Source organism: Rhodococcus sp. Leaf233 (assembly GCF_001426165.1).
In the GTDB taxonomy this organism is placed as follows: Bacteria; Actinomycetota; Actinomycetes; order Mycobacteriales; family Mycobacteriaceae; genus Rhodococcoides; species Rhodococcoides fascians.
Genome location: NZ_LMRO01000013.1, coordinates 57537 through 115207 on the forward strand (window position 1 = coordinate 57537; position 57671 = coordinate 115207).

General features: G+C 65.4%; 52 protein-coding genes and 4 tRNA genes (2 of these 56 cut by a window edge). 38 read left to right on the top strand and 18 right to left on the bottom strand.

Features of this window, described 5'->3' with window-relative positions:
- The 5 genes from ASH04_RS23020 to ASH04_RS23040 all read right to left on the bottom strand — a co-directional run.
- A protein-coding gene (locus tag ASH04_RS23020; RefSeq protein WP_057474674.1) for a polysaccharide pyruvyl transferase family protein crosses the window boundary here: on the bottom strand, positions 1 to 642 show its 5' portion. 171 nt of this gene lie to the left of the window's left edge; the window shows 642 of its 813 coding nt (coding positions 1–642); it begins with the start codon at positions 640 to 642; its stop codon lies beyond the left edge, outside the window.
- Between the two features lie 125 nt (positions 643 to 767).
- Positions 768 to 1196, bottom strand: coding sequence for a peptide-methionine (R)-S-oxide reductase MsrB (msrB, locus tag ASH04_RS23025; protein WP_027496925.1), 429 nt, complete (start codon positions 1194 to 1196; stop codon positions 768 to 770).
- A 27-nt stretch (positions 1197 to 1223) separates the two neighbouring features.
- The gene (locus ASH04_RS23030; protein ID WP_442971255.1) at positions 1224 to 2501 is read right to left on the bottom strand and encodes a glycosyltransferase family 87 protein; all 1278 of its coding nucleotides are present in this window, start codon (positions 2499 to 2501) and stop codon (positions 1224 to 1226) included.
- Between the two features lie 47 nt (positions 2502 to 2548).
- On the bottom strand, positions 2549 to 4123 hold the full coding sequence (locus ASH04_RS23035; RefSeq protein WP_057474676.1) for an alpha/beta fold hydrolase: 1575 nt from the start codon (positions 4121 to 4123) through the stop codon (positions 2549 to 2551).
- Between the two features lie 48 nt (positions 4124 to 4171).
- The gene (locus tag ASH04_RS23040; protein WP_057474677.1) at positions 4172 to 4957 is read right to left on the bottom strand and encodes a pyrimidine reductase family protein; all 786 of its coding nucleotides are present in this window, start codon (positions 4955 to 4957) and stop codon (positions 4172 to 4174) included.
- Between the two features lie 34 nt (positions 4958 to 4991).
- On the opposite strand from ASH04_RS23040, the gene zapE reads away from it, so the two are divergent.
- On the top strand, positions 4992 to 6005 hold the full coding sequence (zapE, locus tag ASH04_RS23045) for a cell division protein ZapE (protein WP_032365070.1): 1014 nt from the start codon (positions 4992 to 4994) through the stop codon (positions 6003 to 6005).
- 21 nt (positions 6006 to 6026) lie between these two features.
- Here the strand turns inward: zapE and ASH04_RS23050 are convergent, their stop codons facing one another.
- The 7 genes from ASH04_RS23050 to ASH04_RS23080 all read right to left on the bottom strand — a co-directional run bounded on the left by ASH04_RS23050 (position 6027) and on the right by ASH04_RS23080 (position 8471).
- Positions 6027 to 6554: a GNAT family N-acetyltransferase gene (locus tag ASH04_RS23050; protein WP_032370463.1), complete on the bottom strand. Its 528-nt coding sequence runs from the start codon at positions 6552 to 6554 to the stop codon at positions 6027 to 6029.
- Positions 6551 to 7003 (bottom strand): hypothetical protein, encoded by a 453-nt coding sequence (locus tag ASH04_RS27360; RefSeq protein ID WP_032370464.1) that lies wholly within the window; start codon positions 7001 to 7003, stop codon positions 6551 to 6553. The genes ASH04_RS23050 and ASH04_RS27360 overlap by 4 nt, the downstream gene beginning before the upstream one ends.
- Positions 7004 to 7020: 17 nt before the next feature.
- Positions 7021 to 7728, bottom strand: a complete 708-nt coding sequence (locus tag ASH04_RS23060) for an alpha/beta hydrolase family protein (protein WP_057474678.1) — start codon at positions 7726 to 7728, stop codon at positions 7021 to 7023.
- A complete protein-coding gene (locus tag ASH04_RS23065; RefSeq protein WP_032370466.1) occupies positions 7721 to 8071 on the bottom strand; it encodes a hypothetical protein in 351 nt (116 codons plus the stop codon). Before ASH04_RS23065 ends, ASH04_RS23060 begins: the two co-directional genes overlap by 8 nt.
- A gap of 127 nt (positions 8072 to 8198) precedes the next feature.
- Positions 8199 to 8273: transfer RNA gene (locus ASH04_RS23070), tRNA-Val, on the bottom strand.
- 38 nt (positions 8274 to 8311) lie between these two features.
- A tRNA-Cys gene (locus ASH04_RS23075) sits at positions 8312 to 8382 on the bottom strand.
- A gap of 17 nt (positions 8383 to 8399) precedes the next feature.
- Positions 8400 to 8471 (bottom strand) — tRNA-Gly (locus tag ASH04_RS23080).
- A gap of 265 nt (positions 8472 to 8736) precedes the next feature.
- On the opposite strand from ASH04_RS23080, the gene ASH04_RS23085 reads away from it, so the two are divergent.
- The 9 genes from ASH04_RS23085 (at position 8737) to pdxS (ending at position 16938) form a co-directional block, all read left to right on the top strand.
- A tRNA-Val gene (locus ASH04_RS23085) sits at positions 8737 to 8808 on the top strand.
- Positions 8809 to 8955: 147 nt separating this feature from the next.
- Positions 8956 to 9348, top strand: a complete 393-nt coding sequence (locus ASH04_RS23090; RefSeq protein ID WP_094621941.1) for a TIGR02611 family protein — start codon at positions 8956 to 8958, stop codon at positions 9346 to 9348.
- 101 nt (positions 9349 to 9449) lie between these two features.
- Positions 9450 to 11510 (top strand): threonine--tRNA ligase, encoded by a 2061-nt coding sequence (gene thrS / locus ASH04_RS23095; RefSeq protein ID WP_032365075.1) that lies wholly within the window; start codon positions 9450 to 9452, stop codon positions 11508 to 11510.
- Between the two features lies 1 nt (position 11511).
- A complete protein-coding gene (locus ASH04_RS23100) occupies positions 11512 to 12066 on the top strand; it encodes an HIT family protein (RefSeq protein WP_027496935.1) in 555 nt (184 codons plus the stop codon).
- 25 nt (positions 12067 to 12091) lie between these two features.
- Positions 12092 to 12775, top strand: a complete 684-nt coding sequence (gene pgsA / locus ASH04_RS23105) for a phosphatidylinositol phosphate synthase (protein WP_027496936.1) — start codon at positions 12092 to 12094, stop codon at positions 12773 to 12775.
- A complete protein-coding gene (locus ASH04_RS23110) occupies positions 12772 to 13677 on the top strand; it encodes a phosphatidylinositol mannoside acyltransferase (protein ID WP_032370467.1) in 906 nt (301 codons plus the stop codon). The genes pgsA and ASH04_RS23110 overlap by 4 nt, the downstream gene beginning before the upstream one ends.
- Complete coding sequence (locus ASH04_RS23115; RefSeq protein ID WP_057474679.1) at positions 13674 to 14798, top strand: glycosyltransferase family 4 protein; 1125 nt, start codon at positions 13674 to 13676, stop codon at positions 14796 to 14798. The genes ASH04_RS23110 and ASH04_RS23115 overlap by 4 nt, the downstream gene beginning before the upstream one ends.
- On the top strand, positions 14798 to 15823 hold the full coding sequence (locus tag ASH04_RS23120) for an NUDIX hydrolase (protein WP_032365079.1): 1026 nt from the start codon (positions 14798 to 14800) through the stop codon (positions 15821 to 15823). The genes ASH04_RS23115 and ASH04_RS23120 overlap by 1 nt, the downstream gene beginning before the upstream one ends.
- A gap of 239 nt (positions 15824 to 16062) precedes the next feature.
- Positions 16063 to 16938 carry a pyridoxal 5'-phosphate synthase lyase subunit PdxS gene (gene pdxS, locus ASH04_RS23125; protein WP_162247565.1) on the top strand — a complete coding sequence of 292 codons (876 nt, stop codon included), beginning with the start codon at positions 16063 to 16065 and terminating at the stop codon, positions 16936 to 16938.
- A 22-nt stretch (positions 16939 to 16960) separates the two neighbouring features.
- Here pdxS and ASH04_RS23130 read toward each other — a convergent pair whose 3' ends face one another.
- Positions 16961 to 17614 carry a hypothetical protein gene (locus tag ASH04_RS23130; RefSeq protein ID WP_235580081.1) on the bottom strand — a complete coding sequence of 218 codons (654 nt, stop codon included), beginning with the start codon at positions 17612 to 17614 and terminating at the stop codon, positions 16961 to 16963.
- A gap of 40 nt (positions 17615 to 17654) precedes the next feature.
- On the opposite strand from ASH04_RS23130, the gene ASH04_RS23135 reads away from it, so the two are divergent.
- The 12 genes from ASH04_RS23135 (at position 17655) to ASH04_RS23190 (ending at position 30871) form a co-directional block, all read left to right on the top strand.
- Positions 17655 to 18506 carry an acyl-CoA thioesterase gene (locus ASH04_RS23135; RefSeq protein WP_057474681.1) on the top strand — a complete coding sequence of 284 codons (852 nt, stop codon included), beginning with the start codon at positions 17655 to 17657 and terminating at the stop codon, positions 18504 to 18506.
- Entirely contained in the window at positions 18503 to 19105 is a 603-nt protein-coding gene (gene pdxT / locus ASH04_RS23140) for a pyridoxal 5'-phosphate synthase glutaminase subunit PdxT (protein WP_032365081.1), read from the top strand. Before ASH04_RS23135 ends, pdxT begins: the two co-directional genes overlap by 4 nt.
- An 88-nt stretch (positions 19106 to 19193) precedes the next feature.
- Positions 19194 to 19952 carry a YebC/PmpR family DNA-binding transcriptional regulator gene (locus tag ASH04_RS23145; protein ID WP_032365082.1) on the top strand — a complete coding sequence of 253 codons (759 nt, stop codon included), beginning with the start codon at positions 19194 to 19196 and terminating at the stop codon, positions 19950 to 19952.
- Between the two features lie 106 nt (positions 19953 to 20058).
- Entirely contained in the window at positions 20059 to 20676 is a 618-nt protein-coding gene (gene ruvC, locus ASH04_RS23150) for a crossover junction endodeoxyribonuclease RuvC (RefSeq protein ID WP_032370470.1), read from the top strand.
- The gene (gene ruvA, locus ASH04_RS23155) at positions 20673 to 21278 is read left to right on the top strand and encodes a Holliday junction branch migration protein RuvA (RefSeq protein WP_032382099.1); all 606 of its coding nucleotides are present in this window, start codon (positions 20673 to 20675) and stop codon (positions 21276 to 21278) included. The genes ruvC and ruvA overlap by 4 nt, the downstream gene beginning before the upstream one ends.
- A 54-nt stretch (positions 21279 to 21332) precedes the next feature.
- Positions 21333 to 22361 (top strand): Holliday junction branch migration DNA helicase RuvB, encoded by a 1029-nt coding sequence (gene ruvB, locus ASH04_RS23160; protein WP_045841916.1) that lies wholly within the window; start codon positions 21333 to 21335, stop codon positions 22359 to 22361.
- 138 nt (positions 22362 to 22499) lie between these two features.
- Positions 22500 to 22925: a preprotein translocase subunit YajC gene (yajC, locus tag ASH04_RS23165; protein ID WP_027496947.1), complete on the top strand. Its 426-nt coding sequence runs from the start codon at positions 22500 to 22502 to the stop codon at positions 22923 to 22925.
- A gap of 160 nt (positions 22926 to 23085) precedes the next feature.
- A complete protein-coding gene (gene secD / locus ASH04_RS23170) occupies positions 23086 to 24855 on the top strand; it encodes a protein translocase subunit SecD (protein WP_032365084.1) in 1770 nt (589 codons plus the stop codon).
- A gap of 1 nt (position 24856) precedes the next feature.
- Positions 24857 to 26038 carry a protein translocase subunit SecF gene (gene secF, locus ASH04_RS23175; RefSeq protein ID WP_027496949.1) on the top strand — a complete coding sequence of 394 codons (1182 nt, stop codon included), beginning with the start codon at positions 24857 to 24859 and terminating at the stop codon, positions 26036 to 26038.
- A 20-nt stretch (positions 26039 to 26058) separates the two neighbouring features.
- A complete protein-coding gene (locus tag ASH04_RS23180; protein ID WP_057474682.1) occupies positions 26059 to 27762 on the top strand; it encodes an ABC transporter substrate-binding protein in 1704 nt (567 codons plus the stop codon).
- Positions 27759 to 28316 (top strand): adenine phosphoribosyltransferase, encoded by a 558-nt coding sequence (locus ASH04_RS23185; protein ID WP_051365142.1) that lies wholly within the window; start codon positions 27759 to 27761, stop codon positions 28314 to 28316. Before ASH04_RS23180 ends, ASH04_RS23185 begins: the two co-directional genes overlap by 4 nt.
- A gap of 299 nt (positions 28317 to 28615) precedes the next feature.
- Positions 28616 to 30871: a RelA/SpoT family protein gene (locus tag ASH04_RS23190; RefSeq protein ID WP_167327864.1), complete on the top strand. Its 2256-nt coding sequence runs from the start codon at positions 28616 to 28618 to the stop codon at positions 30869 to 30871.
- A gap of 72 nt (positions 30872 to 30943) precedes the next feature.
- Here the strand turns inward: ASH04_RS23190 and ASH04_RS23195 are convergent, their stop codons facing one another.
- Complete coding sequence (locus tag ASH04_RS23195; RefSeq protein ID WP_057474683.1) at positions 30944 to 31741, bottom strand: peptidylprolyl isomerase; 798 nt, start codon at positions 31739 to 31741, stop codon at positions 30944 to 30946.
- Positions 31738 to 32601 carry a peptidylprolyl isomerase gene (locus ASH04_RS23200; protein ID WP_027496954.1) on the bottom strand — a complete coding sequence of 288 codons (864 nt, stop codon included), beginning with the start codon at positions 32599 to 32601 and terminating at the stop codon, positions 31738 to 31740. Before ASH04_RS23200 ends, ASH04_RS23195 begins: the two co-directional genes overlap by 4 nt.
- Before the next feature lie 191 nt (positions 32602 to 32792).
- On the opposite strand from ASH04_RS23200, the gene ASH04_RS23205 reads away from it, so the two are divergent.
- From ASH04_RS23205 to ASH04_RS23215, 3 genes are read left to right on the top strand one after another with little or no spacing between them, the layout of a single operon-like run.
- Positions 32793 to 33485, top strand: a complete 693-nt coding sequence (locus ASH04_RS23205; protein WP_032387318.1) for an MBL fold metallo-hydrolase — start codon at positions 32793 to 32795, stop codon at positions 33483 to 33485.
- A gap of 2 nt (positions 33486 to 33487) precedes the next feature.
- A complete protein-coding gene (gene hisS, locus ASH04_RS23210) occupies positions 33488 to 34759 on the top strand; it encodes a histidine--tRNA ligase (protein ID WP_027496956.1) in 1272 nt (423 codons plus the stop codon).
- Positions 34749 to 35387, top strand: a complete 639-nt coding sequence (locus tag ASH04_RS23215; protein ID WP_027496957.1) for a hypothetical protein — start codon at positions 34749 to 34751, stop codon at positions 35385 to 35387. Before hisS ends, ASH04_RS23215 begins: the two co-directional genes overlap by 11 nt.
- Before the next feature lie 11 nt (positions 35388 to 35398).
- Here ASH04_RS23215 and ASH04_RS23220 read toward each other — a convergent pair whose 3' ends face one another.
- Positions 35399 to 35869: a DUF3237 domain-containing protein gene (locus ASH04_RS23220; protein ID WP_032370476.1), complete on the bottom strand. Its 471-nt coding sequence runs from the start codon at positions 35867 to 35869 to the stop codon at positions 35399 to 35401.
- A gap of 128 nt (positions 35870 to 35997) precedes the next feature.
- Here ASH04_RS23220 and ASH04_RS23225 point away from each other — a divergent pair, with 128 nt between their 5' ends.
- Positions 35998 to 37026 (top strand): Rv2578c family radical SAM protein, encoded by a 1029-nt coding sequence (locus ASH04_RS23225; RefSeq protein ID WP_057474684.1) that lies wholly within the window; start codon positions 35998 to 36000, stop codon positions 37024 to 37026.
- Positions 37027 to 37037: 11 nt separating this feature from the next.
- Here ASH04_RS23225 and ypfJ read toward each other — a convergent pair whose 3' ends face one another.
- On the bottom strand, positions 37038 to 37955 hold the full coding sequence (gene ypfJ / locus ASH04_RS23230) for a KPN_02809 family neutral zinc metallopeptidase (RefSeq protein WP_032370624.1): 918 nt from the start codon (positions 37953 to 37955) through the stop codon (positions 37038 to 37040).
- A gap of 169 nt (positions 37956 to 38124) precedes the next feature.
- On the opposite strand from ypfJ, the gene aspS reads away from it, so the two are divergent.
- Positions 38125 to 39912: an aspartate--tRNA ligase gene (aspS, locus tag ASH04_RS23235; protein ID WP_027496961.1), complete on the top strand. Its 1788-nt coding sequence runs from the start codon at positions 38125 to 38127 to the stop codon at positions 39910 to 39912.
- Positions 39913 to 39993: 81 nt separating this feature from the next.
- On the opposite strand, the gene ASH04_RS23240 is transcribed toward aspS, so the two are convergent.
- Positions 39994 to 41037 carry a hypothetical protein gene (locus tag ASH04_RS23240; protein WP_027496962.1) on the bottom strand — a complete coding sequence of 348 codons (1044 nt, stop codon included), beginning with the start codon at positions 41035 to 41037 and terminating at the stop codon, positions 39994 to 39996.
- A 230-nt stretch (positions 41038 to 41267) separates the two neighbouring features.
- Between ASH04_RS23240 and ASH04_RS23245 the strand changes: the two genes are divergently transcribed.
- From ASH04_RS23245 to aroC, 11 genes are all read left to right on the top strand, one after another.
- Positions 41268 to 44657 carry a transglutaminase family protein gene (locus ASH04_RS23245; protein ID WP_032387320.1) on the top strand — a complete coding sequence of 1130 codons (3390 nt, stop codon included), beginning with the start codon at positions 41268 to 41270 and terminating at the stop codon, positions 44655 to 44657.
- Positions 44658 to 44784: 127 nt separating this feature from the next.
- Positions 44785 to 47469 carry a circularly permuted type 2 ATP-grasp protein gene (locus ASH04_RS23250; protein WP_057474685.1) on the top strand — a complete coding sequence of 895 codons (2685 nt, stop codon included), beginning with the start codon at positions 44785 to 44787 and terminating at the stop codon, positions 47467 to 47469.
- Positions 47466 to 48374: a transglutaminase family protein gene (locus tag ASH04_RS23255; protein WP_032382091.1), complete on the top strand. Its 909-nt coding sequence runs from the start codon at positions 47466 to 47468 to the stop codon at positions 48372 to 48374. Before ASH04_RS23250 ends, ASH04_RS23255 begins: the two co-directional genes overlap by 4 nt.
- A 153-nt stretch (positions 48375 to 48527) precedes the next feature.
- Positions 48528 to 49697, top strand: coding sequence for a kinase (locus ASH04_RS23260; RefSeq protein WP_027496966.1), 1170 nt, complete (start codon positions 48528 to 48530; stop codon positions 49695 to 49697).
- Between the two features lie 133 nt (positions 49698 to 49830).
- Positions 49831 to 51138 (top strand): replication-associated recombination protein A, encoded by a 1308-nt coding sequence (locus ASH04_RS23265; RefSeq protein WP_240934053.1) that lies wholly within the window; start codon positions 49831 to 49833, stop codon positions 51136 to 51138.
- Positions 51139 to 51181: 43 nt separating this feature from the next.
- On the top strand, positions 51182 to 53851 hold the full coding sequence (gene alaS / locus ASH04_RS23270) for an alanine--tRNA ligase (protein WP_057474687.1): 2670 nt from the start codon (positions 51182 to 51184) through the stop codon (positions 53849 to 53851).
- 2 nt (positions 53852 to 53853) lie between these two features.
- On the top strand, positions 53854 to 54387 hold the full coding sequence (gene ruvX, locus ASH04_RS23275; RefSeq protein ID WP_032372486.1) for a Holliday junction resolvase RuvX: 534 nt from the start codon (positions 53854 to 53856) through the stop codon (positions 54385 to 54387).
- Complete coding sequence (locus ASH04_RS23280; protein WP_080730204.1) at positions 54384 to 55817, top strand: endolytic transglycosylase MltG; 1434 nt, start codon at positions 54384 to 54386, stop codon at positions 55815 to 55817. The genes ruvX and ASH04_RS23280 overlap by 4 nt, the downstream gene beginning before the upstream one ends.
- Position 55818: 1 nt before the next feature.
- A complete protein-coding gene (locus ASH04_RS23285) occupies positions 55819 to 56631 on the top strand; it encodes a shikimate dehydrogenase (RefSeq protein ID WP_057474688.1) in 813 nt (270 codons plus the stop codon).
- A 142-nt stretch (positions 56632 to 56773) separates the two neighbouring features.
- Positions 56774 to 57361 carry a prepilin peptidase gene (locus ASH04_RS23290; protein WP_081371325.1) on the top strand — a complete coding sequence of 196 codons (588 nt, stop codon included), beginning with the start codon at positions 56774 to 56776 and terminating at the stop codon, positions 57359 to 57361.
- A 12-nt stretch (positions 57362 to 57373) separates the two neighbouring features.
- Positions 57374 to 57671 carry the start of a chorismate synthase gene (aroC, locus tag ASH04_RS23295; protein WP_027496973.1) on the top strand. It continues 890 nt past the right edge of the window, so the window shows 298 of its 1188 coding nt (coding positions 1–298); its start codon is at positions 57374 to 57376; its stop codon lies beyond the right edge, outside the window.

Consider the following 57671-nt stretch of genomic DNA (forward strand, 5'->3'; position numbering starts at 1 on the left):
GTCGAATTTGTATCCGTTGCCGCCTATGTCTTGCGGCAGCTTTATCCATGCGTTGGGGATGCCGTACGAGTCTGCGACGATCAACCCGTGCAGACTCGTGGACATCACGAAGTCACATGCAGTGATGTCGGCGATGACCTTGGCCGGATTTCTGGACGGGTCGATCAACGTGACGCTCTTGTCTCGCGCAAGCGAGCGCACTACGGGATCCTTCTTGTGCACCCAGTGGTAGACGAGGCCGATCCGGCCGGGTACCCGTGGGGAGCGTGCATAGACTTTGTTCGCCAGCAGCCCGGGGTCCCCGACCGCGACCTCGCGCTCGGACTTGATGCGTCCCAGCGACAGATGTCCGCGAACCGCGTAGAAGTCGAAATCGGGGTAGCTGAAGTCTCGTTCGTGGGCGGCGTCACTGAGCATGAAACCCGAGCCCCAGACCTTGAGACCCTTCCGGGCCTGCATGAGCTGGACCATTTCCAGGGTGGAACCTGCCCCGATCATGTCGCAGCGCTTCGCGCGACGCCAGGAACACTTCTGCCCGAACAATGTTCCGACCAGTCCCGGCGTCAATTCGTCACCGAAATTGGGTGTGACGCCGGTGATTTTCACCTGGCGCCACCAGAAGGTCTTGATCGACGTGGCCACAACCCCAAAGCTACCCTAACGATCGGGTCAAGCAGAGGTAATCTCCGGAGCTCGCGGCTCGGTCTCGACGCATCCTCAGCACAGGTTCGCCGAGTGCGCGGCGATCCCCGGGATGTCCGGACCGATCAGGATGCAGGCTTGAGCACCAGAGAAATCGAGTTGATGCAGTACCGCTGGTCGGTCGGGGTGGGGTAGCCCTCGCCCTCGAAAACGTGGCCGAGGTGGCTGTGGCAGTTGCGGCAGACGACCTCGACGCGGCGCATCCCGAGCGTGGTGTCCTCTTTCAGGATGACGGCGTCGCTGTCGGCCGGGTCGAAGAAAGACGGCCATCCGCAATGCGATTCGAACTTCTCGGTGCTGCGGAACAGTTCGGCTCCGCAGGCGCGGCACTCGTAGATGCCTTCGGTGGTGGTGTCGGTGTATTCGCCGACGCCCGGGCGCTCGGTACCGGCCTGACGCAGAACCGCGTACTCCTCGGGTGTCAGCTTCTCCCGCCACTGCGCGTCGGTGAGCTGGACGGCCGGAGCGGCATTGTTGTCTGTTGCTGAACTCATGCTGACACGCTAATACGATTTGCCGGGTTATGCCGTTTTCGCTGGTGACGCGGTCGGTAACAGGTAGCTGGGCTCTATTCCCTCGTCGAGCCGTCCCTCTGTTCTCGCGGCGAACCAGCGTCCGACGAGCACTCCGAAGATCACGACGATCAGCAGCGCCCAACCGAAGGTGGTGCGGAGATAGTCGAGGGCCCGTCCGGTTTCGATCCACCGTCCGGACAACCAACGATCGGCGTTCATGAACCCGTAGATCGCGAGCCAGGCCGGCCAGTTCCGGAGTAGCGAGTTCCTGAGCACGACCGTCATGAGCAACGGGAACAGCATCATCGAGTAGTACATCTGGCCCAGTGAGCCCAGCAGCCAGTGCGCGGTGAGGATCAGGCCGGAGGTGGTGGCGAAGAAGAACAGTCGATCTTCTCGGCAGTACCGGTAGAGCAACCACAGCGAGACCAACACCATGATGGCCAGGACGGCGCGGATGCCGAGGGTCAGGAACTCGGGCACACCGTAGTAACGGCCGTTGCCGACGACAGCGCTGTTGAAGTAGTCACGCGTCTGCAGCAGGTACGGCAGCGTCCGATCGATGAAATTTTTGGGATCGACGGACAACGGCCAGGCGATGGCCATCATCACCACCGGGATGGCGATCGAGGTGATGAACACCTTCCACTGTCTCGTCATCAGGGGGAGCAGCAGCAGCGGTGCGAGCATCGGCTTGATCGCCAGGGTCAAGCCCATCGCGACACCGGCGGACAAATCCTTGCGCTGCAACAGGAATCCCAGAAACGCCACCTCGCCGAGGAGTACGAAACCGTTGAAGTTGGTGAACACCAGTGTGTTCGTCACCGTCTCGCTGACGAAGGCAGCCAGGAGCAGGGCGGGTGCAGCCACCGAGTCCAGTCGGAAGCCGAAGATGCGCAGCAGGATGTACAGCGCTACGAGGATGGCCACGGTGCTGGCAAGGATGAACAGCCAGCGCGAGCGCTCCGGGTCGATGATGGCGATGGGGGAGAGCAGCATCGTCGCGCTCGGCTGGTACAGGTAATGAGGATCGACCGAATCGAAGTTCGCGGTGTACACCGGCTGCCGGTTGAGGAACGCGAGAGCTGCGTTGTACACCGGGTTGAAGTCATTGGTGACATCGCCGTTGACCGCCCTGATCACCACCCGATGCACGACGGTCATGATGGCGATCGGCCAGAGCGCGTATTTGATTACTTCGGCGGTGGTCCGCCCGGTACGCGGCTCCAGAAAGCTAAGTGACACCCGCGAACGGTACCCGAGACGGTCGGTGCGCCCGTTCAGGACACCCCGCGGGGCCCGTGTCTTTCGCGACCCTCCGAGGAGTCGAGTCAGGCCGGACAGACGGTGCCGTCGGTCGGAAGCGTCGTGTCTCGGGCGTATGTGACAGCAGCACTCTGCAGGCACTGCGACCCGCCGATGCTCGGATGCCCGCTGCCCTGCCAGGCGGCCGATGCGACGGCGGCACCCGTCGCACCGATCAGGCCGGTGACCGAGGACAGGCCGCCGTTGCCGACGATCGGGTCGCCGGCGTTGGACAGAACCAGGACCGGAACGTCCAGCGAGGTGGGTAGTGGGACGGAGGGAGCCGTCGGCCAGGACGAGCACAGCAATGCCGTCAGGGCAGCGTCGGTTCCGTAGATCGGGTAGCGGTCGGTCCACCCCGTTGCCAGGTCGCGGACGCCCTGCGGAGAAGGCCACTGCTGCCCGTCCGTGCAGCGGGCGACGAACTGGCCGTCGGTGCCGTACGCCGCCCGGCCTCGTTCGGCGAGCGCTGCGAGCGCAGTCGTGTCGGAGGCGGCGGCAGCGGAAAGCGTCGAGGACAGATCTCTCGCCCGCGTCGACGCGTCTCCCGCGGTCGAAGCCAGGGCAAAGGTGATCGCGTCGAGAACTTCGTGTGTGGACAGCGGTGCGAACTCGCCGCCGGCGGCGCGCTTGATCAACTGTGCCACTGCGGCCGTCGGGTCACTTCCGAGCGAGCAGTTCAGCGCGACGCAACGCTGTGCGAAGGCAGCGAACGCCGCTTCCTTGCCCTGAGTTCGCTGCTCGGCGAGCGTTGCCTGGTCGGCGTTGACGCCCGTCGGCGAATCGAGGATCAGGCGCGCGACGTTGTCGGGAAACTTCGCGGCGTAGGCCATGGCGGTGAGAGAACCGTTTCCCGCTCCGATCAGGCCGATCCGGTCCACGCCCCACAACTGTCGAAGCCGATCGAGATCGTCCGCGGCGTACCCGGTGCCGAAGGCGAGCTCCTGCGGCTGCAGGGTGTCGGTGCATTCGATGGTGGCGTCTCGTCCGGCGTCGACCGCGCGGTCGACGGAGTCCGAGTCGGATCTGGAGAACTGTCCCAGGGCATCGACGGCAGCCTTGGTAGGCGCCTGGGGTGTGTCGTCGATGCAGTCCACGGCCGTCGAGCGTCCGATGCCGCGGCGATCCACGGCAACGATCGGATGTGCCTCGAGCAGCGTGGCGAGTGTGCCGGCGGCCATCGTGGCCAAGGTTGCGATCGACGAACGATCCGAACCGGACGTGAACACCAGGGGCCCGGCATCGACGGGTGTCCGGTCGAGTTTGGCCCGAAGCGCCCCGACGGCGAAGGTGCCGAACATCTGACCGCTGGCGTCGACATCGGCCTCGTACTCACCGCATTCGAGTGTCAGGCCCGGCGTGGTGGCGGTGAGCCCGAACATCCCGAGAGTGGCCGAGGTGCACTCGGACCAATCGAGGTCGGTGGTCGGAACATCGAGTGCAGCCGGTTCGGGCGGGGTTGCGGGCGACGACTCGGCGGGCTGACCGGGCGAGCGCTGCTCCACCGCCACTTCGGGACGGATCGACGGGCCGCCTCCACAGGCCGCGCAGACCGTGGCGACGAGGAGTACTGCGGCGAGCAACGAACGTTTCTGCGTCACGGTGCGAGGCTATCTACTTTTGCTTCGCTGCCGCGCCCGCGTCTCTCGTCACGGCCGCACCCAGCGGGTCAACAGCGTGCCGTCGGTGTCGCCGAGCACGAGTGCGCGCTGCATGGACGTATCGGCGGCGTGTGCGGCATGGGCGATGCGGCCGGCAGGCCCACTGATCACCTTCGGTGAGATCGTCAGGCACACGTCGTCCGCCGCCCCGTCGGACACCAGCTGACCGAACAGTCCTGGTCCGCCCTCGCACAGCACGCGACCGAACCCGAGCTGGGACAGAGACTCGACAATGTCGGTGGTCGACACCGATTCGCCGGACACCTCGAGCACCGTCGCCCCGGCCGTCCGGAGTTCGCCTACCGCAGAGCGGTCCGCCGCGGCGGACGTGAGCACCACCGGCATCACCGCTGTGTCCGTCAGTAGGCGAGACCGCGCATCGATGGAGCCGGAGGCGGTGACGACCACGATGGTCGGCACCGATTCCTGACCGTTCGCCTGCCGGCGAGCGATGACATCGGGAGACAGGGCGACCCCGCCGTAGTTCTCTCCGCGCACGGTGCCGGCGCCGACGAGCACCGCATCGCACAGCTCACGCAGGATGCCGAACAACCGGGTGTCTGCCGGGGTGCCCAATCCGGCCGAGGCACCGTCGGAGGTGACGGACCCGTCGATACTGGAGACGAAATTGGTACGGATCCACGGTCGGCCCACATCGGTCGGGTAGGCATACAGCGATCGCAGACCGTCGTCGTCCACTTCCGTTCCGATGGCGGGGAGCGCTGCGGCGGCCTGCTCCGATGTGAAGTAGGTCCCAATATCGAGAAGCTGCATGAGTCACATGAGACCACGTCGTTACGCTCGATCAATGCCCGCACGCCTTGTCGACCGAAATCCCGTGGTCCCCTCCGATCAGCTGATCGCGCAGATGGTTCCGCCGGCGATGTTCGACGACGTCAGCTTCTCCTCGTACATTCCCGATCCCAAGGAGCCGACGCAGGCCGCTGCGGTCGCGAAAGCCGAGGAATTCGCGAACAAGGTGCAGAAGATTCGCGGCAAGGGCAAGCGCGGGCTGTTCGGTAAGAAGACCCCGGCCACCGGTGCGGGGCTCTACCTCGACGGCGGCTTCGGCGTCGGTAAGACCCACTTGCTGGCCTCGATCTATCACAGCGTCCCCGAACCGAAGGCGTTCGGCACGTTCGTGGAGTTGACGCACGTCGTCGGTGCATTGGGCTTCAACAAGGCTCTCGAAGAGCTCTCGAACCACAGTGTTCTGTGCATCGACGAGTTCGAGCTCGACGATCCGGGCGACACGATGTTGGTCTCGCGACTGCTGTCGGAGCTCTCGCAGCGCGGCGTGTCCATCGTGGCGACGTCGAACACCCTGCCCGGCCAGCTCGGCGAAGGCCGCTTCGCGGCCGAGGACTTCCTGCGGGAGATCAAGAAGCTCGGTTCGATCTTCGAGTCCGTCCGCGTCGACGGTCCCGATTACCGGCACCGCGATCTGCCGCCGGCCCCGGAGCCGACGTCGGAGGCCGAGCTCGTCGAGCGTGCCGACGGTATCGAGGGCGCGACCCTGGACGACTTCGACGACCTGCTGGCGCACCTGAGCACGCTGCACCCGTCGCGCTACGGCAAATTGTTGGACGGTATTCCCGCGGTGTTCCTGAAGAACGTGCACCCGGCTTCCGATCAGGCAATTGCGTTGCGACTGGTCGTCCTCGCCGACCGCCTGTACGACGCGGGTATTCCGGTGACGGCCTCGGGTGGCAAGCTCGACGAGATCTTCACCGAGGAGATGCTCGCGGGTGGTTACCGGAAGAAGTACCTCCGTGCGACGTCCCGTCTGCTCGCACTGTCTCGTTTCGCTGCCGTCGGCTGACCTGCCTCGGTCGAGGCAGGCTCAGAGCTGCACCTGCATGACGTAGTCGTCGTGCGTCCGGTCGCCGACGACGAACGTCTTGGTGCCGACTGTCTCGAATCCGTACTTGGCATAGAACTTCTGGGCGCGGACGTTCTGTTGGTTGACGCCCAGCCACGCCCCTCGGCAGCCATGCCGACGAGCACTGTCCAGCGCCGACGTCATCAGGCGCGCTGCGACTCCGCCGCCGTGTTCGGTGGGTCGGACGTACAGCTTGCTGATCTCTACCGTCGGCTCGTGGGACAGCGCCGAGCGGATGCCGGAGTCGGTGGGAGTGCCGAACACCAGCATCGCGTATCCGAGTACCTGTGCCTCAGCCGACTCGTCGAGCAGTACGGTCCTGTTCGGGTCGGCGATGTACGTCTCGAAGTGCTTGGCCGACAACACGTTCGAGATGAAAGTCTCGATATCGCCGGGTTGCGTTCCAGGTGGGCAGGCCAACGGGAAGGTCAGTGCGGCCAGATCGGCGACTCGGTGCGCATCCGCCGGGCCCGCCTCACGAACGCTCACAGCTGATCGACGGCATTCTTCGCGTCCCGCAACGACAGTCCTGTTCGATCGCGCAGCAGCTTGATCGCCGCAATCGCTTTGCCTTCCGATTTGAGTGCCGTCAGTCGGGGGAGGAGGTCGTCCCATCGCACGGGACCCGAACTCGCTGCATCGAGAATGGTCGACGGGGGAGGAAACGGTGCTCCGCGTTGCATCGTCTCGATTGCGTTCTTGGCATCGAGCAATCCGGCACCGGTTCGATCACGGAAAACCTTGATGGCCTGAATCTTCTTGTCGGCGGCCAACAATCGGTGAATTTCTGCTCGCGCACCGTCGTCCAGTCCTACCAGCTTCGAGCTCTGGGACGTGGCACGCGATCTGTCCGGCTTTCGACGCGCGAGGAACCAGGCCGCGAGCACCGCGGTATCGACGAGGACCAGCGCAACGATGAACCATCCCCAGGTCGGCATAACGTCAGTACACCACTTCAGCGTGACGGGTCGAAGAGCGGGACGACGCCCGACGGATCGGCGGGCAGCGACTCGAACAGTGAGACAGCAGCATCGAGAGTCCGCTGCGCTGCGTCGTACTTCGCCGGTGCGAGATCGTGGCCTGCACCGTCGATGTCGATCAGCAGTGTGGGCGCGGGAACCAGCGCGAACGCCGCCCCGAGTTCTTCGGTGGTAGCGAACGGATCCTTGGTGCCGTGCAGCACAACAGTGGGGGTACGTAGGTCGGGCAGATGGTGGGTCCGAAGCTTGTCGGGCTTTCCCGGTGGGTGCAGGGGATAGGACGTCAGCACCAGACCATCCACGAGACCCGGCTGCTCCGACGCGATCATCGATCCCTGCCTGCCGCCGTACGAATGCCCGCCGAACACGACGAACCCGTCGGTTTCCGCACGCAGTCGATCGACGGCCGCGGCGATCCCCATCCGGTCCTCCTCGGAACGGGAGGGATGCGGAGGACCCTTGGCCTTGCGGACTCGGAACGGGAGGTCGAACCGCAAGACCGTGAAGCCGGCCGCCGCCCACATCGACGCAATGTTCTGTAGGAGCACCGACCCGCAGTTGCCGCCCGCACCGTGAGTGAGAGCGAGCCCTCCGCGCGACGGGATCGGCGGCGTGTGAAGAAACGCGACGCCCCCGCCGAGTTCGATGTCGGCGGGGGCGTCGGGAACGTCGTGTTCAGCCATCGGTCGAGGACGTTACCTTTTCGTCGCTGCCGGCGTGATCGGTGTCCGTGCTGTCTGTTTCGGAGCTGTCGGATGCATCCTGATCGTCGGCATCCACCATCTCACCGTTGTCGTCGACCATGTCGGCAAAGGCTGTACCCGCGACGGTGCCGTTGGTTCCGGGGAGAGCCACAGTGGGCCGAGCGCCGGGTCGGTATCGGTCGTCGAGTCCCTCGACCGATTTCTTCGCTTCTTCGAGTGTGGCGTCGTCGACCTGAGGCTCTTCGCTGTCGGTCGCGTTACCGGGGCCGGCCGTGTCGGTGGGTGTTTCGTCCGTGGGTGCACTGCGAGCATCGTCCGACACGTGAGTGTCCTTCCATCGAAGTGTGTGCGTCGTCTCCACTGTGCACTTCTATGGCGTGAATCACCACCGAGACTGGGTAAGCCACGAAAAAAGGACCCCCTCGAAAGGGGGTCCTTTGTTCTGACTGTGGTGCGCGATACTGGGATTGAACCAGTGACCTCTTCCGTGTCAGGGAAGCGCTCTCCCGCTGAGCTAATCGCGCATGTCCTCGCATCGGCCTTCACAACCGATGCACTAGCGAGGTGGAGACGGGAATCGAACCCGTGTGCACGGCTTTGCAGGCCGTTGCCTCACCACTCGGCCACTCCACCATGGGTCGAGACCCTCGAGCGGATGACGGGATTCGAACCCGCGACCCTCACCTTGGCAAGGTGATGCGCTACCACTGCGCCACATCCGCATACCCCGGAGGCAATCACTGCTGGGCAGTTGCTGTCTCCGTGGTGCGGGGAAAACATTAACCCAACGGGAGTGAAACTCACAAATCTCGTGGTCAGCCCCAGAATTCGGGTCTCTGGCGGCTGTGAACCGTGTGAAAGATGGGGTCGGGCCGGGTCCGGGGGAGCGAGGTCTGCGCTCGATGCAGGCGTCGAATGCGACATCGACGAGCCGGAGCAGGCGATTCGATCCACTGCGACACCTCGTGTTAATGTTTTGCCTCGTTCGGTCCCGTGGCTCAGTGGAAGAGCGTCCGCTTCACACGCGGAAGGTCGCTGGTTCGATCCCAGCCGGGACCACAGACGAAGAAAGCCCGCACCGCTTGTCGGTGCGGGCTTTTTCGTGTTCCGTCCCGGTAATCTGACCCGGTGAGCACCGACGGATCCACGTCCCGCGAGGCGGACGGCAAGACCAGCACAGCGGACTCGAGTGGTCCGGCAGAACAGCTGGCGAAGAAGCATCGACGGTTTCGGTCTCGCATCGCCGAGAACAAGTCGCTCGATCTCGCCTACCGGATCACTGTCGGTGTCGTCGGAGCTCTGGTGTTGGCGTTGGGTGTGCTGGCCATTCCGTACCCCGGCCCCGGCTGGCTGATCGTGTTCGCAGGACTGGGCATCCTGGCCTCGGAGTTCGAGTGGGCCAAGGGCGCGCTGCGCTTCGTCCGCAAGAGGTACGACGCGTTCATGGCCTGGTTCTCGAAGCAGTCGATCGTCGTCAAGGGACTCGGCGTGTTGTTCACGACGGTCGTCGTGCTCGCAACACTGTGGCTTCTGGGCACTTTCGCGCTGGTCGGAGGTTGGTTCGGCCTCGACTGGACCTGGCTCGAGAGTCCCTTGTGACGCACGCGCCGCGCTGAGGGCCGCGCGGTGGCCCGTTGCCGATAGGCTGTCGGAGGCCTTCCTGGCCAGATGAACCGATCGAGGAGTACATCGCTGTGAGCATGCCCGTTGTCGCCGCCGTCTCGCCCGCCCGCATCTCGGTGCAGGCAGGAACGACCGCAGGTACGGCGCTACGCGACACCGGTCTGCCGAACAAGGGTCCGGACGCGATCGTCGTCGTGCGAGATCCGGAGGGCAAGCTCCGTGATCTGTCGTGGGCTCCCGACTCCGATACCGAGGTCGAGCCGGTCCCGGCGAACACCGAGGACGGGCGAAGCGTCATCAGGCATTCGGCTGCGCACGTTCTTGCTCAGGCCGTTCAGGAGCTCTTCCCCGATGCCAAGCTGGGCATCGGACCGTTCATCAAGGACGGCTTCTACTACGACTTCGACGTGAAGCAGCCGTTCACCCCAGAGGATCTGACTGCGCTCGAGAAGAAGATGAAGCAGATCGTCAAGGCCGGGCAGCGGTTCTCGCGTCGGGTGTACGAATCGGTCGATCAGGCCCGTGAAGAGTTGGCGAACGAGCCCTACAAACTCGAACTTATCGACGACAAGTCCGGGATCGACGATCCCGAGGTCATGGAAGTCGGCGGGGGAGAGCTCACCGCGTACGACAACCTCAATCCCCGTACCGGTGAACGCATCTGGGGCGATCTGTGCCGCGGCCCGCACATCCCCACCACCAAGTACGTGCCGGCGTTCAAGCTCACCCGCAGCTCGGCTGCGTACTGGCGGGGCAACCAGGACAACGCCGATCTGCAACGCATCTACGGCACCGCCTGGGAGTCCACCGAGGCGCTCGATGCGCATCTCGAGTTGCTCGCCGAAGCCGAACGTCGTGATCACCGCAAGCTCGGTTCCGAGTTGGACCTGTTCAGCTTTCCCGACGAACTGGGTTCCGGTCTTCCGGTGTTCCACCCCAAGGGCGGCGTGATCCGCAACGAACTCGAGAACTACTCACGTCAGCGCCACATCGAAGAGGGCTACGAGTTCGTCAACACCCCGCACATCACCAAAGGCCATCTGTACGAGGTGTCCGGTCACCTCGATTGGTACCGGGACGGCATGTTCCCGGCGATGCACCTGGATGCCGAACTCGACGAGAACGGCGACGTGCGCAAGCCCGGCCAGGATTACTACCTCAAGCCGATGAACTGCCCGATGCACAATCTGATCTTCCGCTCCCGCGGCCGCTCGTACCGTGAACTGCCGCTGCGCTTGTTCGAGTTCGGCTCGGTGTACCGCTACGAGAAGTCCGGCGTCATCCACGGTCTGACCCGAGTGCGCGGCATGACCCAGGACGACGCGCACATCTTCTGCACTCGCGACCAGATGCGCGGCGAGCTCACCAGCACCCTCGAATTCGTTCTCGGGCTGCTCAAGGACTACGGACTCGACGACTTCTACCTCGAACTGTCGACTCGTAATCCTGAGAAGTCCGTCGGCAGCGACGAAGTTTGGGAAGAGGCGACCACCACCCTCGCCGAGGTGGCCGCGGCGTCGGGTCTCGATCTGGTGCCCGACCCGGGCGGTGCCGCGTTCTACGGTCCGAAGATCTCGGTACAGGCGAAGGATGCGCTCGGCCGCACCTGGCAGATGTCGACCATTCAGCTCGACTTCAACCTGCCCGAGCGTTTCGAGCTCGAGTACACCGGTTCCGGTGGTACCAAGGAGCGCCCGGTGATGATTCACCGTGCCCTGTTCGGATCCATCGAGCGGTTCTTCGGTGTGCTGACCGAGCACTACGCCGGTGCTTTTCCGGCCTGGCTGGCGCCCGTGCAGGTCGTCGGAATTCCGGTGGCCGAGGTGCATCAGGACCACCTCTTCGCGGTGGTGAAGGAACTGAAGAAGCGCGGAGTCAGGGCCGAGGTCGATGCGAGCGACGACCGAATGCAGAAGAAAATCTTCAATCAAACAGCGCAGAAGGTCCCGTTCATGCTGCTGGCCGGCGAGCGCGACGTCGAAGCAGGTGCCGTCAGCTTCCGATTCCGGGACGGCACTCAGGTCAACGGGGTTCCGGTGGCGGAGGCCGTGACCGTGATCACCGAGTGGATCGCCGCGCGAAACAACGCATCACCGACCGCCGAACTCGTGCAGACCAGTACCGCCGGAGTGAGCTGACATGGAAGAACACGACGAGTCGATCGTCGCCACCGGTGCCGGTGAACCGGATCGGCTGCAGCGATTGTGGACTCCCCATCGGATGTCGTATATCGCCGAGGCCCCACAGGGTTCGGCGGAGGGTTCGGCGAAGTCGACCGAGCCGTTCTCCGACATCCCGAAGATGACGGACGAGGACGGACTGGTCGTCGCGCGCGGCGAATCGGTGTATGCCGTACTCAACCTGTACCCGTACAACCCCGGCCACACGATGATCGTGCCGTACCGACGTGTCGCGGCGCTCGAGGATCTCACGCCCGCCGAGAGCTCGGAGCTGATGGCGTTCACGCAGAAGATGATTCGCGTGATCAAGCGAGTGTCGAGCCCGCACGGTTTCAATGTCGGCCTCAACCTCGGGGCGGCTGCAGGCGGTTCGCTGGCCGAGCACCTGCACCAGCACATCGTGCCGCGGTGGGGTGGTGACGCCAACTTCATCACGGTGATCGGCGGTGCCAAGGTGATGCCGCAACTGCTCCGCGACACTCGGGCCCTGCTTGCCTCGGCCTGGAACGAATGAACCACCGGCAAGGGGAGCGTGCGGCGTGCTGAGCATCTTCGGCCGTGCGCCGGTCTCGAAGTTGACGGCCCCGTTGGGCCGCGCGCTCAACAGCACCGGCCTGACTCCGGACTCGGTGACAATCATCGGCACGGTCGTCACAGTGACCGCTGCGGTGACGATGTTCCCTGCCGGCTACCTGTGGTGGGGCTCGATCGTCATCACCCTGTTCGTTCTGTTCGACATGCTCGACGGCGCGATGGCTCGCGCACGAGGAGGCGGCACCAAATACGGTGCCGTTCTCGACGCGACGTGCGACCGCGTTGCGGACGGCGCGATATTCGGCGGCTTGGCCTGGTGGGCCGTGTATTCCGAGAACGACAAGCTACTGCTCGTTGCCACTCTCGTCTGCCTGGTCACCTCGCAGGTCATCTCGTACGCCAAAGCGCGCGCCGAGGCCAGCGGCCTGTCCGCGGACGGTGGTTGGATCGAACGACCCGACCGCCTCGTCATCGTTCTGGTCGGGGCCGGGCTCACCGGTGTCGGAAGACATTTCGACATTCCGTGGCTGGACAGTCTCATCTATCCCGCAATGTGGATTCTTGCCGCGCTGAGCATCGTGACCGTGTTCCAACGAGTGCTCGCCGTCCGCGGATCCGAGGGTGCCCGCGACATCATCGTGCCGCCGGCTCCGTCGGTCTCCGACGACGGCGGTGTGGAGCCGACATGAATCTGTCGGAACGCGCGTCCGACGCCGGGTACGCCGCGGGGTGGCGTCTCGTCCGGTCGTTACCCGAGGGTGTCGCCCGTCGGTTGTTCGACCGCGGTGCCGACTTCGCCTCGTCCCGTAATGGCGGCCCGGATCAGCTGCGCCGCAATCTCGCTCGGGTGCTGGGGACCACGGCGGAGCAGGTCCCGGATGACCTGATCCGAGACAGTGTTCGCTCCTACGCCCGGTACTGGCGTGAGGCATTCCGGCTGCCGTCCATGGACCTGGCCGCTCAGGCGGCCGTCATCGATCGGTGCGTGTACGGCAAGGAACATCTCGAAGCGGCGCTCGGTGCTGGCAAGGGAGTGGTGCTCGCACTACCGCACAGCGGCAACTGGGACATGGCCGGAATGTGGTTGGTACGGACGCACGGTGGCCTGTCGACCGTGGCCGAGAGGCTGAAGCCGGAGTCGCTGTACCAACGCTTCGTGGCGTATCGCGAGAGCCTGGGATTCGAGATCTTTCCGCTCAGCGGCGGCGAGCAACCGCCCCTGCTCGCGTTGTCCGACAGACTGCGCCAGAACAAGGTGGTCTGCCTGCTCGGCGAACGAGACCTGGCCAAGCACGGAGTACCGGTGACCTTCTTCGGGGAACCGACACGAATGCCGGCGGGTGCGGCCAAGCTCGCCATCGACACCGGTGCCACGCTGCTCCCGGTACACGGCTATTTCGACGGCGACGGTTGGGGATTCGACATCTCGCCCGCGGTGGACGTCTCGCAGGGAGTAGCCGCTGCGACCCAGACGGTTGCGGATCATTTCGCCGCCGGTATCCGCGCTCATCCCGCCGATTGGCACATGCTGCAGCCGCTGTGGATGAGCGACTGGTCGGCAGAGCGCCGGGCCCGAATCGAGGGCACATGAGGATCGGCATGGTGTGCCCGTACTCGTTCGACGTGCCGGGCGGAGTGCAGGCCCACGTCCAGCAGTTGGCCGAGGTCTTCATCGAGCGCGGTCACCGGGTCAGTGTGCTGGCCCCTGCCTCGGAGGGTGTCGAGCTCCCCGAATTCGTGGTGTCGGCCGGAGAAGCCTTGGCCATTCCGTACAACGGGTCGGTCGCCCGGCTGCGATTCGGCCCGGTGACGTACTCACGGATCCGAAAGTGGATCTCGGAAAACGACTTCGACGTGCTGCACATTCACGAGCCCAATGCGCCGAGTCTGTCGATGCTCGCACTCAAGGCCGCGGACGGCCCGATCGTGGCCACGTTCCACACATCCACCACCAAGTCTCTCGTGCTCAGCACGTTCCAGGGCGTGCTGCGGCCCTATCACGAGAAGATCAGCGGCCGGATCGCCGTGTCCGAGTTGGCACGGCGATGGCAGGTCGAGGCGCTCGGGTCCGATGCGGTCGAAATTCCGAACGGAGTCGACGTGCCGGCGTTCGCCGACGCAGACGTGCTCGACGGCTATCCACGTCCGGGCCGGACAGTGCTGTTCCTGGGCCGCTTCGACGAACCGCGCAAGGGAATGGCCGTGCTGCTGGGCGCGTTACCGGCCCTCGTCGAATCTCACCCCGACATCGAAATTCTCATCGTCGGCAGGGGCGACGAGGACAAGCTTCGCAAGGAAGCAGGTGCGCTGGCCTCGCATCTGACCTTCCTCGGCCAGGTGGACGACGCGACGAAGGCTTCCGCGATGCGTAGCGCCGACGTGTACTGCGCCCCCAACCTCGGCGGTGAGAGCTTCGGCATCGTTCTGGTGGAGGCGATGGCAGCCGGAACCCCCGTGGTGGCAAGCGAACTGGACGCGTTCCGTCGGGTTCTACGCGACGGCACATGTGGCCTGCTGGTTCCGATCGACGATTCCGCGGCACTCGCGGCAGCGGTCACCTCCATTCTGTCCGACGACGCCGTCCGCGAGCGTCTCGTCGACGCCGCCTCGGCGGCCGTGTCCACGTACGACTGGCCTGTCGTCGCCGAGCAGATCCTGCGCGTGTACGAGACGGTCACCCTCGGCGGGCAGAAAGTGCGAGCCGCGAGCTGATGACACTGTCTGCCGTCACCATCCTGGTTCTCGGACTGATCGCGGTTCTGATCCTCGTCGTCGGGCTGTGGGCCTACGGAACCGCCAACCGACTCGATCGGCTCCACGTTCGCACAGACCTCGCCTGGCAGGCCCTCGACGCCGCACTCGCGCGCCGAGCCGTCGTCGCGCGAGCCGTGTCGGCCGCCACCCGGGGCTCGGTGTCGTCGAGCAAAGAGCTTGCTGCACTGGCAGATCGAGCCGAACGCGCCGACCGATCGCAGCGGGAGGAAGCGGAGAACGCGGTGTCCATGGCACTCGCCGTTGTCGAACCGGCCGCGCTGCCACCACAACTGGTCGCCGAACTCGCCGACGCCGAAGCACGCGTGTTGATCGCACGACGCTTCCACAACGACGCCGTCCGAGACACCCTCGCTCTGCGGGTACGCCGTCCGGTGCGGTGGCTGCATCTCGGCGGCACCGCGGCCCTGCCGTCGTACTTCGAGATCGCGGAGCGCTCGGCCGCGGCAACGTTCGGTAGTGAGACTCGGGCGACGCCGCGTACCTCTGCGCGGGTGGTGTTGCTCGACGAGCGTGGCCGTGTCCTGCTCCTGCGTGGACACGACCCCACGGTGCCCGAGACGTTCTTCTGGTTCACCATCGGAGGTGCGGTCGAAAAGGGGGAGTCCCTTCGCGAGGCAGCGGTACGCGAAGTGCACGAGGAGACCGGCCTGACCGTCGACGCGTCCGACCTGCGCGGACCGCTGTGGCGTCGAGTTGCGACCTTCCCGTTCAACGGAACGTTGATCCGGTCCGAGGAACTGTTCTTCGCGCATCGGACGCAGGAGTTCGAGCCCGAGAGTGCCGGGTTCACGGACTTCGAGCGACGAACCGTCACCGGGCATCGCTGGTGTACCGAGGCAGACATCCGGGCGCTGAGTGCGGTCGGCGAAAACGTGTATCCACAGGATCTGGCCGAACTTCTCGACGAGGTCAACGTAGCGCTCGCGCGACGCGGCGACCCGGACGTCAGGGCCATCCGCTGACAATCTGGACCTTTCCGACCAGTCCAGCAATCGTCAAGTGGTTATGGGAAACGACGCGGTAGCGGCCTACAGTTCTGGGCGCGTCGCCGCGCCGGCCCGCCCCTTCGCGGGCAGGGCAGCGGCTCTGCGCGAAGATCCGGACTGCCGAGAACACAGGAGTTGGCTTGAGTACCCCACACGCCCCCAATTCGCCCGCTGTTTCCACTGGATCCGCTGACGGCGGGTCCAACGAGAACGGAATCGGCACCGCTCGCGTCAAGCGCGGTATGGCCGAGATGCTCAAGGGCGGCGTCATCATGGACGTGGTCACCGCAGACCAGGCGAAGATCGCCGAGGATGCCGGTGCCGTTGCCGTCATGGCGCTCGAGCGCGTTCCCGCCGACATCCGCGCGCAGGGCGGGGTGTCGCGGATGAGCGATCCGGACATGATCGACAGCATCATCTCCTCGGTCAGCATTCCGGTGATGGCCAAGGCCCGCATCGGGCACTTCGTCGAGGCGCAGATCCTGCAGAGCCTGGGTGTCGACTACATCGACGAGTCCGAGGTCCTCACCCCGGCCGACTACGCCAATCACATCGACAAGTGGAATTTCACCGTTCCGTTCGTGTGTGGTGCCACCAACCTGGGTGAAGCACTGCGTCGAATCACCGAGGGCGCAGCCATGATTCGCTCCAAGGGCGAGGCCGGCACCGGCGACGTCTCGAACGCGACGACCCACATGCGCAAGATTCGCGACGAGATTCGTCGTCTCACATCACTTCCCGAAGACGAGCTCTACGTCGCGGCGAAGGAATTGCAGGCTCCGCACGATCTCGTCGTCGAGATCGCCCGTGCCGGAAAGCTGCCCGTCACGTTGTTCACCGCCGGCGGCATCGCCACCCCGGCCGACGCAGCGATGATGATGCAACTCGGTGCCGAGGGAGTGTTCGTCGGATCGGGAATCTTCAAGTCCGGCAACCCGAAAGAACGTGCCGAGGCAATCGTCAAGGCCACTACCTTCTTCGACGACCCGGATGTCCTCGCCAAGGTCTCCCGTGGACTCGGCGAGGCGATGGTCGGCATCAACGTCGACGACCTGCCCGTCGCACACCGGCTCGCCGAGCGCGGTTGGTGACCGTCCTCTTCCGGTTGCGTAGCTACTGACTGCGTTCCAGTGCCGGGCGGTCCGGATGGTCCCACCGGACCGCGAAGTCCGGCCGCTCGGCGGACTCGTCGATCGAGTCGTAGTACTCGAGCAGTGCCGTGCAGGTCCATTGGTCGGCCGTGTCGGTTCTCCGACGCAGCGCACCCTCGGACAACCGCAACTGCACTCGAAGATCGACGTCCAGTCCTCGGCCCAGCAGCATCGGGCCGGCAATCAGGACTAGGTGATTCGGCGCGGCCTCGACGGTACGAGCGCGGGCGGATCGATCGGTTGCCTCATCCCACAGACGCGGCAGATAGTGACCTCGGCCACCGGCACGCAGCGGCGCGACGACCTCGCGGATCACGGCATCGTAGTCGAACCACACAGTGCGGTAGCTCAATTCGTCCGTTCGCGAATACTCGAATCGAATGGACGCCGGCCGGACGTAATCGTGCAGGTCGACGACGTCGGCACGCCTGCCCTGTGCGCGGGCGTGTTCGGCTGTGCGAGAGGCGAAGTCGACCGGCTTCGCGGCGTCGGCACCGTCGACGACAACGATCGTTCGCGACTCGGCGGGGCACGCATCGACGATCGACCTGGTCAGAAGATCGGGAAATATCGGTATCGGTTGACCCACACCGACCATCTTGCCTGGTCCACTCATTGTTAGCCTGAGCCGTTGTCACAGAAAGGTGGACACAGCCATGGCCAGCATCGAGGACATTCTCGAATTGGAACGAATCGAGAACGACATCTATCGGGGACGCACGTTCCCGAGCCGGCTGCCGCGGACGTTCGGCGGCCAGGTTGCCGGCCAGGCGCTCGTCGCGGCCGTGCGCACCGTGGCACCCGAGTTCCGCGTGCATTCGCTGCACGGCTACTTTCTTCGGCCGGGTAACCCGAACGAGCCGGCCGTGTTCATGGTCGATCGCATTCGGGACGGCCGGTCGTTCTGCACTCGTCGAGTGACCGGAATTCAGCACGGCAAGGCCATCTTCACGATGTCCGCCTCGTTCCACGGCGACGACGACGGGATCTCCCATCAGGACCTCATGCCCGAGATAGTCGGACCGGAATCGTTGCCCGACCCCACCACTCTGGCGGAGTACGACACCTCCTACTACAAGGAGTGGTCCGAATGGGACATCCGTCTCATTCCCGACGATCAGACCGTCAAGCATCCCAGTTTCGCTGCGCAGCAACGGGTCTGGTTCAGGTACCGCGACACGCTGCCCGACGATCAGGTGTTCCACGTCTGCGCGCTCGCCTACATGAGCGACATGACGCTCATCGGATCGGCCAAGGTGCCGCACCCGGACGCCGTCACGCAGACGGCCTCCCTCGATCACGCGCTGTGGTTCCTCAGGCCGTTCCGAGCGGACGAATGGCTGCTCTACGACCAGACGTCGCCGTCCGCTGATTTCGGACGAGCGCTGGCCCAGGGGCGAATCTTCGACATCTCCGGTCGTATGGTCGCCGCCGTCGTCCAAGAGGGACTGATGCGCTTCGAGCGGGACACCTCGAAGCCACACGTCGATCCCTTCGGATTGAAGTGACGCCGCCGACGATCGGCGTACTCGCACTGCAGGGCGATGTTCGCGAGCACTTGGCGGCGCTGGAGTCGAGCGGTGCGCACGGAATCACCGTGCGGCGGCCGGACGAACTCGCCCGAATCGACGGGTTGATCATTCCCGGTGGCGAATCCACGACGATGAGCACCCTGCTCGGTGTATTCGATCTGCTCGGGCCGCTGCGAGCTCGTCTGGCCGAGGGTATGCCCGCGTACGGATCGTGCGCGGGGATGATCCTGCTGGCGTCGGACATTCTCGATACCCGGCCCGACGCTCAACACCTCGACGGTCTCGATATCACCGTGCGCCGCAACGCTTTCGGCCGACAGGTCGACTCGTTCGAAACCGATCTGGAATTCACCGACATCGAGGGCGGACCGATGCGCGCAGTGTTCATTCGCGCGCCCTGGGTCGAACGTGTCGGTGCGGACGTCGAGGTACTGGCCACCGTCCCGAACGGGCCTGCTGCGGGCCGCGTGGTTGCCGTGCGGCAGAACCGAGTGCTCGCCACCAGCTTCCATCCCGAGGTCACCGGAGACGATCGAGTGCACCGACTCTTCGTGGACATGGTGCGCAGCGCGTAGAAACCCGTAATCGCCGGTTGGGGCGGAGCAAGGACACGGGCGAGTAAAGTCGACAACACTGATTTCGAGCAGGAAGGGGCCCTATCGCATGAGCGGCCACTCAAAATGGGCCACCACCAAGCACAAGAAGGCGGTGATCGACGCCCGACGTGGCAAGTCTTTCGCCAAGCTCATCAAGAACATCGAGGTGGCGGCCCGCACGGGTGGCGGTGACCCCACCGGGAACCCGACGCTCTTCGACGCCATTCAGAAGGCGAAGAAGACCTCGGTGCCCATCGACAACATCGAGCGGGCGCGCAAGCGAGGTGCAGGCGAAGAGACCGGTGGTGCCGATTGGCAGACCATTATGTACGAGGGCTACGGACCCAACGGTGTCGCCATCCTCATCGAGTGCCTCACCGACAACCGCAATCGCGCCGCAGGCGAGGTTCGCGTCGCGATGACGCGCAACGGCGGAAACATGGCCGATCCGGGTTCGGTGTCGTACCTGTTCTCGCGCAAGGGTGTGGTGACCCTCGAGAAGAACGGTCAGAGCGAGGACGACGTGCTGATGGCCGTTCTCGAGGCCGGTGCCGAGGAGGTGAACGACAACGGCGACACGTTCGAGATCGTCAGTGAGCCGACCGATCTGATCGCAGTGCGTACCGCACTGCAGGACGCGGGCATCGACTACGACTCCGCGGAGGCGAGCTTCCAGGCTTCGGTCAACGTCCCGGTGGACGCAGACGGAGCGCGCAAGGTCTTCAAGCTGATCGACGCCCTCGAAGACAGCGACGACGTGCAGAACGTCTGGTCCAACGTCGACCTGTCGGACGAGGTCATGGCCGAACTGGACGACGAGGACTGACCCGGTCCGTTTGCTCACGGTGATCGACCGGGTGTCGTAGCTCTGATCCGTCGGTGCGCTCCGCTACGCTATCGAACAACAGTTCGTAAGCGGAAGGTGTGGTGACGTGCGGGTGATGGGTGTCGACCCCGGTCTCACCAGGTGTGGGCTCAGTTTGATCGAGGGAGGCGTCGGTCGCACAGTCGTCGCTCTCGACGTGGATGTGGTCCGGACTCCCGCCGACATGGATCTCGCGCAGCGTCTGCTGCGAATATCCGAGGCAGCGGAATATTGGCTCGATACCCACAAGCCGTCGGTGGTGGCGATCGAGCGGGTGTTCGCTCAGCACAATGTACGGACGGCGATGGGCACCGCGCAGGCCGGCGGTGTCATCGCACTGGCTGCGGCCCGGCGCGGTATCGACGTCTGCTTCCACACTCCCAGCGAGGTGAAGGCAGCCGTCACCGGCAACGGTTCGGCCGACAAGGCCCAGGTCACCGCCATGGTCATGCGCATTCTCGGGTTGCAGACCGCGCCGACTCCCGCTGATGCCGCAGACGCGTTGGCGCTGGGCATCTGTCACTGCTGGCGCGCACCGATGATCGCCCGGATGGCCAAAGCCGAGGCGATGGCCGCCGAACAGAAGCGCAAGTACGACGCGCGTCTGGCCGAAGAACGCAAAGCTCGCGCCGCGGTGGCGCGCAAGATCGAGAAACTGGCCAAGAAGGAGGCGGGCGCACGGTGATCGCATCCATTCGTGGTTCGGTGGTCGACATCGCTCTCGATCATGCGGTCCTCGAGGCCGCCGGTGTCGGATATCGCGTCAATGCCACTCCGGCGACGCTTGCGACGCTGCATCGGGGGAGCGAGTCCACTCTGCTCACCACCATGATCGTCCGCGAGGACTCGCAAACGCTGTACGGGTTTCCCGACAAGGAATCGCGAGAGCTGTTCGAGCTGCTGCTCACGGTGTCCGGAGTCGGGCCACGAATTGCGATGGCCACGCTTGCGGTGCACGAACCCGATTCCCTGCGAACAGCATTGGCAGACAGCGATATCGGGGCCCTGACCAGAGTTCCCGGTATCGGCAAGCGGGGGGCCGAGAGGATGGTGGTCGAGCTGCGCGACAAGGTCGACGCCGTTGTCGGCCGCGCCGGCAGTTCCGTGGTGCCCGGTTCCGGGGTCGGCAACTCGATGCGCGATCAGATCGTCGAAGCCCTGATCGGTCTCGGATTCCCGGCGAAGCAGGCCGAGGAGGCCACCGACGCGGTACTCGCACAGCAGCCCGAGGCCACGACGTCCACCGCACTGCGGGCCGCGTTGGCGTACCTCGGTAAGTCCAGGTAGGTCGACGTGACCGAGGACGACGAGTTCGGGGAATCTCAGGTCGGTGCTGAGGCCATGTCCGACGACCTCGATATCGAGACCAGTCTGCGTCCGAAGAACCTCACCGATTTCATCGGTCAGCCTCGGGTGCGTGAGCAACTGCAGCTGGTGCTCTCGGGGGCGAAGATGCGCGGCGGCACCCCCGATCACATCCTGATGTCGGGTCCGCCCGGCCTGGGAAAGACCAGCATGGCGATGATCATCGCCGCGGAACTCGGCACGTCACTGCGGTTGACCTCCGGGCCCGCCCTCGAGCGTGCGGGCGATCTGGCCGCGATGCTCAGCAACCTCGTCGAAGGGGACGTGCTGTTCATCGACGAGATTCATCGGATCGCCCGGCCGGCCGAGGAAATGTTGTACTTGGCCATGGAGGACTTCCGTGTCGACGTGATCGTCGGCAAGGGGCCGGGAGCGACATCCATTCCCTTGGAGGTCGCCCCGTTCACTCTCGTCGGTGCGACCACCCGGTCCGGCGCGCTCACCGGACCGCTGCGCGACCGCTTCGGGTTCGTGGCTCACATGGATTTCTACGAGCCCAGTGAACTCGAACGAATTCTGATGCGGTCCGCCGGTATTCTGGGTGTCCCCATCGACCGTGACGGCTGCGCCGAGATCGCAGGACGCTCGCGTGGCACACCCCGAATCGCGAACCGACTGCTGCGCCGAGTTCGCGACTACGCCGACGTGCGCGGCGACGGCACCGTCACCCAGGACACCGCCAAAGCCGCGCTGGTGGTCTACGACGTGGACAAGCTCGGACTGGATCGCCTCGACCGTGCCGTCCTCAGCGCGCTGATCCGAAGTTTCGGCGGGGGACCGGTGGGAGTGTCCACTCTCGCTGTCGCCGTCGGCGAGGAGCCCTCGACGGTCGAGGAAGTGTGTGAGCCGTTCCTGGTACGGGCCGGGATGATCGCCCGCACGCCGCGCGGTCGCGTCGCCACCGCCGCCGCCTGGCACCACCTCGGTCTCACCCCACCGCCGGACCTCGCAGTCGGGGGAATTTCGGTGCGATCGGCCGAGGTCCAGCAGGGATTATTCGAGTGAAACGGCCGCAACACGAGACGAACGGACCGAGCGGGCCACAGGTGATGGCACACTGGGTAGCTGCGAGGCCCGCACCAGCGATGTTCTCGCACGAGACAATGACGATTATCGAACCGAACTTCGAGGACTGACCTTCCGATGGATTTGCTGTTTCCGCTGCTGATCGTGGCCCTTCTGGTACCGCTGTTTCTCAACGCGCGCCGACAGAAGAAGGTGCTGGCCAAGACCACGGAAATGCAGGACTCGCTGAAGGTCGGCGACGAGGTCGTCACCACCGCAGGCCTGTATGCACGAGTGGTCCTGGTCGAGGACGACACGATCGACCTCGAGATCGCCGACGGCGTCATCACGACGTGGTCACGCGCCGTCGTGCGTGAGGTTCTGCCCGACGACACCGAGTTCGACGACGGCGAGTCGGACGAGAACACCTTCGATTCGGTGCCCGGCGCCGGCACCGCCGCGGTCGGCCCCACCGAGCCGGCAGCTCCGTCGCTGCACAAGGACGTCGGGAACCCCGCCGACGAAACCGTCGAGCAGACGACAAAGCGCCTCGAAAAAGAGTGACGTAACGAAGATCCGAACCGCTGTCGGAGACACAATCCGGCAGCGGTTTCGTCTGCGGTGAGCGTCGTGGTGCACAATCGCACCGCCCGCCGCTGACACAACGAGGCACGAGCCAACAGGAACAGACACTTTTCCACCGCCCAGAGGAGAATCACACACCGTGGCACCTTCCAGCGGATCGGTGCATCCCGCCCGCTATCTCGCCGTCTTCGCGGTGCTGATGGCGGCGGTGTATGCCCTGGTCTTCTTCACCGGAGACAAAGACCCCTCGCCGAAGTTGGGAATCGACCTGCAGGGCGGCACGCGAGTGACGCTGACTGCACGCACGCCCGACGGGAATGCGCCGTCGCAGGACAGCCTCAAGCAGGCGCAGCAGATCATCGAGACCCGCGTCAACGGTCTCGGCGTGTCCGGTTCCGAGGTGGTCATCGACGGCGACAATCTCGTCATCACGGTGCCCGGTGACGACAGCTCTCAGGCGAGAACTCTGGGGCAGACCGCTCGACTGTTCATTCGTCCGGTGGTGGGGTCGGTTGCACCATCCGCAGGCCAGGCGACGCCGGGTTCTCCGCAGACCCCGACGGACCCGGCTGCGCCGGCAGATCCGGCGACAGCCGTCGATCCTGCTGCTCCAGCTGCTCCGCAGAGTCGGGTGTTTCCGGCGCAGGATCCGACGACGGTAGACCCGACCCCCGCTCCGACAACCGGTGCTCCGGCCTCGGACGCACCCGCGACGGACGCCCCGACCTCGAGTGATCCCGCCGAAAACGCGTCGCTGTCCGACGCCGATCGCGCAGCCCAGGAGATCGCCGACGCGAAGGCGCTTCGTCAGAGCGAGGATCAGCAGATACAGCAGCTCGCCATGCAGTCGCTCGATTGCAACGCCGCGGACCCGCTTGCCGGCAACGACGATCCTGCACTCCCGCTCGTGGCCTGCTCCACCGACGGAACAGCTGTCTACCTTCTCGGTCCGACGATCATCGACGGTCAGCAGATCGCCGACGCGACGTCGGGATTCGACAACCAGCAGGCTCAGTTCCAGGTGAGCCTGACGTTCGATTCCGAGGGGTCGAACACCTGGGCGCAGTTCACGGCTGCGAACCTGCAGAAGCAGGCCGCATTCGTACTGGACTCGAAGGTGATCAGCGCGCCGGTCATTCAGGGTGCCACTCCCGCCGGTAGTGCCACGTCGATCACCGGCAACTTCAACGCGCAGAGCGCTTCCGAACTGGCCAACACGCTCAAGTACGGTTCGCTGCCACTGTCGTTCGTGTCCTCCGAGGCCGAAACGGTCTCGGCCACATTGGGATTGGCGTCACTCGAAGCAGGCCTGATCGCCGGTGCCATCGGCTTGGCACTCGTGCTGGTCTACTGCCTGCTGTACTACCGAGCCCTCGGCCTGCTCACGGCTCTGTCGTTGGCGCTGGCCGGGCTCGTCGTCTACGGCATTCTGATCCTGCTCGGCAGGTGGATCAGCTTCACCCTCGACCTCGCCGGCATCGCCGGCCTGATCATCGGTATCGGTATGACCGCGGACTCTTTCGTGGTGTTCTTCGAACGCATCAAGGACGAGATTCGCGAGGGCCGCAGCTTCCGATCAGCAGTGCCCCGCGGTTGGGCCCGCGCACGCAAGACCATCCTGTCCGGGAACGCGGTCAGCTTCATCGCCGCTGCCGTTCTGTACGTACTGGCAGTGGGTCAGGTGCGCGGCTTCGCGTTCACCCTGGGACTGACGACCATCCTCGACGTCATCGTCGTGGTGCTGGTGACGTGGCCGCTGGTGAATCTGGCGTCGAAGTCGAAATTCTGGTCCAAGCCGTCCGTCAACGGTCTCGGCGCGGTCCAGCAGATCGCGCTCGAACGAAAGCGCGCCGCCAACAAGGCAGTCGCCGTCAAGACCGGCGCCGCGTCGCCGTCGAAGGAGGCATGACATGTCCGATACGGCCACCTCGACCCCATCGCCTCTCGACGATTCGAGCGTCGACCAGTCCACGCAGCCCAGGCACAGTTGGTTATCTCGTCTCTACACCGGCACCGGTGCATTCGAGATCGTCGGACGCCGCAGGTTCTACTACGTGCTGACCGGCGTCATCGTGCTGATCTGCCTGCTCAGCTTCCTCGTGCGTGGGTTCACGCTCGGTATCGACTTCGAGGGCGGCACCCGCATCGCATTGCCCGCCGCGGACAACATCTCCACCGAGCAGGTCGAAACCGTCTACAACGACTCGCTGGGTATGCCCCCGGTGTCGGTCCAGACGGTCGGCTCGGGTGCTGCGGCCACGGTGCAGATCCGTTCCGAGGCGCTCGATCCAGCCGAAGTCGACACTCTTCGACAGGCGCTGTTCCAGTCCTTCCAGCCGCAGGACAACTCGGGCACCGCAACGCCCAATGCCATCAGCGTCTCCGACGTGAGTGAGACATGGGGGAGTCAGATCACCCAGAAGGCTCTGATAGCCCTCGCGGTGTTCCTGGTGATCGTCAGCATCTACATCGCCATCCGATACGAACGGGACATGGCGCTGGCGGCCCTGGCCGCATTGGGCTTCGACCTCGTCGTCACCGCGGGCGTCTATTCACTCGTCGGCTTCGAGGTGACCCCGGCCACGGTGATCGGTCTGCTGACCATTCTGGGATTCTCGCTGTACGACTCCGTCGTGGTGTTCGACAAGGTGGAGGAGAACACCCGAGGCATCTTGAACCTGCACCGCAAGACGTACGCGGAGCAGGCCAACCTTGCCGTGAATCAGACTCTGATGCGATCGATCAACACGACCGTGATCGGCGTTCTGCCGGTTATCGCGTTGATGATCGTCGCGGTCTGGCTGCTGGGCGTGGGAACGCTCAAGGATCTCGCTCTCGTGCAGCTCGTCGGCATGATCGTCGGTGCCTACTCGTCCATCTTCTTCGCCACGCCGCTGTTGGTGACCCTGAAGGAGAAGTGGGGCCCGGTCGCGGTCCACACTCGCAAGGTCCACTCCAAGCGTGCCGACGCGGCGGCGCGCGCCGCCGGTCTCGCACCCGAACCGGTGGCCGTCGGCGTGGATGTCAGCAAGGCGTCGGCACCGCAGCCCGGCAATCGCCCCACTGGGAAGCGGAACAAGAAGCGCCGATAGCGAGATCGTAGAGATGGAGAGTGCACGTGGAACGTAGGTGGAGCGCGGCACTGCTGGCAGCGGGTCTGGCCGCAGCGTCGCTCACCGCATGTTCGGCCTCGGAGGACAAGGTGCCTTCCATCGGGTACTCGTTCGACAACGTGGTGAACAACTACAACGCCAGGACCGTCGACGGGGCCGCGTCGGGAGCGCGTCAGGCGTTCACACGAGTCCAGGTCGGGTTCAGCTATCTGGGACCGGACGGTGATGCGCTGTCGGACAACGACATCGGTACCGTCGCGGTCGTGCCAGGGGACGTTCTGACGCTGCAGTACACGATCGCGCCTGCGGCGAAATACTCCGACGGCGCACCGATGGCGTGCGATGACCTGGTGCTGGCGTGGGCCGCCAACAGCGGCCGGTTCGCCACCGACCGTCCCCTGTTCGACGCGGCGTCGACGGCGGGATACTCCGACATCTCGAGCATCGACTGCGTCCCCGGGTCCAAGGACGCCACCGTCGTCTTCGCCCCGGGCCGCAGCTACCAGAACTGGCGAGCTCTGTTCGGTGCCACCGATCTGTTGCCCGCACACGTGGCTGCGCGCGCGGCCGGGGTACCGAACGTCGTCGATCCCATAGTGGCCGGCGATGACGGTGTCGTCTCTCGGATCGCCGATTTCTGGAACACCGGGTGGACGTTGACGCCCGGTTCTGTCGACACGTCTCTGTTGCCGTCGGCCGGTCCGTACCGCGTCGACTCGTACACCGCCGAGGACGGGTTGGTTCTGGTCGCGAACGACGCCTGGTGGGGCATTCCGCCCGAGACGCAGAGAGTCGTGATCTGGCCCAAGGGCACCGACGTCCCGGCGAAGATCAACGATGGATCTCTGGACGTGATCGACCAGGGTGCGGGCGCGAACGATCTGGGTTCGACAGAGGGGTTCGAGACCGTCACGGAACCGTCGCGAGGCGTCGAGCAGCTGACGTTCGCGACCCAGGGCGCGCTGGCGGAAGCGAGTGCTCGCCGGGCCGTGGCCGCATGCATCCCGCGAACGGACCTGTTCGACACACTCGGGCACCCTGGCTTCGAGGCACCGCCGGCCGGGCCCGGCTCCAGCGTCGTCGATTCTCGGCTGATGCAACCGGACACTCTGGTGTACCCCTCGGTTGCCGCGACGGTCGGCGACCGGTACCAGCGGTCGGACCTGGACCGCGCGGGCAAGGAACTGGCCGCATCGGGTAGCAGTGCGCTGACCGTACGCGTCGGCTACCTGGCACCGGACGCGCGCCGCGCTCAGCTGGTCAGCCGAATGGCGACCGATTGTGCGGCGGCGGGGATCACCGTCGAGGACGCGAGCTCACCGGAGTTCACGCCGTCCGCGCTGCGTGCCGGAGCAGTGGACGCCGTTCTCGGCGGCGCGGGGTCGCTGCCAGGGCCGACCGGCTCGGCGTCGTCCGTCGTTGCACGGTACTCGTTGCGAACCGGTATCGGCCTCAACGTGGGCGGGTACAGCAACGGGCGGATCGACTCGATCGTCGACCAGCTGGCGGTGACCGACGATCCCGAGCGCGTGCTGGCGTTGGCGACCGAGGGCGAGAACATTCTGTGGAACGACATGCCGTCGCTTCCGCTGTACAGCGAGCCGCGCACCACCGTCGTGAGCGACGGTATGCAGGACGTCGTGGCCAACCCCACGGCGGCCGGTGCCGGCTGGAACATGGATCGGTGGGTACTTCTGAAATGAGCGATGCGACAGTGACTCAGGACGGCGGGGTGCGCGGTGATGCCGTGTCGGCCGTGCATCGGCTGACGCGGTGGGTGGACGATTTTCCCGTGGACGGGGTGCGGTTCGGCGACCTGACCCCGGTGTTCGCGGAGGGGCCCGCGTTGCGCAGCGTCGTCACGGCATTGGCGGAGGGTTTCGAGAACGTCGATCTGGTGGCCGGCATCGATGCCCGAGGGTTTCTGCTGGGAGCGGGCGTGGGACTCGAGCTCGGTTGCGGGGTGCTCGCTGTACGCAAGGCGGGCAAACTGCCGCCGCCCGTGCACTCGCGAACCTACGATCTCGAATACGGAACCGCGGAACTGCAGATTCCGACCTCCATCGAGCTGGCCGGTCGACGGGTGCTCGTGGTCGACGATGTCCTCGCCACCGGCGGTACCGTCGATGCGACAGCTCGGTTGTTGGCCGAGCAGGGCGCGGTGGTGGTCGGGGCGACCGTGGTGTTGGAAATCGAGGCGCTCGACGGCCGCAGCAAGTGCAGTGACTACCCGCTCGCCTGCCTGGTTCGAGTCTGAGGACTAAAGTCGACTGATACAGCGTCGACCGGATCTGTCCTGGCGTCGGCGCGAATGTGTGGCAGGAGGTGATGAGAGTGACCCGTTACATCGATCAGCCCTTGCCCGAGCGGCCCGCAGTCGCCGATCGGCCGGGAACCGGTGCGGATTCGGTCGCGTCCGGCGATACGAGCGCGGTCGTCGATACCGCAGTGGTCAACGATCCGGTGGTGGACAGACCGGGCGTGCGCGAGCCGGTGTCGAGTGATTCGGCGCAGGCCGACGACCAGGCGCCGTCGGGTGCACGCAATTCGGCACCCGTGCCCACCTCGGCCTCCCGTCGAGTTCGGGCGCGGCTCGCTCGTCGCATCACGGCCGGACGCAGCGCGGCGGTCAAGCCCGTCCTCGAACCTCTGGTCAGTCTGCATCGCGAGCTGTATCCCAAGGCCGATCTGACGCTGCTGCAGCGGGCCTACGACGTCGCGGACGAGCTGCATTCCACACAGATGCGCAAGTCCGGCGACCCGTACATCACCCATCCACTTGCCGTGGCGAACATCCTCGCCGAACTGGGTATGGACACCACCACGCTGGTTGCGGCCCTGCTGCACGACACGGTGGAGGACACCGGCTACTCGTTGGCCAAGTTGACCGAGGAGTTCGGTGACGAGGTGTCCCATCTTGTCGACGGGGTCACCAAGCTGGACAAGGTCGTACTGGGGACGGCCGCCGAGGGCGAGACCATCCGAAAGATGATCATCGCGATGGCGCGGGACCCGCGGGTGTTGGTCATCAAGGTCGCCGATCGACTGCACAACATGCGCACGATGCGATTCCTGCCCCCGGAGAAGCAGGCCCGCAAGGCCAAGGAAACACTGGAAGTCATTGCGCCGCTTGCTCATCGGCTGGGTATGGCCACCGTCAAATGGGAGCTCGAAGACCTGGCCTTCGCCATTCTCCATCCCAAGAAGTACGACGAGATCGTTCGGTTGGTCGCAGATCGGGCACCGTCCCGCGACACGTACCTCGAGAAGGTACGGGCCGAGATCAACGCCACACTGGCGGCATCGAGAATCAGCGCCGTCGTCGAGGGACGTCCCAAGCACTACTGGTCGATCTACCAGAAGATGATCGTCAAGGGCCGCGACTTCGACGACATCCACGACCTCGTGGGAGTGCGCATTCTGTGCGACGAGATCCGCGACTGCTATGCCGCGGTCGGCGTCGTGCACTCGCTGTGGCAGCCGATGGCGGGCCGCTTCAAGGACTACATCGCGCAGCCACGGTACGGCGTCTACCAGTCGCTGCATACGACGGTGATCGGGCCCGAGGGCAAGCCACTCGAAGTGCAGATTCGGACCAGGGACATGCACCGCACCGCGGAGTTCGGTATCGCTGCTCACTGGCGATACAAGGAGACCAAGGGCAAGCACTCGCAGGACAACGCCGAGGTCGACGACATGGCGTGGATGCGCCAGTTGCTCGACTGGCAGCGTGAAGCGGCCGACCCGGGCGAGTTCCTCGAATCTCTGCGCTACGACCTGGCGGTCAAGGAAATCTTCGTCTTCACCCCGAAGGGCGATGTCGTCACGCTTCCCGCCGGATCCTGTCCGGTCGACTTCGCCTATGCGGTGCACACCGAAGTGGGTCACCGCTGTATCGGAGCCCGGGTCAACGGTCGCCTGGTGGCACTCGAACGAACCCTCGACAACGGCGAGGTGGTCGAGGTCTTCACGTCCAAGGCCGTCACGGCCGGGCCGAGTCGAGATTGGCAGGGCTTCGTCGCGTCACCGCGTGCGAAGACCAAGATCCGGCAGTGGTTCGCCAAGGAACGTCGCGAAGAGGCCCTCGAAGCCGGTAAGGACGCCATCGCGAAAGAGGTCCGTCGCGGCGGACTTCCGTTGCAGCGCTTGATGAATGCCGAGTCCATGTCGGCCATCTCCCACGAACTGCGGTACGTGGACGTGTCAGCGTTGTACACCGCGGTCGGTGAGAACCACGTTTCTGCTCGCCACGTCGTGCAGAGGCTGGTCGCTCATCTCGGTGGTGTCGGTGACGTCGAGGAAGAACTCGCGGAGCGCTCTACGCCGTCGACCATTCCGACGAGACCGCGTCAGGTCGGAGACGCCGGGGTACTGGTCACCGGTGCCGAGGGTGTCGTGGCAAAACTCGCCAAGTGCTGCACCCCTGTACCCGGGGACGAAATACTCGGGTTCGTCACCCGCGGCGGGTCGGTCAGCGTCCACCGCACCGACTGCACCAATGCGCGGTCGCTGGAGGAGCAGTCCGAGCGCTTCATCGAGGTGCAATGGGCACCGTCGGCCTCCTCGGTGTTCCTCGTGGCCATTCAGATCGAGGCCCTGGACCGGCATCGGTTGCTCTCGGACGTCACGAAGGCTCTGGCCGACGAGAAGGTCAACATCCTCTCGGCATCCGTCGCGACGTCGGGTGATCGGGTGGCGATCAGCAAGTTCACGTTCGAGATGGGTGACCCCAAGCATCTGGGGCACGTGCTCAACGTCGTGCGCAACGTGGAGGGCGTGTACGACGTGTACAGGCTCACGTCGGCGGCCTGACCGAATTCCGACCCGATACGACAACAGGGTGAGCAGAAATTTCTGCTCACCCTGTCGTCGTCGTGCGGTACGTCAGGTTGCCGAGGTGATGACCACCGGATTCGCCGGCGCTCCGTCCTCTGCACCGCCGCTGACTCCACCGGCCGCAATGGCGTCCAGGGTCTGCAGGCCGGCATCGGAGATGGTGCCGAACACCGTGTACTGCGGCGGCAGCACCGAGTCGGCGTACACCAGGAAGAACTGGCTGCCGTTGGTGTCAGGGCCTGCATTGGCCATGGCCAGGGTGCCACGGGGGTAGACGACCGGGTTCTGGGCCTGCGCGGGATCGTCGGCGAACGCGGTTGTGGGGTATTCGTTGGCGAAGCTGTAGCCGGGGCCGCCACGGCCCGATCCCGACGGGTCGCCGCATTGCAACACTTCGAGGCCGGGGGACGTGGTCAACCGGTGACACGGTGCGCCGTCGAAGTAGCCCTGCTGAGCCAGGCTGACCACACTGTTGACGGCGCACGGGGCCTCGGTACGGTCGAGCGTCATTCCGATGTCGCCCTGGGTCGTCGACAGCGTCACGTCGACCGTTCCGAAGACGTCGATGTTCTCGGTCGGAGGCGGAGCAACCTCCTTGGCGGCCGGAGACTCCGCCGGGTACGCACACGAGACCGTATCGGTGGTCGGCTGCGGAACGGGCGGCAGCGCACCGAACCGCGACAGATTCAGCGGCGGCCGCGGGGTGGTCGTCGTGGCCGACGTCGAGGCAGCGGTCGTCGAACCGGTCGGAGCGGGCGTGGCAGCGGTCTCCGTCGATCCGGAGCAGCCGGCGATAAGAAGTGCCGCAGCGGAGGCTGCGATCACCAGACCGGGTACGCGTGTCACAGGTCGCTCTGCATCGAGGTGATGTCCACCGGCTCGGCCGGTGCGCCGTCGGAGGCACCGCCCTGCGCCCCCTTGGCCGCGATGGCATCCAAGGTGGCGAGACCGGTCTCGTCGATCGTGCCGAAGGCGGTGTAGGCGGGCGGGAGTTGCGAATCGCCGTAGACGAGGAAGAACTGGCTGCCGTTGGTTCCCGGGCCGGCGTTGGCCATCGCCAGGGTTCCGCGGGGATACAGGACAGGAGTCTGCGCGGCAGGATCGCCCTCGGCGTACGTGTCGGTGGGGAACTCGTCGGCGAACTGGTAGCCCGGCCCGCCACTACCGGAGCCGGTGGGATCGCCGCACTGCAGCACCTGCAGGCCGGCACCCGTCGTCAGGCGGTGGCAGGTGGTGCCGTCGAAGTAGCCCTGATTGGCCAGGGACACGAAACTGTTCACCGTGCACGGGGATTCGGGGTTGTTCAGTGTCAGGCCGATGTTGCCGGCGGTGGTGGCCATGCTGTAGCTCAAGGGCTCGTCGCTGGTGGGGATGTTCTCGGTGCGGGGAGGGGTGTTGGGCTTGGCGGCCGGCTGCGCGGCGGCAGGGTACGAACAGTTCACCGTCTCGGGCAGCGGTTCCGTACGGCCCGCAGCGATGATCGAATCGGCCGGTGCAGACGTGGTCGAGTCCTGCGCCGTGCTCGCGTCGTCGTCACCGCGGGTCACCACGAAGACGACCGAGACAACGGCCACGACCGCAACCACACCGAGGATGGAGCCGGCGATCGTCAACTGCTTCCGACGTCGTGCTCGCTCTGCGCGTCGTACGAGTTGGCGTTCGAGCTTTCGCTTGGCAGCCTCGCGCCGTTGCTCGTTGCTGGGCAATTCGTGTCCTCCCGCTTGTCCTGGTTCGACCACGCCTGCTCGCTGAGCGGGTGGGTCGTGTGGTAGCCGGCCGACAATCGGCCAACGCGAGTTTGCCATCATTGCCTGAGAGCATGCTGGGGGGACCCGACGAGAACCTCCCCACTAAGCTGGCTCGGTACTTCGGCCTCTGCCTCTTAGGAGCGATTGTCTTGCTCGTCACCGGATTCCCCGCAGGAATGTTTCAGACGAACTGCTACATCCTCGCTCAGGACGACGCATCCGAGTGCGTCGTGGTCGATCCCGGCCAGGATGCCGCCGATCCGTTGGTCGACTTCCTGACGAGATCCTCGCTGACCCCGACAGCGGTGCTGCTGACCCATGGTCATCTGGACCACACGTGGTCCGTGGAGCCGGTCTGCTCGAAGTACGGAATCCCCGCATACATCGCGCCCGAGGATCGATACATGTTGGCGGACCCGATCAAAGGGACCGGTCCGACGCTCGCTGCCGTGCTCGGCGACCTCGAGTTCCACGAGCCGGACGAGGTCATCGAGTTGGCGCACGAGCAACGTCTGAGCCTCGCGGGAATCGACTTCACGGTCGTGCACACTCCAGGGCACACGCAGGGCTCGGTGGTGTTCCTCACCGAGGCCAACGGTCCCGACGGGACGGTTCCGTTGGCGCTGACCGGCGACACCTTGTTCGCCGGGTCGATCGGCCGGACAGATCTGCCCGGCGGCGACCACGATCAACTTCTACGGTCCATCGCGTCGCGGTTGCTGCCGCTGCGCGACGAGACCGTCGTGCTCCCCGGACACGGCGGACAGAGTTCCATCGGTCAGGAGCGCGGGTCCAATCCGTTCCTCGTTGGACTCGGCGACCCCGAGCAAGGAAAGCTGTGACCGTGAGCAAGCCGACCACCTTTTCCGCGCCCAAGGGCATTCCCGATTACTTCCCCCCGAATTCGGCCGAATTCGTCGCTGTCCGTGAGGGCCTTCTCGGTGCGGCGCGCGCCGCCGGGTACGGCCACATCGAACTCCCGATTTTCGAGGACACCGGGTTGTTCGCCCGGGGAGTCGGCGAATCGACCGACGTGGTCAGCAAGGAGATGTACACCTTCTCCGACCGCGGCGATCGGTCGGTGACTCTGCGTCCCGAGGGGACTGCGGGCGTCATGCGTGCGGTGATCGAGCACGGCTTGGACCGCGGGGCGCTGCCGGTCAAGTTGGCCTACGCCGGGCCGTTCTTCCGGTACGAGCGCCCGCAGGCCGGCCGCTACCGCCAACTGCAGCAGGTCGGAGTCGAGGCGATCGGGGTCGACGACCCGGCGTTGGACGCCGAGGTCATCGCCGTGGCCGATGCCGGGTTCCGCGCCCTCGGTCTCACCGGTTTCAGGCTCGAGATCACCTCGCTCGGCGACGACACCTGCCGCCCGCAGTATCGAGAGTTGCTGCAGCAGTTCCTCTTTGCGCTTCCGTTGGACGAGGACACGCGTCGACGCGCCGAGATCAACCCGCTGCGGGTTCTCGATGACAAGCGGCCGGAGGTTCGCGAGATGACTGCCGACGCGCCGTTGATGCTCGACCATCTCTCCGATTCTGCGAAGCAGCACTTCGACGAGGTGCTGGCCTACCTCGATGTGATGAATGTTCCGTACCTGGTCAACCCGCGCATGGTTCGTGGACTCGACTACTACACGAAGACGACGTTCGAGTTCGTGCACGACGGCCTCGGGGCCCAATCGGGCATCGGCGGCGGCGGCCGCTACGACGGCCTGATGGAGCAGTTGGGCGGGCAGGCGCTGTCGGGTATCGGATTCGGGCTCGGTGTCGACCGCACCGTCCTCGCGTTGGCCGCCGAGGGCAAGACCGCAGGCACGACGTCGCGGTGTCAGGTGTTCGGCATCCCGATGGGTGCCGCGGCCAAACTTGCGATCGTCGACATCTCGGCGCAGTTGCGTGAACGCGGAATTGCCGTGGATATGGCGTACGGAAATCGCGGCATGAAGGGAGCGATGAAAGCGGCCGATCGTTCGGGAGCCCGATACGCGCTCGTGCTGGGCGATCAAGAGCTGTCGGCCGAATCCATCGTGATGAAAGACCTTTCGAACGGCGAGCAGGAGACGGTCGCGTTGGCCGACGTGGTCGACGTCCTCGGAGTGCACCTTGGCCGATGACCCTCGGCCCTCGGCGGGTCCGGTAGCCCTCGATCTGGTCTCGGCGGAGTTCCTCGCGCCGCGGTTGCGCAAGATCGTGGTCGGTTCGCTACTGGTCGGAGTCGTGCTGGGCGTCGTTCTGGCGCTCGTCGTCCCCGTGTGGGTGGCAGTCCTCGTCGGAGTGATCGTCGGTGGTCCGGCGGCGCTGTCGGGTTGGCTGGGATTGCGCCGCCGGGTGTGGCTCGACGGGCCACGGCTGTGCGCTCGGGGACTGCGTACCCGACGGCTGAACATGCCGGAGGTGGTGACGGCGGAAATGACCATCCGCACGGCCGGAATCGACCAGATCTCGCTGCGGCTCTACGACGGTCGTACTCGTATCGTTCTGCCGTTAGCGCTCTACACCAGGGGCGGCGGCCGCGAACTGCCGATTCTTGCGTTGCGCACGCTCGCCGATTCGCTGTGGACCACCGAACTCGTTCCCGCGGCGGCTATCGCGTCGGTGCTGGTGGATCAGTTGCGGGCCGAGGCGCGCGACGCCGGGCTCGACGAGCGCCCTCTCTACCGAGCGATCGAACTTGTTCGCAGCAAGGGTCGCACTCCGCATGCGACGTTGACCGACCGGGAGGTCGCGCAGCTGCTCGGATGAGCGGACGGCTCTCAGGTCACGAGGAAGGCGTCGAGCACCACGGCCTCGGCCGATCGTGAGCCGGAGGTGACGACAAGGGCCCGGTTCAGGTACGTGAACTTCGGAACAGCGGTCGACACTCGCAACGTGCCGCGGAAGTAGTAGGTCGCCGGGTCGACCTCTCGGTCGGGATCGTTCAGAGCGTCGATGACCTCGGCCGGTCCGAACTGGACTCCACGATAGTCGAGCGAAAGGTAACCGCCGGTTGCCAATTCGAGGACGAGATCGCTGCTGAACTCGGTGCACCCGTCGGGCCGGGTGACGCTGACGACGGTCGATCGAGCAGCAAGAGTGCCCTCGATGTCCGGGCCGGGTGCGGCCCCGCCGAGGACGGTGGTGACGACTCGGTCGCCTTCGGGCACCGAACCGATCTCGATGGCCGGTCCCAGGGTGAGGCCCAGGCGCAGAATGGGTTCCAGGGTCGGTGTGTTCGGGGCGGTCACGTGCGGTGCACTCCTAGGATCGACTTCGGGCCCTACGCTATCGCTTGTCGGCTGCCGGACCCGACCGGGGGATGCGGGGGAGCGATGCCGACCTTGACACGGCATAGAACAAATGTTCGACTGTGTGCATGCGATGGGCCGGTCAGACTCTCGATGCCGCAGACGAGGGCGCGCTACCGGGGCTGGAACGGTCCGGGCTCGTCCGCAGCGTGCAGACCCCGGAGTTCGAGGGCATCACCTTCCACGAGGTGCTGTGCAAGAGTGCCCTGAACGAGGTTCCGGGCGAATCGCAAGTGCCGTTCTCGTGGACCGTCAATCCGATGCGTGGATGCTCGCATGCGTGCCGGTACTGCTTCGCGAGGCCGACACACGAATACCTGGACCTCGATTCCGGCAACGATTTCGACTCGCAGATCGTCGTCAAGACGAACGTTGCGGCAGTCCTCCGCAAAGAGCTCGCACGTCGATCCTGGAAGCGGGAGCCGGTCGCGCTGGGGACCAACACCGATCCCTATCAACGCGCCGAGGGGCGATATCGGTTGATGCCCGGCATCATTCGCGCGTTGACCGAGTCGGGTACGCCGTTCTCGATCCTGACCAAGGGAACGCTGTTGCGACGGGATCTGCCGCTGCTGACCCTGGCTGCACAGAAGGTCGACGTACACGTGAGCATCAGTTTGGCGATCCACGATGCAGATTTGCAGAAGCAGCTCGAACCCGGAACACCAAGTCCGCGAGCAAGGTTGGACCTCATCCGCGCCGTGCGGGATGCGGGACTCGACTGCGGTGTGCTGGTGGCGCCGGCCATTCCGTTTCTCACCGACGGAGCCAAACAACTCGACGGGCTGATCGCTGCGCTGGCCGAGGCCGGGGCGACGACCGTCACGGCGCTGCCGATGCATCTTCGATCGAGCACCAAGGACTGGTACATGAGCTGGCTGGTGAAGGAGCACCCGGCGTTGGTACGCAGATACCGCCAGCTCTACGGACACGGGGCGTACGTCACTCCGGAGTACAAGCAGTGGCTGAAGGCGAGAATCGATCCGCTGCTCGACACCTACGGTTTCGCCGCCGACCAGACCCGCGCGTTGCCCGCGAACGAGCCTGCCGAACCCCGCGGGTTGGTGACCTCGGGGCCGGCACTCACGCTGTTCTGAGCAGTACTGGTTCAGGGATTGTCGAGGTCGCGAGCCGAGAACGTGTCGCAGGCGGCCACTTGTCCGGTCTCGTAGCCGGTGGAGAACCACGCCTGGCGCTGGGCGGACGAGCCGTGCGTCCAGCCCTCGGGGTTGACCCGGCCGGTGGACGCCTGCTGAATCCGGTCGTCGCCCACCGAGGATGCGGCGGACAGTGCGTCGTCGATCTGGGCGGAGGTCAGCGGTTCGAGAAATGGGACGCCGCTCTTCGGGTCGACGGTCTCGGCCGCGTAGTGCGCCCAGATTCCTGCGTAGCAATCGGCTTGCAATTCCACCCGCACGCCACCGGACTCGGGACCCTGAGGGTCTTGCTGTGCGCGCCCGATGTCGCCCAACTGGTTCTGGATGTGGTGGCCGATCTCGTGCGCCACGACGTACTCCTGTGCCAGTGGCCCACCGCTGGAGCCGAACTGATCGACCAGGACCTGAAAGAAGCTCGTATCGAAATACGCCGTGGAATCGGCCGGGCAGTAGAACGGCCCGACGGCGCTGGTGGCGTTGCCGCAGCCGGTGTTCGTTGCTCCGGAGAACAACCGCACGTCCGGCTGGACGTAGGCGACGCCGGTTTGAGGCTGCAGCTGCGATTCCCAGACGGTGTCCAGGCTTCCCACCGTGAAGTCGACGCGGCAGTTCACGTTGCTGTTCGCGTCTGCTACGTCGCAGTCGAGTGTTCCGGACGACCCGTCCTCGCCCTGCCCGGCGGAGCTGTCGCCCCCACTGATTTGGTTCAGTATTGCTCCCGGGTCGCCGCCGAAGAGCAGCGCGAGGACGATGATGACCAGCCCACCCGCGCCACCGCCGATCGCCAACTTGCCGCGTCCGCCGCCTCCGCCGCTACCACCGACGGAGACTCGGCCCGGTGTCGTTTGCGAGCCTTCTCTGAACGTCATGCTGGAGTTCCCCTCCGCCGAGCCCGCATACTCCGTGCGAACCGATACCGCCACTGTCGGTCTTAGCTTCGCATGCCGGGACGGGATCTCGTTTCCTTCTGCGGCGATGCGCTCCGTAGGATCGGTGAGCGAAGAACACGATCAGCGGATTTTTCTCGAAAGGACACCCGTGCTGCGCACCCATCTCGCCGGCTCATTACGCCCCGAGCACGTCGACCGAACTGTGACGTTGACGGGATGGGTGGCCCGTCGACGCGATCACGGTGGCGTCATCTTCATCGATCTGCGTGACGCATCCGGTGTGTCTCAGGTCGTCTTCCGCGAGGGAGCAGCGCTCGAGCAGGCCCACCGACTGCGCGCCGAGTACGTGGTGAAGGTGACCGGCAAGGTCGAGGGTCGTCCCGAAGGCAACGCGAACTACGAGATCCCCACCGGTGCCATCGAGGTCGAGGCATCCGAGATCGAGGTCCTGTCCGAGGCCGCACCGTTGCCGTTCCAGCTCGACGATCAGCCCGGTGAGGAAGCACGCCTCAAATACCGCTACCTCGACTTGCGCCGTGAGGGCCCCGGCCATGCCATTCGACTGCGTTCGCACGTCAACGCCGCCGCCCGATCGGTTCTGGCGCACCACGAGTTCGTCGAGGTCGAGACCCCGACGCTGACGCGTTCCACCCCCGAGGGCGCACGGGACTTCCTCGTTCCCGCTCGTCTGCAGCCGGGTAGCTTCTACGCACTGCCGCAGAGCCCGCAGCTGTTCAAGCAGCTGCTGATGGTCGGAGGTATCGAGCGGTACTACCAGATCGCTCGCTGCTATCGAGACGAAGACTTCCGGGCCGATCGTCAGCCCGAGTTCACCCAGCTCGACGTCGAGATGAGCTTCGTCACCCAGGACGACGTCATCCTGTTGGCCGAAGAAATTCTGGCGTCGCTGTGGAAGCTCGTCGGGCACCACTTCACGGCACCCATCCCGCGGATCACCTACGCCGAGGCCATGCGCCGGTACGGCTCCGACAAGCCCGATCTTCGATTCGACATCGAACTGGTCGAGTGCACGGATTTCTTCTCCGACACCACGTTCCGCGTCTTTCAGGCTCCGTACGTCGGTGCGGTCGTCATGCCCGGCGGTGCGTCGCAGCCCCGTAAGCAGCTCGACCGTTGGCAGGAATTCGCCAAGCAGCGTGGACACAAGGGCCTGGCCTACGTGCTGGTCGGTGAGGACGGCACCCTCGGCGGCCCGGTCGCGAAGAACTTGACCGACGCCGAACGGGACGGCCTCGCTGCGCACGTCGGCGCGAAGAACGGCGACGCGATCTTCTTCTCCGCCGGTCCGGTCAAGGCCTCCCGCGGACTGCTCGGCGCCGTCCGCGGCGAGATCGCACGCAAGCTCGACCTGATCGACCCCAAGGCGTGGGCGTTCGTGTGGGTCGTCGACGCGCCGCTGTTCGAGCCCACGTCCGACGCCACCGCCAGTGGCGACGTCGCCGTCGGGTCCGGGGCGTGGACGGCCGTGCACCATGCGTTCACGTCGCCGAAGCCGGAGTCGATGGACACATTCGACACCGATCCGGGATCTGCTCTGGCCTACGCCTACGACATCGTCTGCAACGGAAACGAGATCGGCGGCGGCAGTATTCGTATCCACCGCAAGGACATTCAGGAACGAGTGTTCGCGATCATGGGGATCGGCAAGGAAGAGGCCCAGGAGAAGTTCGGCTTCCTTCTCGATGCCTTCAGCTACGGCGCGCCGCCGCACGGCGGAATCGCGTTCGGTTGGGATCGCATCACCGCGCTGCTTGCCGGAGTCGATTCCATCCGTGAGGTCATCGCATTCCCCAAGTCCGGTGGCGGCATCGACCCGTTGACCGACGCGCCCGCACCGATCACCGCGCAGCAGCGCAAGGAATCGGGCGTCGACTTCACGCCGGAGAAGAAGGAAGAAGCGCCGACAGAGGCCTAGCCTCCACCCGAGGTCCGCAAGAACGAATGTCCCCGTAACGCAGTGCGTTACGGGGACATTCGCGTCTGTCGTGGTGCGAGATCAGCGCGCGGGAGTCAGGGGCCCGCCGGTGAGTACGCGGTAGGCGTAGTTGGTGGCGATCACCGAGACCGGAAGGGTGACGAGCAGACCGAGGCCGCACAGCACAATGCCGATGAAGTTGATGGCGGCGAGGGCCAGCAACAGCAGCAGGACCGGGCCGAAGTTCTTGACCGTCAGGTCGATGGACGACTTGATCGACTCGATCGCCGACTGGTTTCGATCGATCAGGAAAGTCAGTGCGAAGTTCGCGAGGAAACCGATCACGACCAGCAGGACGGTGCCCAGGAAAGGAACGAAGCTCAGCACGACGCTGGCCACCGTCCAGATCACAGCCAGTACCGCAATCTGCGGAACGTTCGTGAGTTGGAAGAACCTGCCGAACGTCGGCTTCTGTGGACCACCCGTTTCGTCCAACGCTCCCCGTACGTATGCCGCATTCACGAAGTAGGACACGAATGTCGCGATCGTGGTCACCACCAGGAATGCGCCCGACGTCGCCGCGACGGCAGTACTTTCACCTCGGTCGGCAGCAGCGACCGCGGCCGTCAGGGTCGATGCGAACGTGACGATGAACACGGCGACGCTGACCGCCCACACGATGGCCGTGATACCGAGCCACGGTCCGGTGTTGGCCTTGAACTTGTCGAAGCCGTAGCTCAGTGCAGCACCGACGTCGAGTCGACCGGGGTTGGGTCCGAGAGGTGTCTGTCCGTAGTTCTGATTTCCGTAGTTCCCGTAGTTTCCCGGCGGCGGTGGGTAGTTTCCGGGAGGGGGTGGGTAGCCGCCCGGAGGCGGATAGCCGCCCTGAGGTGGGTAGTTTCCGGGCGGCGGTGGGTAGTTTCCGGGAGGGGGAGGATAGCCGCCCTGAGGCGGGTAGTTGCCTTGGGGCGGGTAGTTGCCGGGCGGTGGCGGGTAGCTGCCCTGATGCGGGTAGTTGCCGGGTGGTGGGTACCCGTTTCCCGGTGTCTGCGGCGTGTTCGGGTCCGGCTGGTCCGGGTTGGGTCCGCGACCGTATTGCGGTCCGTCGGGCGGGTTTTCACTCACGGTTCACCCTTCATGTCTGGCGTGGTACGTCGACGATTCGTCCGCATTTTCGAAGCTGAGCGAACCGTAGACCGATGAGGCGTGTCAAGGCGTTCGACACGTGGACGGTCGTGCGGGCCCGAATACCGTCGGGCATCGTCGATGGTTCGAATTCTTGCCGAGCGCACCGGGCCGGGGCCCACTAGGGTTGTTGTTTCTACCCATACCGGGACTATCACGAGGGGCTCGCCGTGGGCATCAAGGTTGCACTCGAACATCGCACCAGTTACCGATTCGACCGCACGGTCAAGATCTTTCCGCACGAGATCAGGCTGCGACCGGCACCGCATTCGCGCACTCCCATCGAGGCGTATTCGCTGAAGATCGAGCCGGCCGAGCATTTCGTCAACTGGCAGCAGGACGTCTTCGGCAACTTTCTCGCCCGCGTGGTGTTCCCCGAGCGAACCGACCATCTGTCCATCACGGTCGGACTCGTTGCGGACATGGCGTCGATCAATCCGTTGGATTTTTTCGTCGAGGAATGGGCGGAGCACTTCGGCTTCGCATACGAGGAACACGATCTGCCCGATCTCGAGCCCTATCTTCGCCCGGTGGACGAGGACAAGGCCGGTTCCGGGCCCGGGCCGGTCGTGTCCGCGTGGGTGGAGAAGCTGCAGGCCGCCGTCGTCGAGCGGGGAGAATCGTTGCGCACCATCGACTTTCTCGTCATGGCCAATCAGGCCGTGATGGCGGACGTCGGCTACTCAGTGCGGATGGAGCCCGGAGTGCAGACCCCGGACCTGACGTTGACGTCCGCCGTGGGATCGTGCCGTGACTCCGCGTGGTTGCTGGTGTCGGTCCTTCGTCAGATGGGCCTGGCCGCGCGTTTCGTCTCGGGTTACCTCGTCCAATTGTCCTCGGACGTGAAATCGCTGGACGGTCCGTCCGGGCCGGTCGAGGACTTCACCGACCTGCACGCCTGGACCGAGGTGTATCTCCCCGGTGCCGGTTGGGTCGGAATGGACCCCACCTCGGGCCTGTTCGCCGGCGAGGGGCACATTCCACTGTCGGCCACGCCGCATCCGTCGACCGCGGCCGCAATTTCCGGCGCGACGAGCAAATGCACAGCCGAACTGGACTTCTCGAACACTGTGGTGCGTGTTCACGAGGATCCGCGTACAACGTTGCCATACACGGCCGAGCAGTGGGACGCGATCGAGGCCACGGCCGAGAAGATCGACCGGCGCATGCTCGATCAGGACATTCGATTGACCGTCGGTGGTGAGCCGACGTTCGTCGCCATCGAGAACCAGGAAGCGCCCGAGTGGAACACCACCGCAGACGGTCCGCACAAGCGCAAGCTGGCCAGCGTTCTCGCAGAACGACTTCGAACCATCTACGCGCCCGACGGCATGGTCCAGCGCAGCCAGGGCAAATGGTATCCCGGTGAGCCTCTCCCACGATGGCAGGTGGGTTTGTTCTGGCGCACCGACGGCCAGGCACTGTGGCACGACTCGGACCTCATAGCCGATCCGTGGTCGGCGCACGATCTGCGTCCTGATCCAGTCGACAATTCCGTATCGCAGAAGCTGATCGACCGGCTGGTCGACGGATTGGGTCTGCCCGCCTCGCAAGCGCGTCCGGCCTACGAGGATCCGCTCGTCAAGCTGTTGGATCTGGTGCGTCAGCCCTACGGGGATCCTCCGGCCGACGCCGACGATCTCGAACCGGGGACAGATTCCGCAGCTGCGAGAAGGCTTCTCCTCGAACGGCTCGACGCCAGTACCGACGAACCGGCGGCATTCGTGCTGCCGATCTCGCGGACCGAGGACGGCACTGGCTGGCAGAGCGCAGACTGGAAGCTGCGACGTGGGCGAATCGTGTTGTTGGAGGGGGATTCTCCCGCCGGGCTCCGTCTGCCGCTACGAGCGATCTCGTGGGACGGGGGTCCGGTCGAGAACCCGGCCGATCCCACCGCACCGAAACCCGATCTGCCGACCCCGCAGCTGACGCAGCAACCACCCCGGGCCGTCGACCCGGCCGAGTCGCGCTACGCGCAGGCGGTGCGGGAGACGTCCGGAGTGGGTGGAACTGCGGTGACCGCACTGGTCGCCGAGGTACGCGACGGCGTACTGCACGTGTTCATGCCGCCGATGGATCGATTGGACGACTTCGTCGATCTGGTCTCTCGGGTGGAGCGCGCCGCATCCGCGATCGAGACACCGGTCGTCCTCGAGGGTTACGGCCCGCCTTCGGATCCCCGTATCCAAACCCTCACGGTCACTCCGGATCCCGGGGTCATCGAGGTGAACGTTCAGCCGACGTCGTCGTGGGCGGAGCAGAACGAGCTGATGGAGCGCTTGTATCTCGAGGCGCGTAAATCACGGTTGAGTACCGAGGGTTTCGACAACGACGGCACCACTCGCGGCACCGGCGGTGGCAACCACATCACTCTGGGTGGCGTCACACCGTCCGATTCGCCGGTGCTGCGCCGACCGGACCTGCTGGTGTCTCTGTTGACACACTGGCAACGTCACCCGTCGCTGTCGTACCTGTTCTCGGGTCGATTCATCGGTACCACCTCGCAGGCCCCCCGAGCCGACGAAGGTCGTGAGGAGTCGCTCTACGAGCTCGAGGTTGCGTTCAGCGAGATCAAGCGTCTGACCGGTGCTGACCGTTCGGCATCGCCGTGGGTCGTCGATCGGGCGCTGCGGCACCTGCTCACCGACATCACCGGGAACACGCACCGTGCCGAGTTCTGCATCGACAAGCTGTACAGCCCCGACTCCACCCGCGGCAGGCTCGGTCTGCTCGAACTTCGCGGATTCGAGATGCCGCCGCATCATCAGATGGCGATGGTGCAGTCCTTACTCGTGCGCTCGATGGTCTCGCGATTCTGGGATACCCCGCTCGAAGCACCACTGATTCGGCACGGTGCCAACCTGCACGGTCGATACATGTTGCCGCACTTCGTGATCGGTGATATCGGCCGGGTCGCCGAGGACCTCCGCGAGCACGGCATCGAATTCGATACCAGCTGGCTGGACCCGTTCACCGAGTTTCGTTTCCCGCGCATCGGTACCACCGTCGTCGGCGATGCCGAGATCGAACTGCGCGGTGCAATCGAGCCGTGGAACACGCTCGGGGAGGAGTCGACGTCGTCGGGCACGGCGCGCTACGTGGACTCCTCGGTCGAGCGCATCCAGGTTCGCGTTGCCGGTGCCGATGTGGGCCGCTACCTGTTGACCTGCAACGGGGTGCCGGTACCGATGTTGCGCACCGAGCGACAGGACGTCCAGGTCGCCGGAGTTCGCTATCGCGCCTGGCAACCGCCAAGCGCGCTGCACCCCACGATCGAGGTGCAGAGTCCCTTGCGATTCGATCTGGTGGAGATGCAAACCGGACGCGCAGTCGGCGGGTGCTCGTATCACGTGGTGCACCCCGGCGGACGGTCGTACGACGGTCCACCGGTCAACTCGGTGGAGGCGGAAGCGCGACGCAACGGTCGTTTCGAGGAGGGCGGGTTCACGTCCGGCAAGGTGGACATAGCAAGATTGCTCGAGATGCACGCTCGCCAAGCGATCGACGTGACTGCGCCCGGCATGCTGGACCTGCGCCGGACCGGGGTTCACACGTCCTGAGGCGGGCAAGAAAAGAACGAGTCGACCGGTAGCGATTTCGGTCCGACGCGGAACGGGTGGATTCGGCAACGACCACGCCTCATCCGGCGACGGAGTGTGATCGACCGACGGAAGGAACAACGGCTCGATGGTGCCCGTGGATACCGCTCACAGTGAGGCGGGCCGCAGCGAGACGGCGGCCGGTGCGCCCGACCCCGCGTCACCCGACCTCGTGTCACCGTGGCTCGAATATCACGGTCGACGTGAGGCCGTGACGGGTCGCAGAGATCTGTTCGACGAGATGCTCGCTGCCGACGACACGGTGCGTCCGCACTGGGCGGAGTTGGTCGACGGTATGCGCGACGCCGGCCCGGGTGCCATGCAGACGTTGCAGTCCCGGGTCAGCCGGCTGGTCGACGATCACGGAATCACGTACAACCCGATTCCGACGGGCGGCAACGAGCCCGGGCCCAGTTCCGTGCGGTGGGGATTGGACAGCGTCCCGTACGTCGTTGCAGCGGACGAATGGGATCGGCTCGAAGCGGGGCTGGTTCAACGTTCGCAACTGCTCGACGCCATCCTGACCGACATCTACGGTGCGCAGGAGACAGTCCGGCGCGGTCTGATTCCGCCCGAGCTGATCTTCGGCAACCCCGGCTATCTTCGACCGGCGCACGCCATCACCGTCCCGGGTCCGCATCAGTTGTTCATGCACGCAGCCGACATCGCGCGCGGGTCCGACGGCCGGTTCTCGGTCGTTGCGGATCGCACTCAGGCACCGTCCGGGGTGGGGTATGCGCTGGCCGATCGGCGAGTGATGTCGCGGGCGATGCCGGAGCTGTTCCAGGCGAGCAATCCGAGGCCGCTGTCGACGTTCGCTCGGGCGATGCGCTTAGCGCTGCGTGACGCTGCACCCGCGTCCGCCGAGGATCCTGTCGTGGTGGTGTTGACGCCGGGGTCGCATTCCGAGACGGCGTTCGATCAGGCTTATCTGGCAACGGTTCTGGGCTTCCCGCTCGTCGAGAACGCCGATCTGGTGGTGCGGGACGGCTGTTTGTGGATGCGTTCGCTCGGCACACTGCGACGGGTGGACGTGGTGTTACGACGCGTCGACGCCGAGTTCGTCGACCCGCTCGATCTGCGTCCGGATTCGCATCTGGGTGTGGTCGGTCTGGTCGAGGTCCTGCGGCGCGGTGCGGTGAGCGTGGTCAACACTCTCGGTAGCGGAGTCCTCGAGAATCCCGCACTGACACCGTTGCTGCCGGCTCTGAGCCGGGCTCTGCTGGATGAGGATCTGACTCTCGATTCGGTCCCCACCTATTGGGGTGGTGATCCGATCGCACTCTCGCACATGCGAACTCGCTTCCGATCGCTGGTATTGAGATCCACCGTGTCCCGACGCGCGGTCGTGGGTCACGATCTCACCGAGCAGGCGGCCCGGGCGCTGTGGGACGAGGTCGAGGCAGCTCCGTGGAAATGGACCGGTCAGGAAGTGCCGGAGTTCTCGCTGGCTCCGGTGGGTTCGTCGTGGGGCAGCGGGTCGGGGGAGCAGTTGGCGGTTGCTCCGGCCCAGGTCGGAATGCGCTTGTTCACCGTCGCGCAGCGGGTCGGCTACACCCCGATGCGAGGCGGTCTGGGTCAGGTCATGATCACGGCGCCGGTCACCGAACCACTGATCACCGTCGCCTCCAAGGACGTGTGGGTCAAGTCGGTGGAGAGGGTCACTCCGGCCGATTCTGCTCCGCACACCCCGCCTGCCACGGTGGAGGAGTTGCCGCAGTACGCCGCGTCCAACGTCGAGGTGGTCAGTTCCCCGCGTGTGCTGGGCGATCTCTTCTGGTTCGGTCGGTACAGCGAACGCGCGGAGGACATGACACGTCTGCTCATCGCCGCCCGGGAGCGGGATCAGGACTATCGCTCGATGCCGTGGCTCGACGGCAGCGACAGCCTGCCGCTTCTGCTGGAAGCGGTCACGAAGGTATCGCGCACGGGACCGGGATTCCTGGACGAGACGATCCGCGCCGATGCGATGGCCGAAATGCGTTCGCTGATGCTCTCGGTGGAGCGCCTCGGTTCACTGGCGCAGTCGGTCGATCGGATGCAACAGGCAGCTCGTGCGGTGCGCGATCAACTCTCGAACGACACCTGGGCAGTGCTCGCTCGCATCGACACCGCGCTCGATGAGTTGGGCGAGTCGGCCGTCAACAACGGTGCCCAGCTGGCTGCATCGCAATCGAGCGTGCTGCGCGGTCTGCTCGCGCTGTCCGGACTGGCGTCGGAGTCGATGGTTCGCGACGCCGGTTGGTACCTGATGGACGCGGGCAAGCGAATAGAGCGGGGATTGCAACTGACAGCGTTGCTGTCAGCGACTCTGAGTCACGCCCTGACGCCGTCCACCGAACAGGCGGTCATCGATTCGGTGCTGTCTGCGGCAGAGTCCTCGGTGATCTATCGCCGACGCAACAGTGGTCGTGCACGGCCGGCTGCAGTTGCGCAGCTCCTGCTGTTCGACGCCGGCAACCCTCGCGCACTGGTGTACCAACTCGACCGCCTTCGTGACGACCTCGGGGCGCTACCGGATGCGTCCGGTAGCTCGCGGCCCGAACAACTCGTCGAGCAGATGCGGGTTCGGTTGCGGCGCGTCGACCCGGGTGATCTGGAGTCGGTCGACGCCACCGGGCGGCGGGTGGAACTGATCGATCTCGTGGACGGTATTCACGATTCGCTCGAAGAACTGTCCCGAGTTGTTCTCGCGACGCACATGTCGCTGCCGGGCGGTACCCAGCCGCTGTGGGGCAGCGTCGGTGCGCGGATCGGAAGCGGGGCACGATGACGAGTCGTCGGTACCGAATCAAGCACATCACCACGTACACCTACTCCGATCGCGTCACGTCGTCCTACGGGCGAGGATTTCTCGCGCCGCGGGACATGGACGGGCAGCACTGCGTCGAGAAGTCGGTCACGGTGGAGCCGCCACCCACCGATCAATCGTTCGGCGTCGATGTCTACGGCAACGAAGACGTGTACTTCCACGTGACCAACGATCACGAGAAGCTGGTCGTCACGGCGGATTCGCTCGTCGAGGTGTACCCGCGGCCGGTGGACGAGACCACGTCGTGGCCTGCGACTGCCCCGTGGGAATCGGCCCGGATGGCCATGTTCGACCCCACCAGGACCGATGCAGCGGAGTCGGCACGTTCATCGGCGGTGGAGTTCGCCCTCGATCTGCCGACGCCGGAGATCACGGACGAGGTGCGAGCGTACGCCGCGCCCAGTTTCACGCCGGGGCGTCCGCTCGCGGACGTCATCGTCGATCTGACGCACCGAATCTTCACCGACTTTCGGTATCTGTCCGGGTCCACGACGGTATCGACCACCGTGGTCGACGTCCTCGCCGCACGTTCGGGGGTCTGTCAGGACTTCGCTCGGTTGGCCATCGCCTGTCTGCGGTCGCAGGGGTTGGCGGCACGGTACGTGTCGGGCTATCTCGCCACGGAACCGCCACCGGGCAAGGAACGCATGATCGGTGTCGATGCGACCCACGCGTGGGCCGCGGTGTGGATGCCCGACGACCGCTGGCTGGCCTTCGATCCGACCAATGATCAGCTGGTCGACGAGCGGTACGCGACGGTCGCCTGGGGCCGCGACTATGCCGACGTTCCGCCGTTGCGCGGGGTCATCTACACCGAGGCCGAGAAGAGCACGATCGCGGTGTCGGTCGACGTTGCACCAATGTAATTCGCGCTGCATACTTTGGTGGCTTCGGGGTAACCGGCCAGCTGGTCGGGTCTACGAATGGGATCTCGAAAGCCGCAAAACGGACAATTGTGTCTCTTTCGTAGCCGGCGACACGGCACAGTACGACGTAGCGAACAGGTAGCTTGGACAACGATGACCGCAACACTTGCAGACCCTGTATCCGAGGTAGTGGCAGCAGCCCAGCGACTACTGACCAAGCGCACCGGGGCACCGGTGACGCTGATCGATCCCGTCGACCTCGGGGGTAGTGGCCAAGCCATCGTGTTGCGAGTGAAGGTGTCCGAGAATCCTTTTCAGCTTCCGCGAACCCTTGTCATCAAGCAGGTGCGCGATCTTCCCGGAGAATCGGAGCTGCATTCCGAGCTCACCGATGTCGCCGGGTCGAGTGCATTTCTACGCGAGGCCGCCTCGTACCAGTTCGCGAATGCGCTGGCCACCGACAGCAGGCCGGGGCCGGAGCTGCACGCCTACGATCTCGATGCTCGGCTGTTGATTCTGAGCGACCTCGGTGACGCCAGTGCGATCCCCACGCTGCTGCGCAGTTCCGATGCATCGATGGTCACCAACTCGTTGATGGCCATGGCTCAGGCGCTCGGGCGCATGCATGCGGCAACCGTGGGCCGTGAGGACGATTTCGCAGCATTGCTTCGGCGGGTCGGCCAGCCCGACTCGGCAGACGGAATTTCCGCGCAGATACCCGACGCCCTCGCCGCGGTACCCGGCATGTTGACCGGATTGCTCGGAGTGGGGGCACCACCGGACGTCCTTCTCGAACGGGTCTCGCGCAGCGGACGGCTGTTCGCTCACGGGGCGTTCCGTGCCTTCAGCCCGTCGGATCTGTGTCCCGACAACATCATCGTCAACGACGAAGGCGTTCGATTCCTCGACTACGAGTGGGGCGGTTTTCGAGACGCCACTCTCGACATCACGTACGCGTTGGCGTCGTTCCCGGGGTGTTTGTGCAGTTTCGAGCTCTCGCACGATCGGGAGCAGGCCATGATCGACGCGTGGCGTTCGGAGGTCGTCGGCATCTGGCCTGCACTGGCGGACGACCACGTGCTGGCGACCAAGCTGCTCGACGCGAGGTTGATCTGGGTGTGGCTGACCACGTACTGGTTCCTACCCGACGATCACACTCGAATTGCCGCGGCGCGCGCACACCAGCTGTCGGTACCGCGGTCGCAGGCGCTGATTTCGCGGTGGTCGGTGCTCCAGGACAGCGCAGTGCGTTCGGGAGAGCCCGATATCGCCGACTACGCCGAGTCGGTCGTGTCCGCTCTGCGCGCGAAGCGGGACCGCTGAGCGCGAACGCGTTCGCCTTTCGTACCGTCGAATCGGTAGCGTTCGACCAGTGAGCGGCGGTTTCGGAAGTGACATCTCGGACGACGAGTCGGACGGCGACGGATTGTTCGATCCGCCCGCGGCACCGGATCCGATGATCGACCAGCCGCGTCCGACTTCCACGTACACGCGACCCGACGCACCGCTCGCGGTACGCATGCGACCGACGACGCTCGACGAGGTCGTCGGACAGTCTCATCTGCTGGCACCCGGCGCACCGTTGCGTCGTCTCGTCGAGGGATCCGGAGCGTCCTCGGTGATGCTGTACGGCCCGCCCGGAACAGGAAAAACCACGCTGGCGTCGTTGATCTCGGGGGCGACCGGTCGCAAGTTCGAGGCGTTGTCCGCCCTCTCGGCCGGGGTCAAGGAAGTGCGCAACGTCATCGAACTCGCGCGCCGCCGGCTGTTGTCCGGTGAGCAGACCGTGTTGTTCATCGACGAGGTCCACCGTTTCTCCAAGACGCAGCAGGACGCACTGCTCGCCGCCGTCGAGAACCGAATCGTGTTGCTCGTGGCCGCCACGACGGAGAATCCGTCCTTCTCGGTGGTGTCACCACTGCTGTCGAGATCGCTGGTGCTGCAATTGCAGCCGCTCGGCTCCGAGGACATCGAACTGTTGCTGACCCGTGCGGCAAACGATCCCCGAGGCCTGGACGGTGCGGTGACCATCGCCGAGGACGCAATGGATCACCTGGTGCGGCTCGCGGCCGGTGACGCCCGCCGAGCGTTGACGGCCCTCGAGGCGGCAGCGGGTGCCGCAACCGACGGAACGCTGGACCTCGCGACGGTCGAGGCCAGTGTCGACAAGGCCGCGGTGCGCTACGACCGTGACGGCGACCAGCACTACGACGTCATCAGCGCGTTCATCAAGTCCATCAGGGGATCCGACGTCGATGCCGCACTTCATTACCTCGCACGCATGATCACCGCGGGGGAGGACGCCCGCTTCATCGCGCGGCGGCTCGTCGTCCATGCGAGCGAGGACATCGGGATGGCCGATCCCACCGCACTGCAGACGGCCACCGCCGCGGCGAGTGCCGTGCAGATGATCGGGATGCCGGAGGCGCGACTGGCGCTGGCGCAGGCAACCATTCACCTGGCGACAGCGCCCAAGTCCGGTGCCGTGATCGGCGCCCTCGGAGCGGCCATGGCGGACGTCGCCGCAGGCAAGTCCGGATCGGTGCCTCCGCATCTGCGCGACGGCCACTACAAGGGTGCCCAGGGGTTGGGCAACGCGGTCGGATACAAATACCCGCACAGCAGTCCGGGTGGCGTGCTGGGGCAACAGTATCCGCCCGACGAACTGGTGGGCGTGAACTACTACGAGCCCACCGAACACGGTGCCGAGCGCGAAATCGCGACCAGGGTGGGGAAACTGCGGCGCATCATCCGAGGCCGATAGGCCCTCGAATCGGCACAGGGTCTGACGACGCTAACCTGTATCAGTGCAGACCCATGAGATCCGCAGGCGTTTCCTCGACCATTTCGTGAAGGCGGGACACACCGAAGTACCCAGTGCGTCGTTGATCCTCGACGATCCCAACCTGCTGTTCGTCAACGCGGGCATGGTTCCCTTCGTGCCGTTCTTCCTCGGGCAGCAGACGCCGCCGCACAAGACGGCGACGAGCGTCCAGAAGTGCGTGCGCACCCTCGACATCGAGAACGTCGGTATCACCACTCGGCACAACACGTTCTTCCAGATGGCCGGAAACTTCTCGTTCGGCGATTACTTCAAGCGCGACGCGATCAAGCATGCCTGGACCCTGCTGACCGACAGCGTCGAAGACGGCGGCTACGGGTTCGATCCCGAGCGGATCTGGGCCACGGCCTACCTCGACGACGACGAGGCGATCGAGCTGTGGAAGGAGATCGCCGGTCTGCCCGACGAACGCATCCAACGTCGTGGAATGGCCGACAACTACTGGTCCATGGGAATCCCCGGACCCTGTGGACCCTGCTCGGAGATCTACTACGACCGAGGCCCCGAGTTCGGTGCCGAAGGCGGCCCCGAAGCCGACGAGGACCGGTACATCGAAATCTGGAACCTCGTCTTCATGCAGAACGAACGCGGCCAAGGCATCAGCAAGGACGATTTCGAGATCCTCGGCCCACTGCCGAAGAAGAACATCGACACCGGCATGGGCGTCGAGCGCGTGGCATTCCTGCTCCAAGGCGTCGACAACGTGTACGAGACCGATCTCGTGCGGCCGGTCACTGCCAAGGCAGAGGAGCTGTCGGGTCGGACCTACGGCAGTAACCACGACGACGACGTCCGCTTCCGCGTCATCGCCGACCACGCGCGCACCGCTGCATTGCTGATCTCCGATGGAGTCAATCCCGGCAACGACGGCCGCGGCTACGTGCTTCGGCGCCTGCTGCGTCGCATCGTCCGATCCGCGCGACTCCTCGGCGCACCCGACGAGACGATGGCGCAGTTCATCACCGTCGTCCGCGACACCATGGCCGAGTCGTACCCCAACCTGGTCACGGACTTCGATCGCATCCTCACCGTCGCAGTGGGGGAGGAGACCGCCTTCCTCAAGACCCTGACGTCGGGCTCGCGGCTGTTCGAGGGTGCCGCGGAGGCCGTCAAGGCGTCGGGCGCGAAAAAGATCGGCGGCGCCGAAGCCTTCGCGCTGCACGACACCTACGGGTTCCCGATCGACCTGACGCTCGAAATGGCCGCCGAGGCCGGACTGTCCGTGGACGAAGACGGATTCCGCTCGTTGATGGCCGAGCAACGCACTCGCGCCAAAGAGGACGCCCGCGCGCGCAAGCATGCACACGCCGACCTCACCGTCTACAAGGATTTCGTCGACGGTTCGCCGACCGAGTTCACCGGGTTCGACGAACTCGGTTCCGAGGCAACGGTTCTCGCGTTGATCTCCAACGGCGTTCGGGTTCCGACCGCGGTCGCCGGCGAGAGCGTGGAGATCATCCTCGACCGCAGCCCGCTGTACGCGGAATCCGGTGGTCAGATCGCCGATATCGGCACCATCACCGCACCCGGCCTGACCGTCAAGGTCAACGATGTGCAGAAGATCGCCAAGAAGGTGTGGACCCACAAGTCCGTGGTCGATACCGGCCAGATCACCGAGGGTGACACCGTGCATGTCGACGTCGACCACGCCTGGCGCAAGGGCGCCACCCAAGGACACTCGGGCACGCACATGGTGCACGCCGCACTGCGCCAGGTGCTCGGACCCAATGCGACGCAGGCAGGCTCGCTGAACAAGCCGGGGTACCTGCGATTCGACTTCTCCTGGCAGGGCTCGTTGTCCGAGGCGCAGCGCGACGACATCGAGAATGTCGCCAACGATGCGGTCGGCTCGGACTACGAGGTCAACACCCTCGTCACCGACCTCGACAGCGCCAAGAAGATGGGGGCAATGGCGCTGTTCGGCGAGAACTACGGCGACGAGGTCCGCGTGGTCGAGATCGGCGGGCCGTTCTCGATGGAACTGTGCGGTGGCACTCACGTCCAACACTCGTCGCAGATCGGTCCGGTCACCATCCTCGGCGAATCCTCGGTCGGCTCGGGAGTACGCCGCGTCGAAGCCTTCGTCGGCCTCGACTCGTACCGCTACCTGGCGAAGGAACGCGCGCTCTTGGCCGGCGTCGCGTCGTCGTTGAAGGTCCCGTCCGAGGAGGTGCCGGCGCGCATCGAGAACCTGGTGGAGCGTCTTCGGGTCGCCGAGAAGGAACTGGAGTCGGTCAAGGCCGCGGCCGTACTGGCCTCGGCGGGAGAGTACGTCGGTAAGGCCGAACGGTTCGGTGACGTGCGAGCAGTCGTCGCGCAGGCACCCGACGGCGTCGGCGGGAACGACCTGCGCACGCTGGCCACCGACATCCGCGGCCGACTCGGGACGGATCCGGCCGTGGTCGTGCTGTTCGGCACGGTCGGTGGCAAGGTCCCGTTCGTGGTCTCGGTGAACAAGGCCGCCCAGGAGACCGGAATCGCGGCCGGCGAGCTGGTCGCGTCGTTCGGCCCGAGCATCGGTGGCCGAGGTGGTGGCAAGCCCGAACTCGCCCAGGGATCGGGCTCGGATGTCGCGGGCATCGCCGCAGGGATCGACGCCGCTCGGGCGCGATTGACCGAACTCACCACCCACTGACGATCGTGCCGACTCAGGGGCGAGGCCCCGATCGACCCGGCGTCGACGATCCGGGCCGCGGCCGACGCATCGGCATCGACGTCGGGAGCGTTCGCATCGGCATCGCGTCGTCCGACCCCGACGGCGTCCTCGCGACGCCCGTCGAAACGGTGCCGCGGTCCAAGGTCAAGGGACCCGATGCGCCGGACGTCGTCCGGGTGGCGGAAATCATTGCCGAGTACGAGGCCGTCGAGGTCGTCATCGGACTGCCTCGGACGTTGCGCGGTGAACGTGGAAGTGCAGTCGACGCGGCGGAGAGATTCGGCCGTTCTCTGCACAGGCGGTTGGGCGGCGTGCCGATTCGCATGGCCGACGAGAGACTGACTACGGTGAGCGCGTCGCGTGCCTTACGGGAGAGTGGTGTGCGCGCGAAGGATCAGCGATCGGTCATCGACCAGGCCGCCGCGGTAGCGATACTGCAGGGTTGGCTCGACGAACGACGGGCCGCGGCGCACCGAGCAACGACGAATTCAGGATCGACGGAGGTCGACGAGTGAGCAACCATGGGTCCGATGATCGGGGTCGACGGCGGGTGGCCCCGGACGAGGCCCACACCGATCCGATCGGGTATCGCGTGGACGAGGGCAGTGAGTTCCACCGGAGTATGAATCGGTCCCGGCCGCCGCAACGCAGTGAACCGCATACGCAGGGCACCCGTCGTGCGGACCGCGAGGCCGGCGGTGGCCCGGCAGTCGACCCGGATGCCGGAGCGATGCCGCAGGCCGTGGGTCGGAGCCGCGCCGCCGGTCGCAGGGAACGCGCCGCGTCCAGCCGGAAGCGTCGTGGCCGAGTCGTCGCCCTGGTTCTCGGGCTGCTGTTGGTCGTCGCCGTGGCAGGAGGGGGGTACTTCGCAGTGAACAAGTTCGGGAATCGAACGACACCGAACGAGGACTTCGCGGCCGGTTCGTCCGGTGACGGAGTCGTGATTCAGGTCCATCCCAACGACACCGCCCAGCAAATCGGTACCGAGGCTGCGGACAAGGGCGTGGTGGCGAGTTCCGGAGCGTTCCTCGAAGCTGCGCTGCAGAACAATGCGATCACGTCGGTCCAGCCGGGCTTTTACCTGCTCACCAGCGGTGTTCCGGCTTCCCGCGCGGTCGAGGAGCTGGTGGATCCTGCCTCGCGGGTGGGAAACATGGTCATCTCGGAGGGGCGTCAACTGCACGACGCGAGAGACGTGAACACCGGTTCGGTCAAGAAGGGGATCTACACGCTGATCTCCGAGGCCAGCTGCGTGGATCGGACCGGCAGTGGCAGTCCGACGTGCATCAGCTACGACGATCTCAACGCAGCAGGAGCAGTCGACGATCCGGCGGCCCTGGGAGTGCCGCAGTGGGCAACCGACCGCGTCGAGGGCGTGCCGGACCGAGACCGCCAGCTCGAAGGTCTGATCGCCGCCGGAACGTGGGACTTCGATCCCAGCGCCGCTCCTGCGGACATCCTGAAACAACTGGTGTCCGAGAGCGCCACCCGGTACGAGGACACCGGAATCCTCACCGCGGGCAGCAACTCCGGACTGACCCCGTACGACACACTCGTCGCGGCCTCGTTGGTGGAGCGTGAATCCCTGCCACAGGACTTCAGCAAAGTGGCGCGGGTGATCCTCAACCGTCTCGCGGTGCCGCAGAAGCTCGAATTCGACTCGACGGTGAACTACTCGCTCGACACCACCGAGGTGGCCACCACCGACGCCGATCGCGCCACGGTGACGCCCTGGAACACCTATGCCAGCGAAGGGCTGCCCGCCACTCCGATCTCGTCCCCGAGCATCGGTGCGGTACAGGCCGTCGAGATGCCGGCCGACGGAGACTGGCTGTACTTCGTGACCATCAACCAGGCTGGGGAGACGCTGTTCACCCGCAGTTACGACGAGCACCTGGCCAACATCGGCAAGGTGGAAGCCGGATTCCTCGACAGCGGCCGCTGACATGCGTGCCGCCGTACTCGGCAGCCCGATCGAGCACTCGAAGTCACCGGTGCTCCATCGGGCGGCTTACCGCGCCCTCGGCCTCGACGAGTGGACCTACGACCGCATCGAGTGCACGGCCGAGCAACTTCCCGGACTGGTCGACGGTTTCGGGCCGGATTGGGTCGGCGTGTCGGTGACGATGCCCGGCAAAGTCGCCGCTCTGACGTACGCGTCGGAACGTACCGAACGCGCCGTCCTGGCCGGGTCGGCCAACACTCTGCTGCGGACGACGTCGGGATGGCGGGCGGACTGCACGGACGTGGACGGCGTCGTCGGCGCACTGCGAGATGCTGGAATCGACGATCTGACCGGTGCCGCCGTGACGGTGGTGGGTGCAGGAGGTACGTCGAGACCCGCGATCGTGGCCCTGGCAACACTCGGCACCGCATCGGTCACGGTGGTTGCTCGATCGGCCGATCGTGCGACGGCCACTCTCGAGTGCGCGGTGGCCGCCGGGCTCCGCGCCGACTTCGCACAGTTCAGCGATCCCGGACTCGCCGACGTCGCAGCAGCGTCGGCCGTGCTGGTCAGCACCGTCCCCGCAGCCGGGGTTGCCCCCTTCGCGGCCGCTCTCGGCCGGGCACCCGTCGTACTCGATGCGATCTACGACCCCTGGCCGACCGCACTCGCCGCTGCGGTCGACGACGCCGGCGGAACGGTTATCAGCGGACTGTCGATGCTGCTCAACCAGGCCTACGGGCAGGTAGAGCAATTCACCGGTATGCCGGCACCACGATCGGCCATGCGAGAGGCGCTCGGCGTCGTTCTGTAGCCGCGTCTGTGGTCGACCGGCGAGCGACCTCGATCTGCGCCCGTCGGGTATGGCTGTGCACAGGGCGGCGGTTGTCCACAGGTCTTTTCGTGACCTGGACTGTCCGCGCGACTCGGTTCGTCTCGGTGCGACGCTTCGAGCCATGTGGAGTCTGGGTGTTGCTGTCACGGTCGGTGCTGTCGCCGGTGTGGTGCTGCGCGTCGTGTTGCGTCGATGGGAGCCGCGTTTTCTACCGGCGCTGTGTGTCCTCGGATCCGGGTGGGCGTGGTGGAGGTTCGGGGACAGCCCGCATGCCGCGTCGTGGGGGCTGATCACCTGGTGCGTACTGACGTGGTGGTTCGCAGCGCTGATCGCCGTCGACGTGCGGTGTCGCCGGCTGCCGAACGTGTTGACCGTTCCCGGTGCGGTCGTGGTTCCGGCAGTGCTGGTGGCGACGGGTTCGGCTCAGGCTCTGCTGGGCGGCGGGCTGCTGTTCGGCATCTACCTCGTGGTTCATCTCGGTGCGCCGAGGGCGTTCGGCGCGGGTGACGTCAAGCTCGCCTGGTCGGTGGGTTCGATCGCTTGCCTGGGCGGTACAGCCGGGTGGACCGTCGCGGCGTTGGCGGCGCCGGTGGCCACAGCCGTGGTGGGGTCGATCGCGGCGGTCTGCGGATACCCCGGTGCGCGCATCGCGCACGGGCCGTCCATGTGCGCGGCCACCCTGCTGGCAGTTGCGGCGGCCACGACGTGAAAAGATGTTCGAGTGCTGCGCTGGATAACTGCCGGAGAATCCCACGGACCCGCTCTCGTCGCCATCCTCGAAGGAATGGTCGCGGGAGTCGAGGTGACCTCGGACGACATTGCTCGCCAACTCGCTCGCCGCCGCCTCGGTTACGGCCGCGGTGCTCGCATGAAGTTCGAAGCGGACAAGGTGACCCTCACGGGCGGCGTTCGTCACGGCCGGACCATGGGCGGGCCGGTGGCGATCGAGGTCGGTAATACCGAATGGCCGAAGTGGGAACAGGTGATGTCGGCCGACCCCGTCGACGAGGCCGTCCTCG

Excerpts from the sequence above, each read along its gene's own strand:
- secF (WP_027496949.1), top strand. The coding sequence starts at position 24,857 with ATGTCCGATACGGCCACCTCGACCCCATCGCCTCTCGACGATTCGAGC.
- msrB (WP_027496925.1), bottom strand. The coding sequence starts at position 1,196 with ATGAGTTCAGCAACAGACAACAATGCCGCTCCGGCCGTCCAGCTCACC.
- yajC (WP_027496947.1), top strand. The coding sequence starts at position 22,500 with ATGGATTTGCTGTTTCCGCTGCTGATCGTGGCCCTTCTGGTACCGCTG.
- thrS (WP_032365075.1), top strand. The coding sequence starts at position 9,450 with ATGCCCGTTGTCGCCGCCGTCTCGCCCGCCCGCATCTCGGTGCAGGCA.
- ASH04_RS23040 (WP_057474677.1), bottom strand. The coding sequence starts at position 4,957 with ATGCAGCTTCTCGATATTGGGACCTACTTCACATCGGAGCAGGCCGCC.
- ASH04_RS23185 (WP_051365142.1), top strand. The coding sequence starts at position 27,759 with ATGAGCGATGCGACAGTGACTCAGGACGGCGGGGTGCGCGGTGATGCC.
- ASH04_RS23260 (WP_027496966.1), top strand. The coding sequence starts at position 48,528 with ATGACCGCAACACTTGCAGACCCTGTATCCGAGGTAGTGGCAGCAGCC.
- ASH04_RS23115 (WP_057474679.1), top strand. The coding sequence starts at position 13,674 with ATGAGGATCGGCATGGTGTGCCCGTACTCGTTCGACGTGCCGGGCGGA.
- zapE (WP_032365070.1), top strand. The coding sequence starts at position 4,992 with ATGCCCGCACGCCTTGTCGACCGAAATCCCGTGGTCCCCTCCGATCAG.
- ASH04_RS23290 (WP_081371325.1), top strand. The coding sequence starts at position 56,774 with ATGTGGAGTCTGGGTGTTGCTGTCACGGTCGGTGCTGTCGCCGGTGTG.
- ASH04_RS23130 (WP_235580081.1), bottom strand. The coding sequence starts at position 17,614 with ATGAGTGGACCAGGCAAGATGGTCGGTGTGGGTCAACCGATACCGATA.
- ASH04_RS23225 (WP_057474684.1), top strand. The coding sequence starts at position 35,998 with ATGCGATGGGCCGGTCAGACTCTCGATGCCGCAGACGAGGGCGCGCTA.
- ASH04_RS23120 (WP_032365079.1), top strand. The coding sequence starts at position 14,798 with ATGACACTGTCTGCCGTCACCATCCTGGTTCTCGGACTGATCGCGGTT.
- ypfJ (WP_032370624.1), bottom strand. The coding sequence starts at position 37,955 with ATGACGTTCAGAGAAGGCTCGCAAACGACACCGGGCCGAGTCTCCGTC.
- ruvB (WP_045841916.1), top strand. The coding sequence starts at position 21,333 with ATGTCCGACGACCTCGATATCGAGACCAGTCTGCGTCCGAAGAACCTC.
- ASH04_RS23250 (WP_057474685.1), top strand. The coding sequence starts at position 44,785 with ATGGTGCCCGTGGATACCGCTCACAGTGAGGCGGGCCGCAGCGAGACG.
- ASH04_RS23100 (WP_027496935.1), top strand. The coding sequence starts at position 11,512 with ATGGAAGAACACGACGAGTCGATCGTCGCCACCGGTGCCGGTGAACCG.
- ASH04_RS23265 (WP_240934053.1), top strand. The coding sequence starts at position 49,831 with ATGATCGACCAGCCGCGTCCGACTTCCACGTACACGCGACCCGACGCA.
- ASH04_RS23145 (WP_032365082.1), top strand. The coding sequence starts at position 19,194 with ATGAGCGGCCACTCAAAATGGGCCACCACCAAGCACAAGAAGGCGGTG.
- ASH04_RS23135 (WP_057474681.1), top strand. The coding sequence starts at position 17,655 with ATGGCCAGCATCGAGGACATTCTCGAATTGGAACGAATCGAGAACGAC.
- ASH04_RS23110 (WP_032370467.1), top strand. The coding sequence starts at position 12,772 with ATGAATCTGTCGGAACGCGCGTCCGACGCCGGGTACGCCGCGGGGTGG.
- ASH04_RS23255 (WP_032382091.1), top strand. The coding sequence starts at position 47,466 with ATGACGAGTCGTCGGTACCGAATCAAGCACATCACCACGTACACCTAC.
- ASH04_RS27360 (WP_032370464.1), bottom strand. The coding sequence starts at position 7,003 with ATGCCGACCTGGGGATGGTTCATCGTTGCGCTGGTCCTCGTCGATACC.
- ASH04_RS23285 (WP_057474688.1), top strand. The coding sequence starts at position 55,819 with ATGCGTGCCGCCGTACTCGGCAGCCCGATCGAGCACTCGAAGTCACCG.
- ASH04_RS23060 (WP_057474678.1), bottom strand. The coding sequence starts at position 7,728 with ATGGCTGAACACGACGTTCCCGACGCCCCCGCCGACATCGAACTCGGC.